Here is a 57,671-nt window from a genome sequence, read left to right on the forward strand (position 1 = left end):
GCCCCTCCATCCACCTTGCCCACCCCACCGCCGAGACCTCAATTTCGCACCTTGCGCGGCAGAGAAAGGTGCAAAATTGGCGTCTCGCGCGGGCTTGGTGCCCCCTGAGCCAGCCGTCCCCCTCAGCGGACCCTCATGCTCCCGCGAGTACGCTCATTGATGCTGCAGGAGGGGCCGCCTCCGTGCCGAGCAGGACGGACCACCCGATGCATTCCCTTTCCCTCCCCCGCGTGAGCGTGATTGTTCCCGTGTACAACGCCATGCCGTACCTCACGGGCGCACTGGAGTCGGTACTCGCGCAGGATCTCCCCGAACTCGAAATCATCGTGGTCAACGACGGTTCAACCGACGGGTCAGGAGCGGAACTCGACCGCTTCGCCGCACTAGATCCGCGCGTCCAGGTGCTACACCAGGAGAACAGCGGCTGGCCCGGGCATCCGCGCAACCGCGGCATCGAACGCGCCACCGGCGAGTACCTGTTTTTCATGGATGCCGACGACACTATGGCCCCGCAGGCACTCCGCAGCATGGTGGAGCTCGCGGAGCGGGATTCGGCGAAGGGCCCGGCCGAGATCGTGATCCCGCGTTTCGCGGGGACCGGGGGCCGACAGGTGCAGTCGCTTTACAGCCGCCATCCGCAGGGCAGGATCTCGATCTCTCGAGCAATGGAGACGCTGTCTCCGCAGAAGCTGTTCCGGCGGGATTTTGTCGAGCGACACGGGCTCACCTTCCCCGAGGAGAAGGTGCGGCTTGAGGACGGAATTTTCGTGGCTCGGGCGTACACCCTTGCGAACCGAATTCTGTTCTGCGGCGCGGACCCGCTCTACTTCATCGCGCTGCGCGACGACGGGCAGAACATCTCCTCCCGCACAATCGACCCCGATGACTATGTCACGTCATGCCGCCGGATCGCGCAGACTTTGCGCGACGGGAGCCCGGACGCGGAGACCGGCGAACGCCTCGTGCTCCAGTTCTTCCAGCGCAAGGGGCTCCGGTTCTATGCTCCGAAGCGGTGGATTCGGATGTCTTCAGAGACGCGTGCGCGCTGGGTTTCCCTCCACGGGGAGTTCCTTAGGGACTTCCTGCCTGAAGCGCGCGATGCAACGCTCTCCAATCCAACCGACCGGCGCAAGTTCGCGCTCATCCGGACGGGCGATCTCGCGGCGCTCGACGCGTTGATCGCGGCCGAGCCGCGTCTCGCACACGCCGCGCGCGCTATCCGGGTCGAGGAGTCTGCGCACGGCCTTGAGTTTCGCGTCTCGCTCCTCCCGGAGGACGCCACCACGCTTTTCCCCGCCGCCCCACCGTCCTCGGCCAGGCTCAGTGCGCTTCGCGCGGTGGACCGACTGAGCACAACCTTTGCGGGGAACCGAGGCGTACGCGGGGCGGGCCGCCGTCTTGCCGAGGCGCTCGCGAGTGGGCTCCCAAGCGCCACGCTGATCCTCAACGGCCGGCGCCGAAATCGTTCGGCGACGCTGAGCGGACGCCCGCTCGGCGTCGACGCGCAGTCCGGGGCCGCGGAGTACTCCTTTTTCTTGTCGGATCAGCTCCTCCAGAGCTTCGGGCGGGATCGCGTAGACATGTGGACCGTCGCGGGGATCGGGCACGGGCTCTCGGGCGGGCGGGTTCGCCTCACCGCGCTCTCGGGCGCGGTGACCGCGGGCGCCTCGGATCGCTGCTACGTGACGCGCCAGGGCAACGCCTCGCTGCGGCTACCGTCAGCCTGAGTCGGCACGCTCAGCACCAGTGTGGTGCGAAGCCGATGAGGCTGCGGATCAGCATCCCGGAGCGCGCGTCACGGAACTGTGTCGTTGTGTGCGTCATGCCGGGTCGACCCGGCCGCCCGTCAAGCTCACCTTCCGCCGAGGTCACCTCTACGGCAACGACGCGACCGCCGGGTGCCGCGCACACGGCACCCACGCGGCTGCCGGTTCCGGGCGGTGAGAACCACACGCGCTCGCCGTCCGCGGTGCGGCGGATCACCTGGCTCCGGTCGGCGCTGGGCAACACCTCGGCCCCGCCTGACACGGTGACGGCACCGTCAGGCGCGGGCAGCAGCAGCTGAAGGGGATCGTCACTCGGAATCCGTGTTGCCGGTTCTCCCAGGAGCGGGTGCGCGCGCCAGCCCTGGCCTGCGGCGTCGCGGATCACGAGCGCGCCCTGTCCGGGCGCAAAACGCCAGTCAGACACGGAAATGGCGGTACCACCCTCGTCTCGGACAACCTCGGAAGCACCCGTCGTGCCACGACCGTCAAAAACAAGAAGGGCGTGATCAAGGAGTTTGCCCTCGACCACAAGCCCAGTTGCGACGACCCCAAACGTCAGCGCCGCCGGATCCGCCCGGAGTTGTGCAAGTGTTCCGTCAGTGTCACGAATGACAGGCTGGAAGGTGCCGTCTGCAATCGCGTAGGTGCCGAGCGCCTGGTGCTCGGATTCCGGCGTGGCCCCATCTTGCACAACCACGAAGCGATCGGGCAGCATCGCATAGTCGTGAATGCTCACCCCCGGGCGAAACTCCGTCGGGCGGCCGCCGCGGACCAGGTCATCACTGACAAAGCGATCCTGCTCGGGGGCGCCCCGCACCAGGGTGGTGACGCGCGCATCGGGTGCCGAAAGCCAGGTGTCGAGCTCGCCGCGCACGCCGGTCGCCGCGCTCGTGACTCCGAGCGTGAGCCGCAGCGTGCTGGCGTAGTCGAGGCGGGTCCCGAGATTCAGGGCAACCGCGGTGCCATCCGTGGAGACGGTAACGGGCACCTCGGGTTCGGTGCGGATGTCCGCGGGCGTGACCTCGGTGACCGGCTGGCTGAGCCTGACGGTGACCCGCGCTTCATCAGTCTCGGTGAGCGCCGCGGGGCGCGATTCGACAGCGATGATGCGCGGGGGTTGCAGCACATTCGCGGCGGCCAGTCCGCCTGCACACAGCAGCACTACGCTGAGGAGGCCGGCGGTGCGGGCGCGGAATCGGCTAGCTGACATACGGATCCTCCGGTTCGGGCACGAGCTCAACGCTCGCGGGTAGGAGCACCGCGGCCCAGCGGCTGGTGACGCTCGGGTTCGGCGCGAATGCCCCGTTCGTCCGAACCCAGTCTCCAGCGGCGAACTCGGCCTGCCAGCCGGGCCTGTACACGGGCACTCCCACGGGTTGCGCATCGACCGCGCAGCAGGTGATGGCATACCGGGTCACGACAAAGAGCGATTCCGGATCGTCGGGATCCGGCGTGATGAATCCGAGGAGCTCGGCCCCACGCCCCGTGACAGCCCCGGAGTCTGGCCCGCGCACCAAGAGCGCCCACTGTCGGATCGTGAGATCACCGTCGTCAAGCTGGGCGAGATCGCTGCTGCCGCCGGATCCCAGCTCGCTTCCGATTCCCGCTCCCTCCGGTGTGGCGCGCTGGGCCACGGCCTCCGGGCTCAGCGTCGCGGGTGGGAGCAGCACGGCCGCCCCGGCAAAGCACAGCGCGAGCACCATGCCTGCCCGCCCACGCCAGCCGCTGGTGTCCTGTGCGCCGGCTTGCGGGGTCCGCTCGCGGGCCCGCATGGCGCAGGCAGCACACCAGACAACGCCCGCGACGGACACCATCACGATGGTGAACCAGACGGAGCGGGGGTGGATGTACCACTCCAGCCGACCGGACAGGGCGAGCGAACTCGTGATCGCTATGCCAGCGACAAGCAGCACGAGCCCGGGGCGGCGGTTCGGCTTAGGCGACAAGATTCATCCCCCACCCGATTGCTGCAGCGCATGCAGCGATTACCCCGGCGAGGAGGGCGATTGTGCGCCCGGTGAATGTAGTGCGCATCAGCGCCACCATTTTCACGTCCATCATCGCGCCGAAGAGCAGGAAGGCCACGATGCTTCCCGGCAGAAACGCGGCGCTCAGTGAGAGTATGAAAAACGCGTCAACGTTGGAACACAGCGAGATCACGAACGCGAGCGCAATGAGCGCCAGCACCGACCACAGCGGGTGCGCGCCGAGCGCAATGAGCGCGCTGCGCGGCACTCCCACCTGAATCGCGCCCGCAAGCAGTGAGCCCAACGCGAGGGCCGGCATCAGCTGCGAGAGCTCCGTGAGGAAGCTGTCCGCGCTGCGGGAGATGCGACTCCCACTCGGTGCGTGCGCGTGCTCACAGGCCGCCCGGAACCCGGGTGCCAGCAGATCGCTCGGCTGCGGATGCGCACTCAACCACCATCCGAGCAGATTCGCGATCACAAATCCGCCACCGATGCGCGCGATCAGAATCCAGGAGTCCCAACCGAACGCGTGGGCGGTGGTGAGAATCGTTACCGGGTTCAGGATCGGCGCAGCGAGCAGGAACGTCATCGCCTCGGCCGGTGCGAAGCCGCGCTGAATCAGGCCGCGCGCCAACGGCACGTTGCCGCACTCGCAGACGGGCAGCACAACGCCGCACAGCGAGAGCACCATGCGGCGGGGCCCAGGGCGGCGAGGCAGGAGGCGTTCGAGTGCCCCGGCGGGGAGCCACACCTGCACAGCGATGGAGAGCAGCGTGCCCAGGATCACGAAGGGCAACGACTCGACAAACACGGCGAGGGCGAGCGTGACGAGGTCGCTCGCCGCCGCGGACAGCCACGGCGCATCGCCCGGCAGGATCGCACGCAGCGCGATCAGCCCGAGAATGGTCGCCCCGCTCCCGACCGCGAGCGCGGCGATGCGGGTGCGGCCTACCGACGCTGGCGGCCGCTGCCGCGCGAGGAGCCTCACGCCGTCGCCATGGAGTCGAGGCGTATGAGCCGATCCGCAGCGGCGATGTCTTCGGGGTCGTGGCTCACGCAACACACAGAAACCCCGCGCTGGGCGGACGCGGCAAGGATCTCCCGGGTTCTCGCACGGCTTGCCGCATCAAGGCCGGCGGCGGGCTCGTCCAGCAGCAGGATCTGCGCACCGGTGGCCAGCCCCTGAGCAATGAGTACCCGTTGCCGTTGTCCACCCGAAAGGCTCGCGAAATCGTGTGCGGAGAACCCTGCGAGGTCCACGGCGGCGAGCGCGTCGGAGACGGCTGCGGCGATTTCGCGCCGGCTTCGTCGCGGCACCCGAGCCAGACTCGTTGCGGCGCTGCGCGCGGCGCGTCGCCCTGGGCGTGCGGCCCCGATCGTGACCGCGTCTGCCACGGTGAGCGGGAGGCCGGGTGGCGCGAGTGGGCGCTGCACCACGAGCGCCACGGGGCTCGCCCGGTGCACGGTGCCCGCGTAGGGCGCGCGTACTCCGGCGAGGATCTCAAGCAGTGTTGATTTGCCGGCACCGTTGGGGCCGGAAATCACGGTGACCGTTCCCCAGGGCACGCTGAGGTCGATCCCTGTCAGCACAGGGGTGTGGCCGTATCTGGCGTGGATTCCGGCGGCGCGAATCGCGGTGTCGTGTTCCATGTCACGAAATCTACCATGTTGAGAATGGTTCTCGTTATCTGTATGGTCGTGTGTCATGCACTGGATTCTCGACGCCCTCGGCACCGCGTTCTTCACTCGCGCCCTCATGGGCGGTGCCCTGGTGGCGATCATCTGCGGCGTGGTCGGGACCTGGGTAGTGATCCGTGGCATGGCGTTTCTCGGGGAGGCACTCGGGCACGGCATGTTGCCCGGCGTTGCCATCGCAACGCTCACAGGAGTGTCGCCCATGCTCGGCGGCGCCGTCACCGCGGCCCTCATGAGCGCACTGATCGGCGCCCTCCAGCGGCGCGGCAAACTCTCCTACGACACAAGCATCGGCCTGCTTTTTGTGGCCATGTTGGCTCTCGGGGTGGTCATCGTCTCGCACTCGGGCAGCTTTGCCACCGACGCGACGGCGCTACTCTTTGGCGACGTGCTGGCGATCTCCGCCACCGATCTCCTGTTCCTCGGAAGCGCGACGGCCCTCACCGTCGGGGTCGCGGCCGCCGGGCACCGGGCCTTCGTCGCGCTCGCCTTCGACCCGCGGATCGCACAGGCTCTGGGGCACCGCATCAGGCTCGCCGGAGCGGCGCTCACCGGACTCGTCACCCTCGCAGTCGTCGCTTCCGCCCAAGCCGTCGGCACACTCCTCGTCGTCGCACTTCTCCTCGGCCCCGCCGTCGCCGCAAGCCCGTGGAGTCGCCAGATCCCGCACCGCATGGCGTTTGCCGGGGCCGCGGGCATCGCCGCGGTGGCACTCGGACTGACGGTGTCCTGGCACGCCGCCACTGCCGCCGGGGCCACGATCGCGATCAGCGCGATCGCCCTCGCCGGGGCGTCGCATCTGGCACATTTCGTCGCCACTCGTCGACGCACACCTCGCCCACACCTGACCGTCACTCCCCTGGAAAGCCACGCATGAACGCCACCCCCCACACCGCTGCCATCGGCACGCTCCTCGCGCTCACCCTGATCGGGTGCACTCCGACCGCCACTCCGCACGCCCCAACCCCTCAGCCCGACGCGCCTCCAACGACCGAACCCGGTTCCCACCACGGCGATATTGCGGGGGCCGAGGAAGTCAGCGAACCACCGTTACACCTCGTCACCATCGACGCACATGGGGCGGTGGGACTGTTCGATCTCTTGAGCGGATCTGAGTCGTCACTCGGCACCATCGCTCCCCCGGTCACCGCCACGAGCGACGGCAGGTACGTCTTCGCTGCCCGCGAAGACGGGTTCGACATCATCGATAGCGCCGCGTGGACGTGGGATCACGGGGACCACTTCCACTACTACCGCGGAACGCCCGCTCTGCTCGGCACCATACCGGGGAGCGGCCTGGGCACCACCGTGGGTGGCCCGCTTGCCACAGCCGGACACTCCGGCGTCTTTTTCCCCAGCTCTGGTGAAGCCGTACTCCTCGACAACGCAGCGCTCGCCGAGGGCCGGATCACGGAATCATTCCGTATTCAGGTGACGCCCCACGCGGGTCTCCTTGCGCCGCTGGGAGATGGTGCCGTTGTCACCGAGGTCGACACCCCCGCAGACGCCGAGAACGGACCCAACCGCGTACGCTTCCTCACCGCCGACGGAACCCCGGCCACCACCTCGGCACCCTGCCCGTCGGCATCCGGTGCCCAGGTGACCCGGGTCGGCGTGGTGATCGGCTGCAGCGACGGGGCTGTTCTGGGCACGATCGACGCGGCGGGAGAGCCACACTTCACGCACATCCCACTCCCCGATCTCAGCGCTGCCCCCGCGACGGAGTTTGCGGGCCGCAAGGGTCGTCCCGCTGTCGCCGGGCTCGGCACAGATTCGGGATTCTGGCTCCTTGACACCCGCGCCCAGGGCTGGAAGTGGACAGCAAGCGATGTCCCCCTCATTCGCGCGGTCGCAGTGGACGACGCGGCAGGCCACGTCGTGACGCTCGATCAGGACGGTCGCGTACGCGTGTTCAGCGCGGGGGTCGAGCGTGCTGTGACGGCACCGCTCCTCACCGCGGCGGACCTCACGCAGGCAGCCGAACCGGCGATCTCCCTCACTGTCGATGCGAACCGGGCCTATCTCGGCTCACAGGAACTTGGGACCGTGTTCGAAATCGACTTCGCGGATTCCGCACGCATCGCCCGCGAGCTTCGTCCCGCAGTCGGACCGACCCTCCTCGCGGAGACCGGACGATGAGCGGGGCACCGCAACGTCAGGCTGCGGCGACCCGATCCGCTCGCCTCGCCACCAGCCTCGCGCTCAGCGCGCTTCTCGCCATGACGGGGTGCGCGCCGGCCACTGTCGAAGGTGACACCGCAGCCTCGAACGCGCCGACAATCGTGGTCACCACCAACATTTTGGGCGACGTCGTCGCGAATATTGTGGGCGACGCGGCAGCGGTCACGACGCTGATGCGGCCGGGCGCAGATCCGCACTCGTTCGAGATCTCAGCTCCGGAGGCCGCGGCGCTTGACGAGGCCGATCTCGTTGTCGCCAACGGACTCGGACTCGAAGAGGGCGTACAACATCATCTGGATCGAGTGACCGAAGCCGGCGGTGCAGTATTCGTCGCCGGAGACCACATTACGCCGCTGGGCGCGGGGTCTAGGAGCCCCGGCAGTACCGCTGACCCGGCGACCCCCGATCCGCACTTCTGGACCGACCCACAGCGCATGCAGGAGGTCACCCTCGCCCTCACCGACACACTCACGAGCGGCGCGCTCACCGGTCTTGGCCCAGCCGCCCGTGCCGAGATCGCCGAGCGAGGTGCCGCGTATCGGGCGGAGCTCAGCGCACTCGACCAAGACATCGCAGACCGATTTGCTGCGATCCCCGCCGAACGACGAACTCTCGTCACCAACCACCACGTGTTCGCATACCTCGCGGAGCGCTACGACTTTCATGTCCTCGGGACCGCGATCCCGGGCGGCACGACACTCGCGGCGCCGAGCGCTGCCGACCTGAAAGACCTCGTGGACACCATTACCGAGGCGGGTGTCCCCACGATCTTCGCGGAATCGTCCGCGCCGGATCGACTCATGCGGGTGCTTGCCGATGAAGCCGGGATCGAGGTTCAGGTCGCGGAGCTGTTCACCGAGTCGCTGTCACCCCCGGGCGGCGGGGCAGAGAGCTACACCGAAATGCTCACCACCAACGCCGCACGCATCGCAGACGGCCTCGACAACTAGACCCCGGCCGCGCAGCGGCCACCCATCACACACCCCTCAGAAAGGGACCGAATGATCCACGCATCACACCCCCGCACACAGGCGCCGCGCCAGCCGCGCCAGGCGCGCCTCATGCTCACGATTGCCGCGAGCGCTGGGCTCGCACTGTTGGCCACAGGCTGCAGCGCCTCCGTCGACACGGGCGCGGAGAACACACAGGGCGCCGCACCAGTCGCGTCGACTCAGCGCCTCGCGGTCACCACGGCCGGCGGCATCACGGTGCTCGACGCGAGTGAACTTGCCGATGGCACGCTCACCGCGGTCGACAGCCTCGACACTGAGGAGTTCACTCGCCTCAACGCGTTTGGTGACGGACGCCATCTCCTTGTCACCACCTCGCAAGGATTCGAGGTACTCGACACCCAAAACGCCGAGCTCACCGGACTCGTGTTCCCCGCGACCGCAGCGGGTCACGTTGTGCGCCACGACGGCCACACTGTGCTGTTCGACGACGGCACCGGGCGCACCACAGTGCTCGAGTCACACGCCCTCACCGCGGACAACACTTCGATGCCGGAGAACCAGGTTCACGAGGCAGCTGCCCCGCACCACGGGGTATCAATCGTGCTCGGTGACGGAACACTGTTAACCACTGTCGGCGACGCCAACGCGCGCAGCGGTGCTGCCGCGCTTGAGGCACACGACGATCACTGGCACGAGCACGTGACCTCACACGACTGCCCCGGAATTCACGGAGAGGGCACCGCGCAGGGCGAGGCTGTCGTGTTCGGCTGCGAGAACGGTGCGCTCCTCTTTACCGACGGGAAGTTCACCAAGCTCCCGGCTCCCGACGCCTATGGCCGGATGGGCAACGCGTTTGTGTCGGAGGAGAGCCCACTTGTGGTCGGCGACTACAAGAATGATCCGGACGCCGAAGGTTACCTCCTCGAGGCGGTCACCCTCATCGATACCGAGGCCAAGACACTGCGGGTCGCCGAGCTGCCGGACGACGTGCGGTACACCTACCGCGACGTTGTGCGCGGGCCGAAGGGCCACGCCTACATCCTCTCGACGGACGGCTCCATCCACGTGCTCGATGCCGCGTCGGGAAAGATCGTGGACACGTTCCCCGTTATTGACCCGTGGACGGGCCCTGCTGACTGGCAGGATGCGCACCCGACGATCGTCGCAGACGGCGATATCGCCTACGTCACGGAACCAGCGAGCCGCGCCGTGCACGCGGTAGACCTCACGACGGGCACGACCCTCGCGAGCGTCACGCTCCCGGACGCCCCGAACGAGATCGCGGTCGCGCTCGGATAATGATCACCCCGGGTGGTGGGTGCAGCACACTCAGGCGTGCCGCACCCACCACCCCGTCGCAGTCAGACGCGTTCCGACGCGCTACGCGCCGACGCGCACCAGCATCTTGCCGGTGTTCGCCCCGCGTAGCATGTCCAAGAACGCGTCGACAGTGTGCTCGATCCCGTCCACGATCGTCTCGTCGTACACGATGTTCCCCTGCCCCATCCACTCGGCCATCCGGCCTTGGAATTCGGGGGCGAGGTCAAGGTGCTGACCGATAGTGAAGCCTTCGAGGCGCAGTGCGCGAGTAATGATGTTCGCGAGGTTCGAGGGGCCCGGAACCGGCTCTGACGCGTTGTAGCTCGAGATCGCCCCGCACAACGCGGCGCGGCCGCCGTCGCGGAACGCATCGAGCGCGGCCCCCAAGTGATCGCCGCCCACATTGTCGAAAAACACGTCGATCCCGTCGGGTGCCGCGGCCGCGAGCAGCGCACTCACATCGCCGTCGCGGTAATTGAACGCGGCGTCGAAGCCATACTTCTCTGTCAGTAGCGCCACCTTCTCCGGCGTTCCCGCGGAGCCCACGACCCGGCCAGCCCCGAGGAGCTTCGCGATCTGCCCCACGGCGGTTCCCACCGAGCCAGCAGCCCCCGACACAAACACCGTGTCCCCCGGCTGCATGGAGGCGATCCGGGTGAGTCCCGCGTAAGCTGTCAGTCCCGTCATCCCCAGGATGTGCAGTCGGAGGGACAGGGGGACCCCTGGGAGATCCGGCACCACTCGGAACCTTGCCGCGTCACCCTGCACCACGTCGGCCCAGCCGTGCTGGTGCAGCACCGCGGCACCCACCGGCACGTCCTCCGCCGCCGAGGCGACTACGCGCCCCACGGCACCGCCGAGGATTGTCTCCCCGAGTACGTAGGGTGCAACATAGCTGCGCGCGTCATTCATGCGACCACGCATGTAGGGATCAACAGAGACGAACTCGTTGCGCACACGGATTTCCCCGGGCTGGAGTGGTCCCAGCTCGATCTGCACGGTGCGGAAGTTTTCCGCGGTTGGCCATCCGGCCGGGCGGGAGACGAGCTGGACCTGGGTGCTGATGTCGTGTGTGTCGTGTGTGTCGTGTGTCATGCGAGACCTCCTCGGTGGTGGGTGAACATGGGCGTGCCAGCCCGCGCTGGCACGCGGTTAGTGGGCGGTGAGCAGAGCGATCGCGAGCAGCACCGTGCTCAGTAGCGGCAAGACTCCCTGCTTGAGCGCGGCCGCAGCCTGGGCGCGGTTCGAGAGCACCAATACGAGGCTCGCGGCAAGCATCGATCCAACACCAGTAAGCACAAGCGTGAGGCCCACGGCCGGTGATCCCGCCGCGGTAACACCGATGCCGAGTCCCACCGCGATCGCGAGAAACAGGTTGTAGAAACCCTGGTTGAAGGCAAGCTCCTTCGTGGCTGCGGCCACGCTCTGCGAGGTTCCGAATGTGGCGCGAGCGCGGGGGCTGAGCCACGCGATCGATTCCAAGTAGAAAATGAACACGTGAAGCACCGCGGCGAGCGCCGCAAGGACAAGACCGGTGATGAGCATTGCGCCCCCTCTGGAACATGGCCGCTATGCGACCCTTTCTGTAATGACTATTCCAATATATACTGAACTGGTCGTTACGGAAAGAGGAATTGTGGCGCGAACCCCAGCATTCGATCGCAATACGGCTGTACACGCCGCCCTCGACGTGTTCTGGCGCGTCGGCTTTGAAGCCGCATCCATTCCGGATCTTGAGCGCGCCACGGGCCTGAGCCGCTCCAGCATGTACAACACATTCGGCTCAAAGCGTGGACTTTTCGACGCCGCGGTGCAGTTCTACCTCGACCGCGTGGTGCGCCCCCGGCTGCAGCCACTCAACGCCGACCCCACAACGCCGGACGCGATTGACACCTACCTCGCCGGCCTCCGTGACGCACTCGCTCGGCCCGACTCGCTCCCGGCACTGGGCGGGTGCCTCCTCATCAACACAGCGGGCTCCCCCATCGCAAACGACCCGGTTGTCGCCGCGACGATCGCGGCATACCGCGCAGAGCTCTTTGCCGCGATCCGGCACGGGATCAGCGCCCGCCTGCCCGAACGCGAGCCCGCGACAATCGATCGCCTGGCACACGCATGCACGGGCCAGGTGGTGGCGGCGTTCGCGCTTGTGCGCGTCTCAGGCGCCGAGGCGGCACGGGCGCTCACGACCGCGCTCGAACTCATCGCCGCGAGCGAATAACGTGTCCGACCAGACTTCAGCGGGCGACGATCCGCACGAGCCCGGTCCCATCCGGGCGTGGACACCGGCCGCAGCGACCAAGGCCGCGAGGTGAGGGATTGTCACGTCGTCGCCCGTTTGATCCGACCCGTTTGGATCGGATCCCGCGTCTCCGAACGTTTCATCGCCCTCGCCGAAATCATCTTCCGGTTCCTCAGGAGCACAGTCCTGACCCTCTTGCAGGTCGACATCTTCGGGATGTTCCGAGCCTTCAGCAACATCGGAATCGATAGAGCCACCGGAGTCGTCGGAACCCTCAGGCTCGAAAACCTTGGCGTCTTCCGCACTGTCGGGAACTGAGCGCCGCAACCCAGAGAACTCGGTGACATGCCACGCCGCAGAAAACACAGTTTCTGCGCTCAGATAGGGGCTTCTCAACCGCTCCGAAAGCGAGAGCGCGCCACGGATCGTGAGTTCAACCTCCGCGAGCACGTCTGGGGCCACTGCTGAGAAGCCTCGGCTTCAGGAAGTTTTCCTGGTCGCACCCGCGCGCAAAGGAAATTCCGCCGTGACCGCGTCACTGGCGCGCGGGTCGATCGTGGTTCCGGTCTCGGGCACGAAGGCAAACGTCACGGTTTCCCGGTCCGGACCGTGGCGCGTTCAGTCGTTGCCGCTCCGGCCCCCGGCGCAGGTGTCCGCAGGCTACATGGCGGGCACAATCAACCTACGCGCAGCGCCGGGCGGCTTTCTACGCGTCAACGCCCACTCGCGTAGTCGCCGATCTCCGTGCGTTCCAGCGCCCCCGACTTCCGTCGGATGTTGCGAAGGTGCGTTTCAACAGTGCGCACGGACAGGCTCAGTTCGGTCGCGATCGCCGGGTTGTTGAGGCCGTCCGCAACAAGGTCGATGATCTCGCGCTCGCGCTGCGTAAAGCCGAGACTCGATTCCAACTGCACGATCGCGGTGTCCGTCGCCGGATCCTCCGACGCCATCAGCGCGGCAATCTCCTCGCGGACCTCAGATGCCTGGGTTTCGCGTCCCTCGTCGCGATACATCCGTGCGGCCGCGGTGAAGTGTTTCAGCGCGGAATCGTTGGCGTGCTCGCGGCGCAGCCACCGCGCGGCGTCAACGAGCGCGCCCGGATCGCGTCGGTGCTGTGCCAGCCGCGCGTCAAGGTAGGCAAGAAAGATCGATTCCCCCATTGGAGCGAGAAGTTCGCGTTTCGCTTCCGCCTCAGACACTCTGAAATCCGCAAGCATGGCCAGCATTTCCGAGCCCGCTGCCGAAAACGAATAGCCCCGGGCATGCAGCCCCCGCGCAAGAAGGCGATAGGCGGCACCCGTGGCTTCAGCGTTTTCGTCAAGTTCAGTCAGGAGCGCGTCAGGGAATCCTTCGGCTCCCATGGGCAACGCGTCGCTGCGCCCACGGTAGAAGGTGCCGCGCTCAAGCAACGTGCTCACCGATCCCACTCGGCCGCTTCGAGCCGCGGCGATTGCGAGAGCGTTCATCAGTGCCCGATCGGGTCCGAACAGGAGATTGCCCGCTTGGAACTGGCCACTCGCAACAATGCTTCCCGCAGACGTCGCGTCAGCGTATCGGCTCATGGTGAGGAGTGCCATCACCGCAACATACGCCTGAGCGACCATCGCCGAGCGGTCCAGCCGTTCACGTGCGACCGTGAGTTGCTTGGACGCCCATTCCAACGCCGCATGCGGCTGTCCCGCCGTGACAAGCGCGAGGCCACGCAGCGGTGCCGCGAAGCGTGCCACCCACGTAATCGATTCGTCCAACTGCGCGACCTGCGCGAGCGCGCGCTCGGGCCGCCCACCGAGTGAGTGCATCGCAATCAATATGAGACTGGCAACTTGGCCGTCAAGGCCAGGCTGCTTCGCAAGCTCCTCGATACTGCTGAGCGCTGCGGGAGTGATTCCGGTGTGCTCAGCCGCAAAGCCCAGCTCGAACGCCGCAATTGCGTGAGGGTGCCCCAGATCGCCGTCACCCCGCAGCGCCTCAACGATCTCAGCCACTGGTGCCTCATGGGTGACGAGCCACCGCGCATGAAGATAGCGGAAGTACAAGAGGTGTGTGCGGGACGCTCCCGTCCGCGGCGTCTCTGCAAGGATCCTTGCGACTTCTCCCTCCGGAGAATCCCCGGTGAGGCGCAGTTCCAAGGCCGCAATCGCCCGCGCTATGTCAGGCTCCGCTAGCCACGCGTTCCAGCTTCGGGTCAAACTCGTTTCGTAGGCATCACGGAAGGCCCGGGCGAGGAGCGGGATCTCGAGTTGCGGGATCACGTCCGCGAATGGCCTGGGCGCTTCGGACGGCTCCGCAAGCCGATGCCCCGCCTGGTCCCCCAGCGTCTCGGTGATCTGCTGTCGCAGCCGCACAGCACGCACGGATGGTGGGCGATGCCGAAAGTAGTCGCTAATTCCGGGCGGGTTGACGGTAATTCGAGGGCTCGATCCGGCGGTAAACATTCGCACGAGTCCACGACCTTCGAGCCGTTCAAGCTGGGCCTGGCCGATCAGTCGAGCCGCATCGTCAAGAGGCAGCGGCCCGGTCATCACGAGCATCTCCAGGGATTCGCGGATGTCCTCTGGGTACCGGAATAGGAGCGACTCAAACGGCCCCTCCAGCTCTTCTGACCACAGTTCCGGACCGTCACGCCACACCCCGCCTTGCTTCCGCACTCGACCATTGCGCTGTGCAGTGTCGGCAAATGCAACCGCGAATCCTGGCAAGCCCCCCGACTTCATGTGTATCCGCCCGCTCAGTGAGGGTGCGACTCGGTCGGCGAGACGGGTTTCCAGGAGATCATGTGTGGCGTCGAGCCGCATCTCTTCAAGCGTCAATTTGACCACGGGGTGCGCTTTCCGAATCAGGAGGCGTTCGTCCGGATCAATGTCCCCGCGCGACTCCGCGGTCGCGACGATGGGGACCCCGGTCACCTTGTGGACCTGCTCCAGGAGCACCCAGGAGGCCTCGTCGAGCAAATCAATGTCGTCGACGAGGACTGCCGCGGGCCCCTCACTGAGCAAACGGGTGACGTGGCGGGGCAGTTCGCTCATCAGATCCGAATCGCCGCGTCGCTGCGGCTGGGCCACCGGCATCGCCGCGCGAAACGCTTCGAGCGGTGCGGCGTGCTCAATGCCACGCAGTTGTACAAGCGCAAGCCCGATTCCCTTGAGCGCAGCAGCGACCTGTGTCAGGAGCTCGGTACGCCCCGACCAGTGCTGACCCACAACGGATACAGATGTACCGTCGATAACGTACCGGACGATGCGTTGGACGTGCACGCTCCGAGCAACCATCAGCTGTTCCCCCTTTGCAAACAGGGGCTGTCGCGAATGCTCGCGATCGAACATCGACGCAGCTTCCCCGCGGTAGTCATAGCGTAGTGCGCCTCGTCGCTGCGGGCCGAGCGCCGAGTCAACCACGTCGGCCGAAGTGGCGGCGACCGCGATGCAGCGCACAGCTCCCGCCCACGAGAAGCACCGCCGCGCCGACACCAGCGATCACCGACAAGTGGGCGGTCTGCCCCGTAGACACGAGGCCGCCACGCGGTTCCGGGAGTTCGCGCTCCACTGCGGAAAACGCGAGATCGACGACGGCGACCGCTGCGTCGCTGAGCGCGTGTTCGACGGGGTAGGAAACCTTGATACACACCGACGTGGACTCGCCAGCCTCGAGCGTGCCCTGAGCGAGATTCGGCGCACCGCGCAGCGGCACCCCAGCAACCGACGCCATCGTCGTGGGCGTGCATGCTGAGTTCCGGAGTGTCGCAATGGTGAGCGCAGCGGCGGCTCGATCATGTCCCTCCCCGGAGACGAGAACCGGTGTGAGACCCACCGCAAGCTCCCGAGACGAGCGGTTGTGAAGCGTGGCGGGGGCAATCACTTCTTCTCCGGGGTGCAGGGTCGCAGAAAACAACGAGGAGGCCGGAGAGACGATCAGCGTCGGGGCTGGATCCCGCACCGCGTTGCTCGGTTCCCACACGCCCTCAGCGTAGTGCGAAAGCGCGTGCGCGGCTGGCCCTGTGCACAGCAGTGCCGTCGTGATCGTCGCAGCGAGGGCGGCAGCGCGAGCCCAGCGCGTGCGCCGGCCCGGAATTCGGTGCCGAATCACGCTCCCTGACTTCATGGTGCGTCCGAGACGCCGATGAGCTCGGCTGCGGGAGCGTGCACAGTCTCCGGTTCGTTCGCCTGTTCCCGAGTCGAACCCCGGCGGCTTGGCAGAAAAAGTGCACCGAGGAACACGACGCCGACACCCGCACGCACAATCCATGACTCGGTGAGGTGGAACAGCAACGCCCAGTTTCCCTGAAGCGCTACTCGCGGCGTGCCGAGCACCTGGTCCTGCGCCACCGGAAGCGGATCGGAAATCTCGTTGCCGTCGCCCTTCAGCACGGCCCCACCCTCGACGAGGTGGTGCACCCGGTGGACGTACTGGTCCTCCCGATCTCCAGGCGTGAACGACACGATCACCGGCCGGCCCGTCTGCGTGAGCTCGTTTCCGCGCGGAGACTGCACAACAAGCACGTCGCCGATTTCGTATGTGGGCTTCATCGAGACGCCCGTCACGGTCATGTAGTAGTCGCCGCTGACGAGTCCCCAGGCGAAGGGGATGGCCAGCACCGCGAGCGCCAGGCTTGCGACAAGTCGAAGAACCAGAATGATGATGCGCATGGCGGGACTCCCAGTGGGGACGGAGGGACGAGGGACGACGGACCGTGATCCGGGCCAGAAGCGGTGCGCCGCCGCTCGTGGGGAGTGAGCGGCGGCGCGCCAGGCCGATGGGGGCCGGCCTGGGGTGCCGGCGGGGAACCGGCTGGGGGCACCGGCGGGGAACCGGTGGCGGGGCTTACTTGGCGATACTGTTGAACAGGTAGTCTGCGGTGACCGTGGCACCGTCCAGCCCCTGCGCACGGAAGTCCTCTGCGTCAGCGACGAAGACATCCACACGGACCTTGGCGCTCGCTCCGGGAGCAAGTTCGAAGCTTTCGCCGCCCGCAAGCTGCATGCTGCTGAGCTTGCCAGAGGAGATGAGCGACCCGTCGTTGATCGCAACCCGGGTATCGAGCTGCTGTGCGAGCTCTGCGGCCTGCGTCCCGCCGGGCTGCAGCTTGGACCCAACCGCGACGGTCAACGTGGACGTGTCGGAGGTGTTTGTCGCGGTGTAGTACCCCGTCACAACTTCGCCGTCCATCGCACCCGTGAAGGTGTTGGTCATGGGAGCACCGGTCACGACGAGCTCGCCATCAGCCGGGGTTTCGGTGATCTCTGCAGCGAACACGTTATTGAAGATCGTGCTGTTCGCAGTCACCAGCGCACCGCCGACCGTGACGCCAGCGATCAGGAGCAGCGAACCGCCCGCAATTGCAAGCTTCTTCTTCGTTGACTTCGGAGCCATGAGGTCCATACCTTTCATCGGAGTGAGGTGAGATCGGGCCTGCCGTGTTGGCGAGCCGCTGTGGTGTTCTCGAGACCGAGTCAACCGGCCCGCAGGCCCGCCCCCAGGGTTCCCGCCCTGATCTGCGTGGGCATCCTCGGGGATCTACGCGTGCGGGGCGGGGGCCTACGTCTCCCGAGCTCAGCCCTCTCCGTGCGCTGGCGCCCTGCTTCGCTCGCGCGCCGCGCCTGCCACCGGTTTCAGATCGGGCATGATGGGGACCAATCACTCTGCGGCTCTGTGCGGCGGGGCCTATTCCCCTGATCACATCCCGAAGGAGCCTCGAATGAGCGCGGCGTCACCCCTCCCCGCAGTCCACGAACAGCGCTTGCGGGAACTCGAACGCGAGAACCGAAAGCTGCGCGCTCAAGCACAGCCACGGCGTGTGGGGAGAAGCGTCCTCTCCGCACTCGCGCTCACGCTCGCGGTCGTACTCGCACCAGTGGCCGTCCTCGGGTCCTGGGTGCGCGTCGAACTCGTCGATACGGAGCGCTTCGTCGCGACTCTGGCACCGCTCGCTACGGATCCTGCGGTGCAGGGGTTTCTCAGCGATGAGGTCATGACTGCCGTCGATGCCCAGGTCGATTTCGACGGGATTGTCGATTCGGTCGTTAGCGGGCTGACGAACCTGGGGCTCCCGCAGGAGGCGAACGCAGCGCTCACGCTCCTCACCGTCCCCGCCGCACAGGGCATGCGGTCGGTCGTCGCGACCGCCATCGACGACACCGTCGCGTCGGATGCGTTTGCGGGGACATGGCAACTCGCACTCACACAGACCCACCGGGCCACAGTGGCGCTCATGCAGGGGAACACCCACGGGCTTCTTACTCTTGACCGCGACACCGGGACCCTCGCGCTCGAAGCTGGAGTGATCGTTGACGAGGTGAAGGCCCAGCTCGAGGCGAGGGGGATGGATTTCGCCTCGATGATCCCCAGTACTCACGCGTCGATCCCGCTCACGACCTCAGACGCGCTTGTCGGCGCCCAGCTCGGTTATACATCGGCGGTGGCCGTCGGTGCCTGGCTCCCGTGGGTAGCGCTCGGGCTCCTTGTCGGAGGAATTGCGCTCGCGCGTCGACGCACGCGCGCGCTCGCCCGCACGAGTATCGGCCTCGTCGCTGCGTTCCTCCTGCTCGCCGGGGCATTGAGCTTTGGGGCTGCATATTTTGAGGCCGCAGTGAGCCCCGGCATCATGCCGCTCTCCACCGCTTCTGCGCTGAGCACTCAACTGACCGCTTCTCTTCGTGCAACCTTGGCGGCGCTCGCATTTGCCGCCGCACTTATCGGCGTCACAGCGTTGCTGCTCGGTCCGTCACGCGGCGCGATTGCGTTGCGCAGTGCGCTCAGCTCGGGCTTTGCGCGGGTGCGCGCCGCGTACGCGGCGCACGGGGTGAGCACGGGGGCGGTCGGCAGCGTGCTGGATCGATTCCGCAGCAGCATTTTCCTTCTCCTGGCCGCCGCCGGCGTGCTCATAATTTTCTTGGCGCGTCCGGTCAACGCTCCGACAGTTGCGTGGGTCACGGTCGGGGTGATTGCCGGACTCGTACTCGTCGAGCTGCTGCGGCGTCCCGCGTCGGAGGTGCCAGCTGCAGAGCCTTCCGACGCCGTTCCGAGTGCGGGCTCCACCCAAGATTAGGTCTACCGATGCGCCTTCACGCCTGCGCTCGCCCCTCCGCGAGCGCGCGTAAGCGCTCAAGTGCGGCAGGGAGGGCTCCGGCTGCCGCCAGGAGGTCAGCACTCGCGCCTGCGGCGAAGGCGTACGGTACCGGGTCTGCGAAGAGCAGCGATCTCGAATTCGCTTGCTCCTCAAGCGCGATCAGGTGGAACGCCAGGCGCGCCTGCTGCGGCTCCGGTACGGCAAGCTCTTCGGCTGCGACAGCGTGCCGAATCTGCGCTTCGACATAGCCATACCATTCCTGCAGCACCGCGCGGACGGCGTCATTGACGGCACCGGGCTTCGAGTCTACGTCCGCGGCCGTCGCCGCGAAGAAGCAGCCGCCCGCGAACACTCGATCACGTGAGTATTCCAGGACGTTGGCGAGGAGTTCCGCGAGCCGTTTCGTGCCTCGCGGATGTGCGCGCGCCGGCTCGATCACCGCACTCACGAAGACCGTGCGGGCCGCGGTAACTGTCGCGAGTTGGAGTCCTTCTTTCCCACCAAACAGGGTCGCGATGCTGCTCTTCCGGTGTCCGGATCGCTCTGCGAGTGCCCCGATGGTGAGCCCGTCGAGCCCCTGCACGGATACAAGCTGCGTCGCTTCCGCGAGCACGACTCGACGGGTGGCATCGCCGCGTGCGCGGCGCCCGTCGATTGCACGCGATCCAGTCATGCACACAGTATACGCACGATCGTGCGTATACTGTGTGGGTGGCGTCATCGCGCCCGGATCCAAAGGAGCACTGTGGCCACCAGCATTCTTGAGACCGCGATCCGTGGCGGCATCCGCACCGCGGCAAGCCTCTCCCCCGCACTCGGTGCCCGCGCGGCGTTACCGGTACTGTTCCTTGCCGCACCACCAATGCCACTGGGCGTTTCGAGCCCGCTCGCCGCGGCAACTGAGCGCAACGCTGACACGGGCTCGCTTATCGTGCGAGGCCGGCCCATCACCACCTATGCGTGGGGCTCCGGGGATCGGAGCGTGCTCCTCCTCCACGGCTGGCGCGGCCGCGCAACGCAGTTCGCGCCGCTTATTGCGCAGCTCACCGCCGCGGGAATGCGTGTGGTCTCATTCGATGCACCCGCCCACGGCACCTCGCCGGGGCGCACCACAGATCTCCGAGACTGGGTGGCAGCGGCCGGGCAGCTCCACGAGCGCGATGGCGGCTTCGATGCCATCGTGGGGCACTCACTGGGAGGCCTCGCCGCGCTGACTGCAGCCAGGGAGCTTGCCCCCACGCCGGCGGTCGCGGTGGTTTCGGCTCCCACAAACCCAGGCCGGATTCTCACTGAGTTCGCGGACGAGCTAGCGCTCCCCGAGACCGCCCGCCCGCACCTCACACGGCGATTCGCCGCCCGAGTCGACGAGACCCAGGCGACGCTGCTCGATCGCTACGACGCCGCCGCGCACCCACTGTCGGAATCCACCCGACTACTGATCGTCCATGACAAGCAGGATCGCCGAATCCCCGACAGCGAGGCCCTGCGTCTCCGAGAGGCGCACGGCGAGCGGGCGCAGCTTCTCCGCACCTCGGGGCTCGGGCACAGCCGGATCCTCGCGGCGGAACCTGTGGTGACCGCGCTCGCCGAGTTTGTGACAGCTGCAGCGCAGGATCACGCGACCCCGGACGATCCGTCGGGATCCTGATCCGTCCGGTCGGGCGGCCGGACCCACCCGGTGGGAGTGTGGGAGCATGACCCATACTGGCCAGATCCCCACTGCCCCGCCCTCGGCGATCCCGCACCAGCTCGCTACGCCCCGACGCCTGCCGATTGCCCCGTTGATCGCGATGATGCTCCTGAGCTTCCTCCTGGTCACCTCCGAGTTCCTCCCCAATGGCGTGCTCACCGAAATGGCCCACGGTCTCGGCGTCACGACCGGCCAGGCCGGCCAAACCGTCACGATCACCGGGCTCGCCGGACTCCTCGTCGCCCCCACGATCGGCCTGATGGTTCCGCGCATGGACCGGCGACACCTGCTCGCGTGGACAGCAATCCTCGGTGCGGTCTCCAACATCATCGTCGCGGTGGCTCCCTCGTTTGTGTTGGTCCTGGTGGCCCGCTTCCTGCTTGGTGCCGCGATCAGCGCGTTCTGGTCGATGTCAATCACTGTCGCCGCGCATATCGCCGGCCCCGCACGCCTGGGGCGGGCGGTGATGTTCACCACGGCAGGGATGTCGCTGGCAACAGTCGCCGGCGTTCCTCTCGGGGTACTGATCGCCACCGCGCTCGACTGGCGCATGGTGTTCGGAATCAGCGGCGTCGCGCTTGCACTGCTCGCAGGAGCGATACTCCTGCTCCTCCCGTCCGTGCCCGCCTCGGGAGCAAGCAGCCTCGGGGCGCTCTGGCAGGTGTTGCGCCGTCCGGGAATCGCCCTCGGTCTCACGGGTCACATCCTCGTTGTCCTCGGCCACTTTGTGACGTACACCTATGTCCGGCTCGCCCTCGAGCGCGTCACTGAGGTTTCGGGCGAACCACTCGCGGCGTCGACGATCGTCTTCCTCCTCGCGCTCTTTGGTGCCGGCGGACTCATTGGCAACTTGGTGATCGGCATCGTGATCGACCGCGCCCTCCGCGTCATCTCACTACTCATCCCGCTCCTGATCGCCGCCTCAGTGCTCACAGTGATCACCGCACCGGGTGCGTTCTGGGCCGTGGCCGTCGCGATCGCCGTGTGGGGATTCTGCTTTGCGTCCTGGCTCATCGTCGTCAACACCTGGATCGGGCAGCGCGTTCCGGACGGACTGGAGCAGGGCGGCAGCCTCGTTGTCGTCGGGTTCCAGGCTGGGATCGTAGTGGCCGCTGGACTCGGCGGAGTGCTCAGCGATGCCCTCGGCATCACCACCGTCTACGCGGGCGGTGCCGTTGCCCTCATCCTCGGCGCGATCTTGTTCGGCGTGTCACACAGGGTAGCCCGCTAGCGGGCCCCGACGGGCTCTTCGCGCGAGCGCCAGCGCGACGGCGGCACCCCAGTGTGCCGCCGGAACGCCCGGCTGAAGCCCTCGTCCGAGGCGTAGCCGAGTTCGCGGGAGGTCTGCGTCACCGAGGCACCGGTGGCCAGGCGGCGCTTCGCGTCCTCCATCCGGAGACTTGCGAGGTATTGCCAGGGAGAGGCACCCAGCACCTCCCGGAATCGCCGAGCAAACACCGAACGAGACATCGTTCCCAGCGTGGCGAGGCCGTCGAGCGACCAGTCGTGGCCCGGGTTCTCGTGGATGGCCTGCAGCACCCGATCCAGGTGAGGGTCCGCGACCCGGGCGGACCAGTCCGCCGGCGCACACCCCGCGGAATACCAGGCGCGCAGCACGGAGAGCAGCAGCGTCCGCGCCATCAACTGGCAAATGACCGCGTCACCCGGGCGAAGCGGAGTTCCCAAATTCGCGTCATCAGCGGAGTCCGGTTCGGGGTGCCCCATGTTGCTCGCGAGCGCCGCGACTGCCGGATCGTGCGCGCTAAAGCCCACCATTGTGAGCGGGTCGGGCAGCAGCGCGTGCAGCCGCTGCGCCGTTTCCGTGAGTTCGAGGGTCACGACGATAAGCGTTGTCGGTTCTGCGGCCGTGAACGTGTGTGGGGTCCGCCCGAGCGCGAGCAACGCGGAACCGGCGCTGAGTCCCGCCTGCGCCGGATCCGCCACCTCCGATGTCGTGATCTCACACCGTCGGGGCCCGGTCGCACACGCCGCAACCGGGACACCTCTCAGCTCGCCCGCGTCGAGGTACAGCAAGCTCGTGACCCCGACCGGGGCGCTCCAGCGCTCGCGCGGGGCGAGTGAGACGCGGCGGGTGTGCGTGACGGTGAGGTCAACGCTCTCAAGCAGCTGCGCCACCGAGGCGCTCTCCGGAGCAGGCATGCGGGGTATAACGCGGCGCGGAGGGTCACTATTCCACGCCGCGCTGCCGCGGGGCCGAATACACACGCATGCCATCGTCGACTTCACCGGGGTGCCACCCGACCGCACGGAAGAACGCGTCAGCAGCGGGGTTGTCCGTCGCGACGTACGAGACCCAGTCGCCGCCAGGCGGATGTGCGTCCCAGCTGAGCACCGCGGCGAGGGCACGACGCCCGATCCCGCTCCCCCGGAGCGCCGGGGACACTGCAAGATCCGTGATCGTGTGCGGATGTTCTGCGGTCGCCCACACCACCCCGACAAGCGCGAGCGGCACCTGGGGTGCTGCCGGATCGGTGACCACGAGCTCCACGCCTCCCGGGTCAGCGAGCACATACTCGAGCCATTCCACATCAAGCGGCCCGAGCTCGGCGTTGAGGCGTTCATCGGTGAACCAGTCCTGGATCCAGGGCCAGTCGGCGGGCACAATCCGTCGCGGTATCAGCATCGACTATCGGTCGTCGAGGGCTGCACCGCGTCGATCCACGAGCCCCCAGGTCGCCGCAGCCGCGATAATGAAGAACGCGGCAAACACTGCGAAGGTGAAAGTGGTGCCGGCGCCCGCAAGCATCACGGGTACCAGCAACGGGGCAACAATCGAGGCAATCCGGCCCACCCCGGCGGCCCACCCGGCGCCGGTCCCGCGGAGCGAGGTCGGGTAGATCTCGGGGGTCACCGCGTACAGCGCACCCCATGCCCCAAGGTTGAAGAATGACAACGCCATGCCAGAGGCAATGATCGCGCCCTCTGTGTGAACTGTGCCAAACATCACCGCGGAGGCCGCGGATCCCACGAGGAACAGCGACAGGGTCGGGCGGCGGCCCCACTTTTCGATAAGCCAGGCCGCGACCGCGTAACCGGGAAGCTGCGCCAGAGTAATGATCAGGGTGAATCCAAACGAGCGAACCAGGCTGAAGCCGGCATCGACGAGGATACTCGGAATCCAGATGAAGGCCCCATAGTAGGCAAAGTTCACGCAGAACCACACCGCCCAGAGGGCGAGTGTGCGTCCCCGGAACTCACGCGCCCAGAGGCCCGCGACGCGACTGCCCGTTGCTGGGGCGGCAGCCTCGGAGGGAGCGGGCTCGGAGGAGGCAGCGCTCGGGGGTTCTGCGTCTCCGCCCACCGCGACCCCTGCGGAGGCCTCGAAGTCAGCCACGATCCGCTCAGCCTCGGCGACGCGGCCACGCCCCGCGAGCCAGCGCGGGGACTCCGGAAGTCCCCAGCGCACGGCGAAGGCGTAGATCGCGGGGATCGCGCCGAGCGCGAAGGCCCAACGCCACCCGTTTTCCGAGGCCGGGACAACGAAGTACCCAATGATCGCCGCAGCGGTCCAGCCCACAGCCCAGAACGCCTCGAGGATCACGATGAGGCGGCCCCGCATGCGGGCCGGGGCAAACTCGCTGACGTAGGTTGATGCGACCGGTAGCTCGGCCCCGAGGCCGAGTCCCACGATGAATCGGAGCACCAGCAGGGCAGCAATGCCACCGACGAGCGCACTCGCCCCTGTTGCCGCACCGTAGACGAGCAGCGTGATTGCGAAGATCTGGCGACGGCCGAACTTATCGGCGAGGAGCCCGCCCAGGCTCGCGCCGATCGCCATGCCCGCGAACCCGATGGAGGCGATCAGCCCGGCTTCCCCTGTGGTGATCCCCCAGTGCTGCGTCAGTGCCGCGATGATGAAGGAGATGAGACCCACGTCCATCGCGTCGAGCGCCCAGCCGAGGCCAGACCCGCCCAGCAGTTTCGCGTGCTTCCGGGTGAACGGGAGCGCGTCAAGCCGCCGGGACAGCGAGCGCGCCTGGCTCGCGGAAGAATCACTCATAGCATCATCGTAGGGGGAAGGAGGCTGCCCCGTCAGCACTCAACGATGCCGACGGAAACGCTCACGGCGAGCCCGCCCATTGCCGTCTCCTTGTATTTCTCGCTCATGTCTCGCCCGGTCTCGCGCATGGTGACGATGACATCGTCGAGGCTCACGTGGTGGGAACCATCGCCCATCAGCGCCATTTTCGCCGCGTTGACAGCCTTCGACGCGGCGATTGCGTTGCGCTCGATGCACGGGATCTGCACGAGCCCGCCAATGGGGTCGCAGGTGAGACCCAGGTTGTGTTCCATCGCGATCTCGGCGGCGTTTTCAACCTGTTCGGGGGTCCCTCCGAGCACCTGGGCCAGGCCGGCCGCGGCCATCGAGGAGGCGGATCCGACCTCGCCCTGGCACCCCACCTCCGCACCGGAAATCGATGCCTGCTCCTTGTACAGCACCCCGACGGCACCGGCGGTGAGCAGGAAATCACTGATCGCCGTGCGCCGTTCCGCCTCGCTCCAGGCGACGGCCCCAGGCGCATAGTGCGTCGCGTAGAACAGCACGGCGGGGATGATCCCGGCCGCACCGTTGGTGGGGGCGGTCACCACTCTGCCGCCGCTCGCGTTTTCCTCGTTCACCGCGAGCGCGACGAGGTTGATCCACTCCTGCCAGTACTGGGGGTCGCGGTACGGATCCTGCGCGGTGAGCCGGCGATGCCACTCGGGCGCACGGCGGCGCACGTTCAGCCCGCCCGGAAGCACCCCGGTCCGAGTCAGCGCGGAGTTCTTGCAGGCTTCCATCACGTCCCAGATGTGGCACAGCCCATCGCGCACCTCAACCTCCGGGCGCAGCGCCTTCTCGTTCTCAAGCATCAACTCGGCAAAGGACAGCCCGGTCTCGCTTGAGTAGCGCAGCAGCTCGGCCCCCGTCGTGAACGGAAACGGGAGCACAGCGAGCGTCGACTCGAGCCGATCCTGCACCTGCGCTTCGGCGCCCTCGCGCACGATGAAGCCGCCGCCCACCGAGAAGTACGTCTCCTCCACGAGCAGTTCACCCTCCGCATCGGTCACGCCGAATCGCATCCCGTTGGTGTGCGTCGGGAGCACCGTGAGCGGGCGCAGCACGATGTCGGCTTCGCGGAACGGGACCGTGATCGGTGACTGCGCCTCCGAACCCACGGCACCAGCTCCGTCCGCAAGCTGCAACTGGCCCTCCCCGTCAATCCGTGAGAGGGCCCGTTCAATCTCCTCGGGGAGCACGGTCTCGGGATCGACGCCTTCGAGTCCGAGCAACACCGCAGTGAGAGTGCCGTGGCCGCGCCCGGTAGCCGCGAGTGACCCGAACAGGTCGACCCGCAGCCCCCGGACGCGCGGCAACACCCCGGAGGCGCGCAGCTGCGCCGCGAAGCGGTTCGCGGCGCGCATCGGCCCCACCGTATGCGAGCTCGAGGGCCCGATCCCCACGGAAAAGAGGTCGAATACGCTGAGAGCCACGATGATCTCCGTTTCTTGTGTGCCGGCGATCCGGCGGTGACAGGGGCTACCCGAGCGCTGCCACGTCCGGATTCAGCGGATACGCTGCCGCGAGCGCATCACGCGACGCCGTTTTGGGCGGCGTACTCCTCAGCGCTGAGCAGCGGGCCAAACTCAGTGACGGCGACCTTGAACAGCCACGCGGCCCCGTAGGGATCGGAGTTGACGAGCGCCGGATCGTCGATGACGGCCTGGTTGATCTCGACAACCTCGCCCGTCACCGGCGAGAACAGTTCCGAGACCGACTTCGTCGACTCGATCTCACCGCACTCGACACCGGCGGTGACGGCGCTCCCCACGGCGGGCAGGTCGACGTAGACGACCTCGCCCAGCGCGTCGGCGGCGACCTGGCTGACGCCGACAGTCGCGGGCGACTCGTCCGTGATCCACTCGTGCTCGGCGGAGTACTGCAGTCCGGTCTGAACCTTGCTCATGTGTGTGTCCTTCTGGTGGGGCGCGAGCCTGGCTCGCGGGTGGTGGGTGTGGTGGGTGTGGTGGGTGTGGTCGAGAGGTGCGCGGTGCGGTGTGCGCGATGCGCAACTGCGGTGTGCGCTACTGGGCGCGGCGGTAGAACGGGAGCGCCACAACTGTGAACGCCTCCGGCTTGCCGCGGAGGTCGACGGTCAGTTCCGTGCCGAGCTCGGCGAAGGCGGGGTCGATCGAGGCGAGCGCGATCGGGAAGCCGAGGGTCGGTGACGGCTGACCGCTCGTGACCTCGCCGATCTGCACGCCGTCGGCAAGCACGGCGTATCCGGCGCGGCCCGCGCGGCGGCCGGCCCCCTGCAGCCCGACGAGCACGCGGGTGGGCGTCGCCTCACGACGCGCTTCCAGGGCGTCGCGCCCCACGAAGCGCTCGGTCTTCGTGAACGAGACAACCGGGCCGAGCCCGGCCTCGAACGGGGTGATCTCACGGCTCAGCTCGTTGCCGTAGAGCGGCATGCCCGCTTCCAGGCGCAGCGAGTCGCGGGACGCGAGCCCTGCCGGGATCAGTCCGTGGGTTTCGCCCGCGGCGAGCACGGCGCGCCACAGTTCGGACGCTTGTGCGTTCGGGACGTAGAGCTCGAAGCCGTCTTCACCGGTGTAGCCAGTGCGGGCGAGCAGCACGTCGATGCCCGCCACCGTCGCGGGGGCCGCGGCGTAGTACTTCATGTCGCTCACCAGGGCGCGCTGCTCCTCCGGCACGAGCTCGTGCAGGATGGCGACCGAGGCGGGGCCCTGCACGGCGACGAGACTCGTCGCAGCAGACTCGTCGCGCACAGTCACGTCGAAACCGGCGGCGCGCTCCGCGAACGCGGCGGCAACCACAGGGGCGTTGCCCGCGTTCGGCACGACAAGGAACTCGGTGTCGCCGAGCCTGTACGTGATGAGGTCGTCGATGATCCCGCCGTCGGCGTCGCAGATCAGCGAGTACTTGGCGCGGCCCACGGCCACCACGGCGAAGTTGCCGACGAGCGCGGTGTTGAGGAACGCGACAGCGTCGGGGCCGGTCACCCGGATCTCGCCCATGTGGGACAGGTCGAAGAGGCCCGCGACCTCGCGCACGGCGCGGTGCTCGGCCAGTTCGGATCCGTATTTCAGCGGCATATCCCAGCCCCCGAAATCGGTGAAGGCGGCACCGAGCGCGGCGTGCTCGGCGTGGAGGGCGGTGTGGGCTGGGGCCGCCTGGGCGGGGGCCGGTGCCTGCGTTGCGTCAGTCATGATCGTCCGTCCTTGGTTCTGTGATCGTCAGTTCTCGAAGGCCTCGGGTGCCGGGCAGGAGCACACAAGGTTGCGGTCGCCGAAGGCACCGTCGATCCGGCCCACCGGCGGAAAGTACTTGTCGCTGCGCAGCGCGGGCACTGCGTAGGCGGCCTGCTCGCGGGTGTACTCCCGGTCCCAGCTGTCGCTCACGACCGCGCGGGCGGTGTGCGGTGCGTTGCGCAGCGGCGAAGCGTCGAGCGCGATCCGGCCCGCGATGATCGCGTCGATCTCGCCGCGGATCGTGATCATTGCCTCGATGAAGCGCTCGATCTCGCCGAGATCCTCGGACTCCGTCGGTTCGACCATCAGCGTGCCAGCGACGGGGAACGCGAGGGTCGGCGCGTGGAACCCGAAGTCGATGAGACGCTTCGCGACGTCCTCCGCGGTCACGCCGGACTGTGCCGTCAGCTCGCGCAGATCAAGGATGCACTCGTGGGCGACGAGACCCGCGGCCCCCGTGAACAGCACCGGGAAATGCTCGGTGAGGCGCGCCGCGATGAAGTTTGCACTGAGCAGGGCAGTGCGGGTCGCCCGGGTGAGACCGTCGGCCCCCATCATGGCAATGTACGCGTAGGAGATGGGGAGTACGCCGGCCGAGCCGAATAGCGTCGCGACGACCGGAACACCCTCGCTCACCGAGTAGGTGCCGGTCGGGTCGTTCGGGAGGAACGGCAGGAGGTGCTCGGCGACACCGATCGGGCCGACGCCGGGACCGCCACCACCGTGCGGGATCGCGAAGGTCTTGTGCAGGTTCAGGTGGGAGACGTCGCCGCCGAACTTGCCCGGCTGGGCGAGGCCGACGAGGGCGTTCATGTTCGCCCCGTCGATATAGACCTGGCCGCCCGCGGCGTGCACGAGCTCGCACACCTCGCGCACATCGGCGTCGTACACCCCGTAGGTGGAGGGGTAGGTGATCATGATCGCGGCAAGCTCGTCGCGGTTCGCGTCGATCTTGGCGCGGAGGTCGTCGAGGTCGATCGTGCCGGTCTCGGTGTTCTTGACCACGATGACGCGCATGCCCGCGAGTACGGCTGAGGCCGCGTTTGTGCCGTGCGCCGAGGCGGGAATCAGGCAAACTGTGCGCTGCTCGTCACCGTTCGCGCGGTGGTAGCCGCGGATCGCAAGCAGACCCGCGTACTCCCCCTGTGCGCCGGAGTTCGGCTGCAGCGAGAGACCGGCATAGCCCGTGATCTCAACGAGTCGACGCTCCAGATCGGCGATCAGTTCGCGCCAGCCCTGGCTCTGGTTTTCCGGGACGTAGGGGTGGATCCCCGCGAACTCGGGCCAGGAGATCGACTCCATTTCGGCCGTGGAGTTCAGCTTCATCGTGCACGAGCCGAGCGGGATCATTGTGCGATCCAGCGCGAGGTCGCGATCTGCGAGGCGGCGCAGGTAGCGCAACATCTGCGTCTCGGAGCGCATCGAGTTGAAGATCGGGTGGGTGAGGTACTCGCTCGTGCGGACCAGGCCGCCTTCGAAGGCGTACTCCCCCGGAGTGACCGGCGCGGATCCGGCACCGGCACCGAACGCCGTGAGCACGGTGTCGACGTGTGCCTGGGTCGTGGTCTCATCGGTGGAGACGCCCACCGTGTCTGCGTCGATGAGGCGCAGGTTCACGCCCGCCGCGCACGCCGCGTCGACGATCTCGGCCGCGCGGCCCGGCACTGTGGCGACGACGGTGTCGAAGAACGCGGAGCCTGCAAGCGCGATCCCGGCCGCCGACAGGCCGTTGGCGATGCTGCGGGCGTGAGCGTGGGCGCGCTCGGCGATCGCCCGGAGGCCTGTGGGGCCGTGGTAGACGGCGTACATCGAGGCCGTGATCGCGAGCAGCGCCTGCGCGGTGCAGATGTTGCTCGTCGCCTTTTCGCGGCGAATGTGCTGTTCACGGGTCTGCAGCGTGAGGCGGTAGGCCTGGTCGCCCGCGGAATCCTTGGAGACACCCACGAGGCGGCCGGGCAGCGAGCGCTCCAGGCCTGCGCGGATCGCGAGGTACGCGGCGTGCGGACCGCCGAAGAACAGGGGGACACCAAAGCGCTGCGTGTTGCCCACGGCAACGTCCGCGCCCTGATCTCCGGGGGGCGTGATGAGCGTCAGCGAGAGCAGATCCGCGATCACCGTGACCATCGCGCCGCGCTCGTGCGCCGCGGCGATCAGCTCGGACTGCTCACGCACAGTGCCGTCGTTGCCGGGTTGCTGCAGCACCACACCAAAGATCTCGCCTTCGGGGAGCCCCGCACTGAGATCCGCCACCTCAACCGCGAAGTCGAGCGCCTCAGCGCGGCCCTGGATCACGGCGATTGTCTGCGGGAAGACGTTCGCGTCCACCACTACACGTGCCGTTGCGGGGGCCTTCCCGGCGCGGCGCATCAGCAGCACGGCTTCCGCGGCGGACGAGGATTCGTCGAGCATTGACGCGTTTGCGACGTGCAGACCGGTGAGATCGGCCACCATTGTCTGGAAGTTCAAAAGCGCTTCGAGTCGGCCCTGCGAGATTTCCGGCTGGTACGGGGTGTATGCCGTGTACCAGGCCGGGCTCTCGAGCACGTTGCGCCGGATCACGGGGGGCGTGTGGGTGTCGGAGAAACCCTGGCCGATCATCTGGGTCTTGAGCACGTTTTTGCTCGCGAGCGCACGCAAATCCGCAAGGATCTCTTCTTCGCTGCGGGCGGCGGGCAGGTCGAGGGCACCGGACATGCGGATTCCCGCGGGCACAGCGGTATCCACGAGCGCGTCGAGGTCCGTGTAGCCGAGCGTGTCGAGCATCGTGGCGATGTCGTCCGGGGTCGTAACCCCGATGTGGCGATCGGCGAAGGAAGAGGGCTGCGTAAAGCTCAAGAGGATCTCCGTAAGTGGGTGTACGCCGAAGCGCACCGGATGGGATCCTCCCCGATCTGTTACGGAACCTGAGAGATTCAGGCGAACCGATCGCGAGATCGGGGCGCCCTTGCACCGTCGGTGAGCCGGATAGACCAGCTACTTTCCAGAGTTGCCACGCTGCAGCGGTACGGATGCCTGAGAGATTCCCGGGGAGGGTTTGCTCCTACGGCGCCGAGACCCCGTGTACACGGTTCTCGAGCTCTCCCGCCACGGCGTATTGGCCGATATTCATGAGTGCCCCTAGCTTAGCAGCACCGAGGTCGCCGTGGCGCACTCCCCCGTGGTCCCGGGCTCGGCCCCTGTCCGACATCCGAGCTCTCCGCTGAGATGCCAATTTCGTACCTTCCCCCGCGAAGGAAGGTGCGAAACTGGCATCTCAGCGCAAGAAGCCGGCCGAACTACACCCGGCGGTACGTCAGGTCGCGGATCGCACGGCCCTTTTCGGTGCCCTTGCGCTCGAAGGCGGTGCGCACGCGGCCGTCAAAGCGCTCGGCCCACTCCCCCGTGAAGTCTCGCTCGAACTCTCCGGCCGCATCGAGGACTTCGCGCATCTGCTCGGCGTAGTGCTCCCAGTCGGTGGCGAGCCGGATCACGCCGCCCGGGCGGAGCACCCGCGCCGCAATGGCCATGAAGTCGGGCGCGATCAGGCGTCGCTTGTGGTGGCGGGCCTTCTTCCAGGGGTCCGGGAAGAAGACCCACAGCTCGTCCGCCGAGCCAGCCGGCAGGTAGCGCTCCAGCATCTCGGGTGCGTTGACTTCAGCCAGGCGGAGGTTGTCGAGATCCGCCTCTTCTGCCGCGGTCATGGTGCGGGCCAGCCCGGCACGGAACACCTCAAGCGCGAGGAAGTTCGTGTCCGGGTGATTCGACGCCGCGTGCACGATAGCGTGACCCTGACCAGAGCCCACCTCGATCACGAGCGGCGCGCGTCGACCGAACAGCTCCTCGGGATTCCCAGTCGCGCCCTCGGCGATGCTGGAGACCGCAGGCCCGGGCGGCACATTGATGAGGTAGCGCGGTGAGAGCTCATCCCAGCCGCGCAACTGGCCGCTTGTCATCCGGCCGCTGCGGCGTACAAACGAGACCGGCTTATCCCGGAATGTGGTGGGGTCAAAGTTTTTGAACGAAGGACTATCTGGCTCGGTCACCCCACCACGGTAGTCGCGCAAGCCCGCGACGCCAAGCTGGGCGCGGTACCATGTGCGTACGGCGCGGACCAGGAGGCACACAATGACCCGGCGAATCTTGCTCGTGAACGGACCGAACCTCAACTTGCTGGGCACGCGCGAGCCCGACGTGTACGGCGAGGAGACGCTCGAGGACGTGGAGGCCCTGGTCACCCGCGTCGCCGCTGACTTCGGCCTTGAGGTGCGCGCGGTGCAGAGCAACCACGAGGGTGTACTGCTCGACGCAATCCACGAAGCGCGCACGGACTGCGCGGGGATCGTCATCAACCCGGGGGCGTTCACCCACACCTCGGTCGCACTGCGCGATGCGATCAGCGCGGTGGCGCTTCCCACAGCCGAGGTTCATATTTCCAATGTGCACACGCGCGAGGAGTTCCGGCACCACTCCTTCATCTCGGCGGTTGCCGCCTGCGTGATCGTGGGCTGCGGTGTGCAGGGCTATGAGCTCGCGGTGCGCCGGATCGCGACCCTGATCGCCCAGTAGCGCACGCTCGCCGGCACCCCGCGGTGCAATCCCGCCGCCGTGCAGGAACACAAAAACGCCCCCTGACTACAAAAGTGACCCGAACGTCACGCGCTGGAGCGCGAGTAGCGGGTCGGTTTTGTAGTACAGGGTCGTTTCTGCGGGGCGCGGGCGCGGGCGCGCTCCCGGCAACGCCCTACGGCACCGTCAGGAACACCCGGAACAGCTCGGGGTTATGCGCGTGCACGAGCACCGCGAACACAACCGCGTCAAAGAGCAGGTGCACAGTCACCACGTACCCGAGCGAGCGTGTGCGCAGAAAGATGAGTCCCTGCATGAGCGCAAACGGGATCGTGAGGATCGGCCCCCAGGCCCGGTAGCCGAGCTCCCAGAGGAACGACACGAACACGATCGTTTGCAGGGCGTTGGCCACCCAAAACGGGAAGTGCCGCAGCAGCAGCGCGAACACTGTGCATATGAAGAACAACTCGTCCCAGATCCCCACCGCCCCGACTCCCAGGAACAATCGGGCAATGAGGTCAGGCGTGTCCACGCGCGGCCAGTTCAGGTAGACCCCAGAGCTCAGAAAATACCAGGGCAGGATCAACCAGCCGAGCACGAGCACCGCCCCGAGCCAGCCCCAGTGGAAGCGGCCCCAACGCCGCCCGGCCCGCCACGGGAACCCGGTCGCCCGGTCCCGGTACACGAACCGCGAGACCAGGTACGGCACCAGGACGGCTCCGCCGAGGGCCAGCGTAAAGCGCACCATCGCCGCGGTGTCGAGCTGCGCCGCGAGCGGGATCATACGAACAATCGCGAGACCGATCACGATTAGCGAGAGGTCGCGCAGGAGCGACGGGGGCCGCCGAATCGAGGTGCCCATGCGCAGCCCCGGGTCAGCCGATGTCTGTGAATCGGGACCCGCGTCCCGATCACAACCCACCGCCGGATCAGCACCCCGCGCCAAAGCAGTCCGCGGAATGCGCCCGCTGCCCCGCCCGGCCCATACGGCGAGTGCGAGCCCCAGGAGTGCGAGGACCGCGCCGAGCCAGAGCTGTTCCGCGACGAACCAGGCGGGCGCGATCGCGCACACGGCGAGCGCCGCTGCACACGCGATCGGCCGCGGCCGGCCCGCCGCGCGGGCGTGGTCCCAGCTCGAAGGCGTGGCACTCGGGGGCATGCCGCGAGCCTAGACGATCACCGTGACAATCGGGGAGAAACCCCCGTTCAGAAATCTCACACCCAAGGTTCGTGCGGCACGCTACGCAACGTCCGAGGTGCGCGCTACGCTACCTCCATGAGCGCAGCCGACTCCGTCATCCACCCCGCCGATTCGCACGACCGCATCCGCGTCCAGGGTGCCCGCGAGCACAATCTGAAAAACGTCAGCGTGGACCTTCCCAAGCGGCGACTCACGGCTGTCACCGGAGTGTCGGGCTCGGGCAAAAGCTCGCTCGTGTTCGCCACGATCGCCGCGGAGTCGCAGCGGCTCATCAACGAGACCTACAGCGCGTTTGTGCAGGGCTTCATGCCGTCGCAGAGCCGCCCTGACGTCGACGTACTCGAGGGGCTCACGACCGCGATCATCGTGGATCAGGAACGCATGGGGGCCAACCCACGTTCCACGGTCGGCACGGCGACCGACGTGAACGCGATGCTCCGGATCGTGTTCTCCCGACTCGGCGAACCGCGCATCGGCTCCCCCAACGCCTTTTCCTTCAACGTGGCCTCGGTCAGTGGCGCGGGCGCGGTGACGTTTGAGAAAGGTGGCAAGCAGGTGAAGGAGCGGCGGTCATTTGAGGTGTTGGGCGGCATGTGCCCCACCTGCGAGGGCCGCGGAAGTGTCAGCGACTTCGCGCTTGATCAGCTCTACGATGCGGAGAAGTCACTGTCAGAGGGTGCGCTCACCGTTCCCGGCTACAGCATGGATGGCTGGTACGGCCGGCTGTTCGGGGCCCTGCTGCCGATGAACACCCCGATCAAAGATTTCACGCCGGAGCAGCTGAACGATCTGCTCTACAAGGAGCCCGTGAAGATCAAGGTGGACGGCACCAACCTGACGTATGAGGGCCTGATCCCGCGCATCCAGAAGTCGATGCTGTCGAAGGATCGGGAGGCGATGCAGTCCCACATCCGGGCATTCGTGGATCGCGCGATCGTGTTCACCGCCTGCCCAGCGTGCGGCGGGACCCGGTTGAACGAGTCGGCACGCTCGTCGAAGATCGATGGAAACTCGATCGCGGACGCGTGCTCGATGCAGATCAGCGACCTCGCCGAGTGGGTGCGCGGAATCCAGGACCCCGGTCTGGCTCCGCTGATTGCAAAACTCAGCGACACCCTCGATTCCTTCGTGCAGATCGGACTCGGCTACCTGAGCCTCGACCGCCCCACCGGCACGCTTTCCGGCGGCGAATCGCAGCGCACCAAGATGATCCGCCACCTCGGCTCCCCCATCACGGACGCGACGTATGTGTTCGACGAACCGTCGATCGGCCTGCATCCGCACGACATGGAGCGCATGAACGAGCTGCTCTTGAAGCTGCGTGACAAGGGAAACACCGTGCTCGTCGTGGAGCACAAGCCCGAGATGATCAGGGTCGCGGATCATGTGGTGGACCTGGGCCCGCGCGCCGGCGTGCACGGCGGCGAGATCTGCTTCGAGGGGACTGTGGAGGGGCTGCGCGCCTCGGGAACGCTCACGGGCCGCCACCTCGATGACCGGTCTCGGCTGAAGGACTCCGTGCGGAGCGCGAACGGCGCGATCGAGGTGCGCGGTGCCCACACTCACAACCTGCAGGACGTTGATGTCGACGTGCCGCTCGGAGTGCTGTGCGTGGTGACGGGCGTCGCCGGATCGGGAAAGAGCTCGCTGATCCACGGCTCGGTGTCGAACCGTGACGGGGTTGTTGCCGTCGATCAGGGAGCGATCAAAGGCTCCCGCCGTTCGAACCCTGCGACCTACACGGGCCTGCTTGATCCGGTGCGCACGGCCTTCGCGAAGGCGAACGGGGTAAAACCGGCGCTGTTTAGCGCCAATTCCGAGGGAGCCTGCCCCGAGTGCAAGGGTGCCGGGATCATTTTCACGGACCTCGGCATGATGGCAACGATGGAGAGCCCCTGCGAGGTGTGTGAGGGCCGTCGTTTCAACGCGGACGTGCTCGAGTACACACTCGGCGGCAAGAACATCGCCGAGGTGCTGGAGCTCAGCATGGCCGAGGCGCACCAATTCTTTGCCGCGGGCGATGCCCGCATCCCGAAGGCCGCGAAAATCCTCGGCCACCTCGTGGACGTGGGGCTCGGGTACCTCACGCTCGGGCAGCCACTCTCGACGCTCTCCGGCGGCGAGCGGCAGCGACTCAAGCTCGCGATCCACATGCTCGATGATGCGGACATCTACGTGCTCGATGAACCCACAACGGGACTCCACCTCGCGGATGTTGAGCAGTTGCTCGGACTGCTGGATCGGCTTGTGGACGCCGGCAAGAGTGTGATCGTGATCGAGCACCACCAGGCTGTCATGGCACACGCGGACTGGATCATTGATCTCGGGCCCGGGGCAGGGCTCCAAGGCGGCACCGTTGTGTTCGAGGGCACGCCGCGGGACCTCGTGGAATCGGCTTCTCCCACGCTGACCGGACGGCACCTGGCCGCCTACATCGCGAGCTAACGTCGCTGCGGCGTCGGCTCCAGCGTGCAGTAGGGGCCGTCGCACGGGAGCAGTGGGGCGCGAGGGGTCTCACCCTCAGGCACAATGAGCAACTCGGCTGCGCGCTGCGGTCCCATGATCTGCACCCCGATCGTGGTCATCACGCGCCGCGATGCATCGCACTGCGGGTCAAACGGCGGCTGGGCGTAGTCGAACGCGCGGAGCGTCTCCGGCGCGAACTGTTGCTCGTACGCTTCCAGACCGGCGAGATTTTCAGCACTCTGCGCCTCGATCTTGGCGCGGTCGTCCGGATCAAGCGCTTCCAGGAGCGCATCGGCCATTGCATCAAGTTCCGCAAACCGAGATTGTCCGGGCGGCCCCTGATCTGCTGAGATCACCGCCGACACCACGTGAGGTGCGGTCAGGATCGGGATGTCGGGGCCCCGCACCACGAGGTCGTAGCGGGTGCCCTGAACGAGCTGTACATCACGGGTCGGGTCGCTCGCACACACTGCCTGCCGCTGCTTCGTGACCCGGAAGACCCCGCAGTCGGTGGGCACGAACTTCGCCCGGGAGAATCGCGCCCGTCCGATCGTGCGCACCTCCCGAGGGTCTCCGACCCGGCACTCGACCGCGGTGCGCTCAGGAAACGCCTCGTTCACGACGGGCACAGCGAGGAGCATGGGCACCGCCAGGACGAGAAGCGCCACGGCCCCGAGCGCCCACCCGATCCACCGAAGGGTGCGGGATCTGGGCCGCCGCTGGGGTGCCGGGGATTCAGCTGCGTTTGCTGCCGCATCACGGCGCGGCCGCCCACTCCAGGCCCGGCGCTCCGCCCGCGTGAGCGGACGGCGATCTTGCGGTTCAGGCATGGGCTGGCGCGGAGTCCAGCTCGTTCAGCGCCCGAATCAATCGGTGCAGCTCGCCGACTGCCCGCCGCCGCGGGGTGAAGACAATCCGAGGGAGATCCGGCACGTCGCGATCCGAGGATTCCTCGGGTCGCGTGGTGGCGCGCTCGATCCGGCCGGTTTCGCAGAGGCCCGAGAAGCGTACGTTCAGGTCCGCGAGCTCCGCGTCGCTCGGCTCGGCGCGCAGCCGCAGCACAAGTTCGGCACCGAACCAGCGCAACGAATCGTAATTGCGCCAGAAGCCAGTGATCTCCGTGACCGCGGCGGCCTCCGAAGTCGTGATGAGCACCCGGTCCAGATCGTCCACCGAAACGAGGCCACTCGCCGCGAGCTGCTCCGTGACAAACGCCGCGAAGCCGCGCCAGAACGTGCCGCCAGGGCGATCCAGCAACACGATCGGAACTGGATCCATCTTGCCAGTCTGCTGCAGAGTGAGCAGCTCAAACGTCTCGTCCATCGTTCCGAAGCCGCCGGGAAGGCACACGAATCCGAGCGACTCTTTCACAAGCATGAGCTTGCGCGTGAAGAAGTACTTCATGGCGACCTGTCGCCCATCGACGGCGACAAGCGCGTTCGGTTCTTCTTCGAACGGGAGCCGGATCGAGACCCCGAGTGAGCGTTCTGCCCCGGCCCCGGTTGCCGCGGCTTCCATAATGCCCGGCCCCGCGCCCGTGACCACGAGCCAGCCCTGTTCCGCGAGCGCCCGCGCGGTTCCCGCGGCGAGCTCCCAGAGGGGGTCGTGAGATTGCGTGCGCGCTGATCCAAAGATCGAAACCTTCGGGATCCCCTCGTAAGGGGCGAAGAGACGGAACGCGGCCCGCATCTCCTCGACGGCAGCCGCCGTGATCTTCAGATCCCGCCGGGCCGTGCCGTCCTGCCCCAGGCCCACACCCGTTTCAAGAATGCGACGCACGAGAGTGCGGTGCGCGGTGATCCCGTGCTCGGCAAGGAGCTCGGTGAGCGTTGCGCGGAGCGCGGCCTGGGCCGCGTCGGAACCGGAAAGCTGCGGAGAATTCACGCCTTCAGTCTAGGCGTGCTTCCCGCTCCACCCGATAGGGTGATGCCATGCCGGCACGGCGCACCCAGTTCGCACCGCAGTCCACCCACGGGGAGCTCGCGGTGGCGCTTGCTGCGCTCCGCACCGAATTCTCCGTCCCGAACGGGTTCCCCGAGGCCGCGGTCGAAGAAGCTACGGCAACAACTCCGCTGGTGCCTGAGCTCGACCTTCGGGACGTGCCATTCGTGACGCTCGATCCGCCGGGATCCCGCGACCTTGACCAGGCGTTCCACCTCGCACGCGCGGGCTCTGGCTGGCTTGTCCGCTACGCGATCGCTGACGTTCCCGGGTACGTCGCCCCCGACGGCCCACTTGACACGGCGGCGCGTGATCGCGGACAGACGCTGTACCTCCCGGACGGCACGGTCCCCCTGCATCCTCGCGTCCTCAGCGAGGGGCGCGCGTCGCTGTTGCCGGGCGAAGACCGGTCGGCCTGCGTGTGGACGATCCGGCTCGACTCGGCCGGGGCGGCAGTGGATACCCGGGTGGAGCGAGCGCTCATCCGGTCCCGCGCCCAGCTCGACTATCCCAGCGCGCAGCGTGCGCTTGATGACGGATCTGCGACGGAACCCCTGTCGCTCCTCCCAGACGTGGGCCGGCTGCGCGGCGAGCAGGAGCGCCTGCGCGGCGGCGCGAGCCTGAACATGCCGGAGGAACGCATTCTTGAGACTCCGGCCGGGTACCGCATCGAGCGGCGCTTTCCGCTGCCCGTCGAAGAGTGGAACGCGCAGCTGTCGCTCCTGACTGGGATCGTGGCGGGCGAGATGATGCTCGCGGGCGGGATCGGGATCTTGCGCACAATGCCAGCTCCGGCCCCGGGCGCGCTCAACGAATTCCGGGGCCGCGTGGCGGCTCTGGGCGAACCCTGGGCCCCCGAGCTTGGGTACGGCGAGTATCTGCATCGGCTCTCTCCCCAGGCACCACACACGCCCGCGGTATTCCAGGCTGCGGCCGCACTGTTCCGGGGTGCCGACTACGCGGCCTTCGAGGGCGCCCCGCCCGCGGAGACCCAGCAGGCCGCCATCGCGGCCCCATACGCCCACGTGACCGCGCCGCTGCGACGCCTCGTGGACCGGTGGGGGCTTGTCGTCTGCACGGCTCTCAGCTCCGGAGCCGCGGTGCCAGAGTGGACACGAGCCAGTCTGCCTGAACTTCCGAAGCTCATGCAGGCCTCGAATCAGCGCGCCTCACAACTCGGCTCGGCAGCAATCGACAGGGTGGAGGCCGCGCTCCTCCGCGACCGGGTCGGCGAGCGCCTGGAGGCCGTGGTGATCGAGGTCCGCGGTGCGCGCGCTCGGGTCCAGGTTGTGGAGCCACCGGTGACCACGCAATGCCCCGCTGACGGCCTGACAGTGGGAACGATGACAACCGTGCGCGTCGTGGGTGCGACGATCGCGACGGGCACTGTCGAACTCGTCGCGGATTAAGACCTGATCGCAGGTGCCGGGACGAGAAACGGGCCGCAGTCCACAGACTCCGACCCGTCGCTCACACGTCCAGTGTGGAGACACTTCCTCGCTATGCGGTGATGACCTCGGGGGTGCCCGTCTCGGAGTTCGGCATCTCGGCGGCGATACGGTTCGCTTCCTCGATCAGCGTCGCGACGATCTCGCTCTCGGGGACTGTCTTGATGACCTCGCCCTTCACGAAGATCTGCCCCTTGCCGTTGCCGGAGGCGACGCCGAGGTCGGCCTCGCGGGCCTCGCCCGGGCCGTTCACGACGCAGCCCATCACGGCGACGCGCAGCGGCACGCTCATGCCTTCGAGGCCCTTGGTGACCTGCTCGGCGAGCGTGTAGACGTCGACCTGTGCACGGCCGCAGGACGGGCAGGACACGATCTCGAGCTTGCGCTCGCGCAGGTTCAGGGACTGCAGGATCTGCAGGCCAACCTTGACCTCTTCGACGGGGGGCGCGGAGAGCGAGACGCGGATCGTGTCGCCGATGCCCTCGGACAGCAGGATCCCGAACGCGGTCGCGCTCTTGATTGTGCCCTGGAACGCGGGGCCCGCCTCGGTCACACCGAGGTGCAGCGGCCAGTCGCCACGCTCGGCGAGCTGACGGTAGGCCTGCACCATCACGATCGGATCGTTGTGCTTCACCGAAATCTTGAAGTCGTGGAAGTCGTGCTCTTCGAACAGCGAGGCCTCCCACACCGCGCTCTCCACGAGCGCCTCAGGGGTCGCCTTGCCGTACTTCTGCAGGAGGCGCGGATCCAGCGATCCCGCGTTGACGCCGATGCGGAGCGAAACGCCCGCCGCTTTCGCACGCTTGGCGATTTCGCCCACCTGGTCGTCGAACTTCCGGATGTTGCCCGGGTTCACGCGGACCGCTGCGCAGCCCGCGTCGATCGCGGCGTACACGTAGTTGGGCTGGAAGTGGATGTCCGCGATCACGGGGATCTGGCTCTTCTTCGCGATGATCGGGAGCGCCTCGGCATCGTCGCGACTCGGGCACGCGACACGCACGATGTCGCAACCGGAGGCCGTGAGTTCTGCGATCTGCTGCAGAGTCGCGTTGATGTTTGTCGTCGGCGTCGTGGTCATCGACTGGACGGAGATCTGCGACTTCCCGCCTACAGTAACGGAACCGACCTTGATTTCACGGGTCTTGCGCCGGGGTGCGAGGGTTACGGGGACCTTGGGAATACCCAGATTGACTGCTGCCACAGCGATCAGTCTACTCGCGGATCCTGCGAACGCGCCCGGGCAGGGATCCGCAGTATCTCGCGCACCGGGCCCTTACCCAAAGAAGTTCACCGGCTTGACCAGATCGGCGTAGACGAGCAGCGCCGTCATTGCCCCGAACACGATCACCACGACAAAGGTGATCGGCACCATCTTCGCGGAGTCAACCGGCCCCGGGTCAGGCTTGCCGCGCAGCTTCGCGATGCCGCGTTTGATCGCTTCGTAGAACGCGCCGAGCACGTGGCCGCCGTCGAGCGGCATCAGCGGCAACAGGTTGAATACAAACAGCGCAACGTTGAGCGATCCCAGGAGCCCAATCACCGTCTGCGCGCGCGCCGCTACCGGAGCCTCGTCAAGGCTCACGATCTCGCCGGCGAGCCGGCCTACCCCAACGACGCTCATGGGGCCGTTCGGATCGCGCTCTTCCGCCCCGAACGCCGCGTTCCAGGTCGCGACCATGCGCTGCGGAAGTTGGCTGATCACCCGAGCCACCTGGGCGACGTTATCGCCGACAAACGCGGGCACAGCGGTGATCGGCTGCGGCACAGTCTCACTCGCTGGGGTTGCCCCCACCATGCCAACAACCTCGGTGACTGTCTTGCCCGCGGCGTCCGTGACCACGCGGCCCTGCTCGTCAAGCACAGCGCGCGCGTTCGGCTCGGGGGTCAGCGATACAAACTGCTCACTACCGTCGCGCAGAATTCCGAGCTGCATGGTGATGCCCGGGCTCGTGGCGACAAGCGCGCGAAAATCGTCCCAGCCCTCAATCGCATTGCCGTTCACGGAGACAATCTCATCCCCCGGGAGCAGGCCAGCAGCGGCCGCCGGTGCCGCCGGATCGTCGGCTGCGCACTGCGTGGCCGTGCTGCCGGCGGGCTGCAGGCACTCACTGACCTGACCGAGGGTGGTGCTCGACTGCGGCATGCCGAAACCCACGAGCATGATCGCAAAGAACACAAACGCGAGCACGAGATTCATCACAGGACCACCGAGCATTACGATGACCCGCTTCCACCAGGCAAGCTGGTAGAACGCGCGGTGATCTTCTCCGGGCTCGATCGTCTCGGCGCTCGCGAGGCGGGCCTCATCGACGAGCCCAGCAACTCCGCGGCGGGGCTCGTCACCGGTCGCAGGATCGGCATCCAACACGAGTTCCGCGGTGCCGCCGTCTTTCGCGCGTGAGTGGATCGGCCCCTCCTCCACCACCGAGTTGAGGAACCCTGTCGTTGACGCGCGGGGAGCCTCCCCCGGCTGCTTCGGTGGGTACATGCCCGTCATCGCGACGTAGCCGCCGAGCGGCAGCATCTTGACCCCGTACTCGGTCTCACCCTTTTTCCGGGACCAGATCGTCTTCCCGAAGCCGATCATGTACTGCGTGACCTTGACGCCGAAGAGCTTCGCAGGAAGCAGGTGCCCGATCTCGTGCAGCCCGATAGACACGGCGAGGCCGACAAGGATAATGAGGATCCCGAACACGTAGAGCAGCACGTCAATCACGGGTTCAGGCTAGTCGCTTTGCCCGCGGGGCCGCTGTGGGATTGCCGAGGAATCCCTCCGGGCGCTAGCGGGATCGCCCCGCGATTACCTTCTCGGCGCGCTCGCGCGCCCAGCGTTCCGCCTCGGCGAGCGCGGGGAGGGTGAGCTGCGCAGGCGCAGTGTGCGCTTCGAGCACGTCACGCACGGTGTCGACAATGTCAAGGAAGCCGATGCGCCCCGCGTGGAACGCGAGAACCGCTTCCTCATTCGCTGCGTTGTAGACGGCCGGATAGGTGAGGCGCGCGCGGCCTACCTCCTTCGCGAGCTCGACCGCGGGGAACGCTGCGTGATCCAACGGCGCAAAGTCCCAACTGCTCGCCGTGCGCCAGTCGAGAGGTGCGCCAATGTTGGGCAGCCGCTCCGGCCAGGTCAGTCCGAGCGCAATCGGCAGGCGCATGTCGGGCGGCGATGCCTGCGCGATCGTCGAGCCGTCGCAGAACTCGACCATCGAGTGCACGATCGACTGGGGATGCACCACGACCTCGATGTCGCTGTATGCCACCCCGAACAACAGGTGCGCTTCGATCACTTCGAGGCCCTTGTTCATGAGGGTCGCCGAGTTCGTCGTGACCATCGGCCCCATGTTCCAGGTCGGGTGAGCCAACGCCTCCCCCGGAGTCACGTCCCGGAGCTCGTCCCGGCTGCGACCACGGAACGGCCCCCCCGAAGCGGTGAGCACGAGTCGGCGCACCTCTGCGGAGCGACCAGAGCGCAGCGCCTGTGCGATCGCGGAGTGCTCGGAGTCGACAGGTACGATCTGGCCGGGCGAGGCGAGGCCGGTCACCAGGTCGCCGCCCACAATCAAGGATTCCTTGTTGGCGAGCGCGAGCGTGCGGCCCGCCTCCAGCGCGGCGATTGTGGGGCCGAGGCCCACGGAGCCCGTGATCCCGTTCAGCACAACGTCGGCGGGGACCTCACGGATCAGTCGCACCGCGTCGTCGGCCCCGAGCGCCGTGTGCTCGACGTTGAATTCCTCGGCGTGGTGCGCAAGCTGCGCGGCGTTCGAGCCCGCGACCAGACCCACAACCTGGAACTTATCCGGGTGCTTGCGCACCACATCGAGCGCCTGCTCGCCGATCGAACCGGTGGACCCGAGGATGACGATGCGCTTCATGATCACCATTGTGCCGCACTCCACTCCTCCGGAACGCAGACACCCCGCCGCCCGGGAGGGGCGACGGGGTGTCTGCAGCGCGACATTGTTACTCCGCGTGGGCCGTACCGACAATGTCGAGCACGAACACAAGCGTGTCGTCGTTCTTCACGTCGAAATCAGGGTTCGACATCTTGAGCTGGCTCTCCAGGTTGTCGCCGTAGCCATCCTTCGGCGGCACCACCGAGATGACCTGCGAGCCGACCTTCTGGCCCTCGAGCGCCTTCGTGAAGCCGGGGATCACCTCGTTCGTTTTGAACGCCGCGGCCTCGCCACGGCTCCAGCTCGAGTCGAACTCCTCGCCGGTGCGCCAGATCACGCCACGGTAGTTCACGTAGACACGGTCGCCGGGCTCAACGGTCTCGCCGTCGCCCTCGATCAGCGTTGCGACCTCAAGCTCTGCGGGTGCTTTCTCCCCCTCGGGCATCGTGATCGTCGGGGCACCGTCCTTATCGAGCTTGACGGTCGGGAAGCCCGCGGGCGCTTCCTGGGCTTTGCCCTCTGCCTTCTTCAGAAGCTTGTCGGGCTCGATCGTGCCGGGTTCCTTCGGTACCTCGCTGATGTCGCCGAACTCCATCACGATAACGATGGGGCTGTCCTTCGTCATCCCCTCGTAGCCTGTCTGCTCCGGATCGGTCGTCTGGAACATCTCTGCGTACGGTGCGATCAGCGCGATCTGCTGTCCGGGAACGGCGCAGCGGATGCCCTCGTATGCCCAGGACACGAGCTTGTCCTTTTCGAACGGCACGGGGCTCTCGGGGAGCTGATCCATCTCGTCACCGGTCGTGCCGTTGAACGTGGTCATGCTCACCGAGATCGCGTCGCCTTCCTTGACGACGTCACCCTCCCCCTCCGTGAGGACCGAGCGCTCGAACTCGGTGGCCTTCAGCGGGGTCTTTGCATCGAGCTTCAGGTCCACACCGGTTGAGCCGGTGACCTTCACGGCCTCACTCGCGGCGCCGGGGGCGACACAGTCCGCACCCGCCTCGTCCTTGGTTGGTGAGCCGCCGGCGGAGCAGCCGGTCAGGAGCAGGGCACCCGCGAGGGCGGCCGGAAGCAGGGTGCGGGAGAGTTTCACGAAGTCTGGGTCCTTACACGCGACGGGGCCGATGCGGCCGTGGATCGGATTCGAGTATTCCGTATCCCGCTGCCCGCAGGCTGAGAGTGCGGGGCGAAACGGGTGTGCGTGTTATCGGCGACGTGCCCCACCCTTCGCGGACGGCTCCCGTCGAGGCAGGAGCGCGCCGGCGGCGCCAGCCGCGGCAAACGCGAGCAGGATCATTGTCGCCACGTCGCAGCCGATGTAAACGTAGTGCCAGATCGATTGCCCCGGATCCGCACCCTCGAGTACCTGATCAGTGCGTGCGTTGAGCGGCGGCCGCACAAGCGTGATCTTGCCCACGTACACGGCGGCGAGCGCCAGCCAAATCCACATCCGCGCCCCACTGATGCGCGCAGCGAGCGGCCAGAACGAGATCAGTGTGAGTGCGAGGAGGACCAGCCCCTCCGCTACGTTCAGCGCGGCGAACACAAGCCGTCCGATCCCGAGGCCGAGCGGGATTGTGATGCCCGGTGCCTGGAATTTGAGCGGTGCCTCGATGAAGGAGATTGCGGCGATCATGCCGAACCAGAGTACGGGCAGGGCGATCCGCCAGAGCTCGATTCCGACGTGCGGGCGCTGCGAAATTCGGGGGGCGGTCATTTCGTGTCCTTCGGTGCTGTGGCGCGGACGGCGAGCGCCGCAGCGTAGAGTTCGCGGGAGGAGAGCCCGGTCGCTTCGGCGACGGCACGGCTCGCGTCCTTCAAGCGTTCACCCTCGGCAACGCGCTGGAGCACTTCGGTGAGGGCGGACTCGGGAGACACCTCGGTGTCCGGCGCGCCCCCGACGACCACAACGATCTCGCCACGCACGCCGTCCTCGGCCCAGGCCGCGAGCTCACCGAGCGGCCCGCGTCGCACCTCCTCATGGAGCTTGGTGAGTTCCCTGCACACGGCTGCGGGCCGTGATTCACCGAACGCTGTCGCGAGATCCGCGAGGGACACGGCGAGGCGACTCGGGGCCTCGAAGAACACAAGCGTGCGGCGCTCGGTGGCGAGCGCCGCAAGTGCGCGGCTCCGCTCCCCCGCCTTGCGGGGCAGGAACCCCTCGAACGCAAAACGGTCAGTGGGAAGCCCCGCGACGGCGAGCGCCGTGATCACCGCGCTCGGGCCGGGAATCGCGCTGACAGTGACTCCCTGCTCGGCGGCGAGCTGCACCACGCGGAACCCGGGGTCCGAGACCGTTGGCATCCCGGCATCGCTCACAAGTACAACGTCCTCGTCGCGGGCGCGCTCCACCAGGGCCGCGGCGCGATCGTGCTCGTTGTGATCGTGCAGCGCGATGAGCTCGGGTCGATTCTCGATCTCGAGCAGCCGCAGTAACTGCGCGGTGTGACGCGTATCCTCGGCAGCGATCACTGTCGCCTGCTCGAAGGTCTCACGGAGTCGCACGGACGCGTCTCCCAGGTTGCCGATGGGCGTGGCCGCGAGCAGGATCATGCTCCCATGCTACGCCGCGCGGCACCTGCCCCGGTGCCCCCAGGAGGTCCCTGCCAGAATGGCTGGCATGAGTGATCCGCAGTTCTCGCCTGTCCCGCCAGCACCGGAGGGGCCGCCCACGCCGGGAACCGCCGAGGTGCGACGGCCGGGGCGAGCACTCGCGATCACAGGGATGGCGGTGGGGCTTGCTGCGCTCATGACCGTGGCCGTCGCGCCGCTGACCTCGCTGGGATTCGCGGTGGGCGGTGCGATGCTCGGGATCGCGGCGGTCATCGTCGGGGTACTCGCACTTGTGCTGCGCCAACCTCGTGTCCCCGCAATCGCGGGGCTGGCGGGCGGCGCGCTCGCCGTGGTGCTGGCGCTTGTGCTCGGTGCGGTGAGCGTGGGCTCGTATCTCACGTCGCTCGGCCACACCGGCGCGAACGGCCCCGGCGCGAACGCCTCGCCGGATCCGTCCCTCCCGGGACCGTCTGCGCCGAATCCGCCCGAGGCTGGCAGTCTGACCTGGCCTCAGAATCACGCGACGGGCGGGGTCGTGTTCACCGGGCCGGAGCGCACAGTGCGGCCCTCCGACGCTCCGCGAGAAGGCGCGGCCCCATCGCCGCTGCCCGCGCGCGAGCTCGGCGCTCCCGCACTCATCCAGGTCTACCAGGACTATCGCTGCCCGTACTGCGCACACTTCGCGCAGGCCAGCGGCGACACCCTCGAGGCGGTGCTGGATCAGGAGGCCGCGGCAGTCGAGATCCACGCACTCACTTTCCTAGATCGAGTCTCCGCCGGCTCCTACTACTCATCCCGAGCCGCGGGCGCTCTCGCTTGCATTGCCGACACACACCCCGCCGCAGCGTGGGACGCAAACACCGCACTTCTGGATCCGGCCTTCCAGCCGGCCGAGGGAGGCCCGGGGCCCGATACTCCCGCCCTCGTCGCGACGATCGAGGACGCCACTGGCCCACTCCCCGAGACCACGCGATCCTGCATTGCGCAGGAATCGTATGTTCCGTTTGCGGCGGCACTCACGGAGTGGGTATTTGCTCACCCGGTCCCGCACGCGAAAGATCCGGGACTCGGTGTCAGCGGGACCCCGCTCGTGGTTGTCAATGGCGTCCCGTATCCAGGAGACCCAGCGGACGCCCGCGCGTTCCGAGCCTTCCTCGCGCAGCAGGGCGTCATGCTCACATAACTGAAGCAGAACCGCCGTACCCCCTTCCGCCCGGCTGATAGCCTGGATCGGTTATGCAGGAGCCGACACCCACACCCCAGGAGCCCACGGTGCTCTCCCGCACCGGCGCCCTCTACTTCCCGATCGCGCTCGTGGCCCGACTGCCGTATGCAATGGTCGTGATTGGCGTCTTGACACTCGTCGTGTCGGCGCGAGGCTCAGTCGAACTGGGTGGGCTGAACTCCGCGATGGTGGGGCTCGGCGTTGCCTGCTTTGGGCCACTCATCGGGGCCGCGGCCGACCGCTTCGGGCAACGCTCCACGCTCCTGATCATGGGCGTCGTGAACAGTGTGGTGCTGGGCGGGCTCGCCTGGGTGGCGTTCAGCGATCTCCCGATCTGGGTGCTGTTCCTCGGGTCCTTCCTCACCGGCGCCTCGGTGCCGCAGACCTCTCCGATGTCGCGGTCGCGGCTTGTCACGATCATCAAGCACGACCTGCCACCCGCCCGCCGCCCCCGGGCGCTCTCCTCGTTCCTCGCCTACGAATCCGCCGCCGACGAGGTCATCTTCGTGTTCGGCCCGGTCGCCGTCGGGGCCCTGGCGACGACACTCGGGGCGTGGGCGCCCATTGCCGGAGCCGCGGTTCTCACTCTCGTGTTCGTGACCGCGTTTGCACTGCATCACACAAGCGCACCCGCGCAGAGCGCCGCAGAGCGTGCCGCCACCCTCGCCCCCGCCTCGGAGCTGCTGCGGCCGCGCCTCCTCGTCACGGTGCTCGGCATCGCCTCCGTCGGCATGTTCTTCGGGTCCATGCTGACCTCGTTGACCGCGTTTATGCAGGACCGCGGAGCTCCCGAGCAGGCGGGCCTCATCTACGGGATTATGGGCGTCGGATCCGCCGTCTTCGCGATCGGCGTTGCGTTCCTGTCCCCGAAGTTCACCCTGCGGTATCGCTGGCCGATCTTCGCCGTCCTCATCCTCGTGGGCACCGTGCAACTGCAGTGGGCACACGATCTGCCGTCGATGCTGGTGAGCCTCGCGGTGATGGGCATTGGCGTGGGGCCGCTCCTCGTCACGCTGTACAGCTTCGGTGCCGAACGCAGCCCGGAGGGCCGATCCGCCACGGTCATGACAATGCTCGGGTCCAGCCTGATGGTGGGTCAGGCCGGTGCCGCCGCAGTCACCGGGATCCTTGCCGAAAACCTCAGTACCGAAGCCGCGCTCGTCGTGCCGCTCGGTGCCGCGGCACTCGCTGTGCTCTCCGGCGGTATGAATTGGGCGCTCACCGGGAAAAGCTCCCCTGGGCGGGCACAGCCGGCGGGATCCGACACGGAATAAGCGCCCGCCTGAGACTGTTGCAGCAATCGAGCCCCGGAACCGCGAACCGGTGGAAGAATGGAGACCATGTCTGCCCGTGCGTTTACCCCGGCCGAGGTCGCTGACCTGCGCGCCGCATTCCCCTACTTCGCCGCACACGACCGAAGCGAGGGTGCTCCGGCGTACCTCGATTCCGCGGCCACCTCGCAACGCCCGTCTGCGGTGCTCGATGCGGAGCGTCAGTTCCTCGAGACCGCCAACGCTGCGGTGCACCGCGGCACCAGCGGTGCCGTCGGTGCCGCGACCGAGGCCTTCGAGGGTGCGCGTGCCGCCGTCGCTGCGTTTGTGGGAGCCAGCGCACCCGAACAGATCGTGTGGGCCGAGAACGCCACCGACGCGCTGAACATCGTGGCGCTTGGCATCGGTGAGGCCAACGCCGGGCTCGGCGTCGCGGGGAGCGAGCGCTACACCCTCTCCGCGGGCGACGAGATTCTCATCACCGAGGCGGAACACCACGCGAACCTCCTCCCCTGGCAGCGCCTTGCCGCCAAGACCGGGGCCACGCTCCGCTTCATCCCGGTTCGCGAGGACGGGACATGGACGCTCGATGATGCGCGGTCCGCGCTCAACCCGCGCACCCGCATCTTCGCCTTCGCACACGTCTCGAACGCCACCGGCTATGTCGCGCCCGTCGCTGAGCTCGTTGAACTCGCACGCGCGGTCGGCGCGATCACGGTGCTCGACGCCTGCCAGTCGGTGCCGCACATGCCCGTTGACTTCACGGCGCTCGGCGTCGACTTCGCGGCGTTCTCCGGGCACAAGATGCTCGGCCCCAACGGCATCGGTGTGCTCTACGGTCGGCCGGAAGCGCTCGACGCTCTGCCGCCGGCCCGCACGGGTGGCTCCGCGATCACCCGGGTCACAATGGAAGCTGCCGAGTACATGCCGCCGCCACTGCGCTTCGAGCCGGGCACACAACCTGTGTCGCAGGTTGTCGGCCTCGGCGCCGCCGTCGCGTTCCTCACGCAGGCCGACATGGCGCGGACCGCGGCGCGCGAGCACGAGCTCGTGGAACGCCTCGTCGCCGGGATCGCAGAAAACCCCGGACTCCGGCTTCTCGGTCCCGCGGATCCCGCGCAGCGCGTTGCGTTGACGGCAGTCTCGGTTGCGGGGATCCACGCGCATGACGTGGGCCAGTTCCTCGACGAGCAGGGTGTGCTCGTACGCGTGGGGCACCACTGCGCACAGCCCCTGCACCGGGCACTCGGGATCACCTCAAGCACCCGCGCGAGCGTGCACCTGACCACCACAGAAGACGAGGTCGATCGATTCCTCGACGCGCTCCGCGGCGCACAGCGGTACTTTGGAGCGGAGGTGTCGGCGTGAGCGCGCTTGACGGGCTGTATCAGGAAGTTATTCTCGACCACTCCAAGCGCCCCATCGGCAAGGGCGAGTTGGAGGCCGCGGCGGGAACACTGACGGCCACCCACCACGAGTTTAACCCGAGCTGCGGCGACGAGATCGACCTCGCGATCGCGGTGGATCCGGCGACCGGGCGCATCACGAACCTCGCCTGGGAGGGCCAGGGCTGCTCAATCTCGATGGCGTCCGCGTCGATCCTGTCGCAGCTTGTGCGCGACGACAAGCTGACAGTCGACGGTGCCGAAGAGCGCATCGCCGCGTTTCGGCAGATGATCCAGGCCCGCGGGGCAGAAGAGCCCGACGAGGAACTGCTGGGCGACGCGGTCGCACTGCAGGGCGTCGCAAAGTTTGTGATGCGCGTGAAGTGCGCGATGCTGGGTTGGGTGGCGCTCGAGGCGGACCTCAAGAAGGTCGCCGCGCAGCAGGCCGGGGCGTAACCGTGGCCGCGCCGACGCTGCACCCGGAGAGCACGGCTGCGGAAGTCTCCGCGGCCCTCGCCGCACTTGAGGACCCGAAAGCTCGTGCGATCAATGAGCGGCACGGCGACGATCACGGCGTGAACCTCACAAAGCTGCGCGCGGTCGCAAAGCTGCTGAAGCGCAACCCGGAACTCGCGCGCGAACTGTGGGCAACGGGTGGCTCGCCGGAGCGCCTCGTGGCCCTGCTCATCAGCGGACCGAAGGACTATTCCGCGGCGGACCTCGACGCGATGCTCCGCGACGCGCGGATCCCGAAGGTGCGCGACTGGCTCGTGAATTACATCGTGAAGAAAAGCCCGCACGCGGAAGAACTGCGCGTGGCCTGGTTCGCGGATCCGGAGCTTGCTGGCTCTGGCTGGGCGCTGACCTCCGAGCGGGTTATCAAACGCCCCGAGGGGCTTGAGCTTTCCGCCCTGCTCGATCAGATCGAGGCCGAAATGCAGGACGCGCCGGAGTCCCTGCAGTGGGCAATGAACGAGTGCCTCGCCCAGATCGGGATCCATCACCCCGAACTGCGGGCGCGTGCGCTCGACATCGGCGAGCGCTTGCAGGTGCTCGCGGATTACCCAACGCCTCCGGGCTGCACCTCACCGTTCGCGCCAATCTGGATCACCGAGATAGTCGCGCGACAGCAGTAGTAGCCCAGCGCGCGGTGCGCGGCACTTCTGCGGATCCCGCGCGCATCCCCTTCACCCTCGCTCCGGAGATTCGCGAAAGCGCAGGAGATTCTCGAAAGCGCAGGAGATTCGGGCACGGATCTGGCACGTGGGACGAGAATCTCCTCCCGGACGGGCGGGGTTGCCGGATCCAGCGGCTTAGCTCACACGGCTGAGGAGCGCGCCCGTCGCACTGTCTGCTGAGGTGAGTCGATCCGCGATCTCACGTACGAGGGCCTGCAACGCCGCACTCGCGTGTGTGGGGGCCATATCGGACCGACGTGCCAAGCTCACGGTGCGGGTGAGCGCGTTCCCGGCGAGCGGCGTCGCGCGCAGCGCCGGGCGATCCACCGCCACCATCGCGGGCACCACGGCAACACCGATCCCGCGCTCCGCGAAGCGCAGCGCAGCGTCCATCTCCACCCCTTCCACAGCCACAACCGGTGTGAGTCCCGCCGCACCGTACGCGGCATCCATCGCGACGCGCAGGTCGTAGTTCACCGGGAACGCGATCTGCGGCACAGCGGCAAGTTCGGAGAGTTCGAGCCCCCGACCGTGGTCCGGGCTCGCAGTGCCAAACGGGTCTGGACGTGATGCAGCGGAGACGACAACCAAGCGTTCGCTCAAGATCGGCTCCCGATCCAGTACGGCACGCGCTTCACCAGACGAGACGCTCGTAACGATCAATGCGAGGTCCAAGGCCCCCTCCATGAGCGCACTCAGCAGTGTCCGCGATCCGCGTTCGAGGATCTCGATGTCGACCCCGGGGTAGCGCTCGTGAAACTCCGCGATCACCTCGGCAACGAGGCTTGTGCACAGGGTCGGCGTGGCCCCGAGCCGGATCCGGCCCCGCCGCAGCCCCGCGAGTTCAGCCATTTCGTTTCGGGCTGTGTCGGCGTCCGCGAGCATCCGCCGCGCCAGCGGGAGCAGCCGCTCACCTGCGCTTGTGAGCGCAACATTGCCGCGCACCCTGTGAAATAGCTCGACACCGAGCTCGCGTTCCAGGGTCGAAATCTGCCGGCTCAGCGAGGGTTGTGCCAGGTGCAGGTGCTCAGCCGCCCGCGTGAAATGGCCGGTCTGGGCAACTTCCACGAAGCTGCGGAGCTGATCGAGATTCATGTTGATAGCTTACGTGCATCGTCCTGATCAGTTCTATTCATTGGAGTAATTGAATTGGACTGCCTAGCGTGGTCCGCATGCACAGCACACCCGCGTCAGAGCGCACCGAACGTCTTCTCTCCACTTCCGTCCTCGTCATCGGCACCGGCGGTGCCGGCCTTCGGGCCTCGATCGAACTCGCCGAGCGCGGCGTCCAGGTTCTCGCGGTCGGCAAGCGCCGCGCACATGACGCCCACACCACTCTGGCCGCGGGCGGCATCAACGCCGCGCTCGGCACCATGGACCCCGAAGACAGCTGGGAACAGCACGCTGCCGACACGCTGCGCGAGTCCTACTTCCTCGCGGATCCCGCGATCGTCGAGGTCGTGACGAAGGGCGCGAAGCAGGGCATCGAAGATCTCGAGCGCTGGGGTATGCCGTTCGCACGCGAGGAAGACGGCCGGATCAGCCAGCGTTTCTTCGGCGCACACAAGTACCGCCGCACCGCTTACGCGGGCGACTACACCGGCCTCGAGATCCAGCGCACGCTGATGCGCCGCGCCGCCGAGCTCCAGGTCCCGATCATCGACACGATCTACATCACCCGTCTCCTCACGAGCGAGGGTCGCGTCTTCGGGGCCTACGGCTTCGACATCGTCGACGGCTCCCCCGTCCAGATCAACGCCGACGCCGTGATCCTCGCCGCCGGCGGCCACACCCGGATCTGGCGCAACACCTCCTCCCGGCGCGACGAAAACACCGGCGACTCGTTCCGGCTCGCCGCGCTCGCGGGCGGCAAGATCCGCGATGCCGAGCTTGTGCAGTTCCACCCGTCGGGCATCCTGGAGCCTGCGGAGGCCGCCGGGCTCCTCGTATCCGAGGCCGCACGCGGCGAGGGCGGGATCCTGCGCAACGCGCTCGGCGAGCGGTACATGGAGAAGTACGATCCCGAGCGGATGGAGCTCTCTACCCGCGACCGCGTCGCGCTCGCCAGCTACACCGAGATTGTCGAGGGCCGCGGCACCACCAACGGTGGAGTCTTCCTCGACGTGTCGCATCTCCCGCGCGAGCAGATCCTCGCGAAGCTGCCCCGTGTCTACCGCAACCTCATTGACCTGCAGATGCTCGACATCACTGAGCAGCCCATCGAGATCGCGCCGACCGCACACTACTCAATGGGCGGCGTGTGGGTCCGTCCGGAGGACCACGGCACCGGCGTGGACGGCCTCTACGCCATCGGCGAGGCGTCCAGCGGCCTGCACGGCGCAAACCGCCTCGGCGGAAACTCGCTGATCGAGCTGCTTGTGTACGGCCGGATCACGGGTGCGGACGCCGCGAGCTACGTCGCCGGCATCACCGAGGTCCGCCGTGATCCCGCGGCTGTTGCCGAGGCGCGTGACGAGATGACGGGGCTCCTCACCGAGCGGGGCTCCGTGAGTGAGAGCCCACGCCGCCTGCAGCGGGCCCTGCGTGACCTGATGACCGAGCACGCCGGCGTGGTCCGCTCCGAAGAGAGCCTCACGGCCGGCCTCGAAAAGCTGGCAGTGCTCGAAGAGCGGGTGAAAAACGTGACCGCGCACCCCGATATTGCAGGCTTCGACGATCTCGCGCACGCCTTCGATCTCTATGGTTCGCTGCTCGCAGCACGGGCAACCCTTGAGTGCGCTCTCGAGCGCCGCGAGACGCGCGGCTGCCACAACCGCTCGGACTTCCCCGAGCAGAGCGCGGAGCTGCAGGGAAACTTCGTGTGGACTCCGCAGGGCGGGGCACAGTTCGAGCCGCTTGCCGAAGCCCCCGAGTCGTTCCGCGCGCTCGCGATGGCCGGCCTGGATGACTCGGTCGTGGGCAAACTGGTCGAGTAGCCGAGCTGCGCTGCGATCGCCGCGCGTCGTCCCCAGGTGCACCCTTGGCACCTGGGGACGACGTTTTTGCGCGATGCCTGTGGATAGCCGGTTTCGTCTCCTTCCCGAGCAACGCAGAATCGCTGCATGACTCCCGACACTCCCAGTCCCCCCACGCCTTACTCGACCGCGCTGGCCGCGATGAACACCGCCCCCAGGGAACCCGCGCAGGTTCTGAGCTGTCGCACCCCGGCCGACTTTCTCGCCGCGCTCCCCCGGCTCTTCGGCTTCGACCCAGAGGACAGTCTCGTCGTCTTGCGATTCTCGGGTACTCGTTCCGTGGAGGCTGCCCGAATTGACCTCCCTGCAGAGCCCAGCCCGGAGGGGATCGTGCACGCACTGACGATGCTCCGCACCGTGCTCACTTCCCTCTCGGACATGACCCCGGGCAGGCTCGCGCAGGCGTCTCAGCCCATCACAGGCCTTGGCCTGGCAATCCTGACAAGTGCACAATTCGGGAACTCCTTAGAGCCGCCTTGGGCGGAGCTTGCGCGGCACATCACGCGGGACTGTCGCGATGCGGAGATCGAGATCACCGCGCTGTGTTGTCGCGCGGCCGACGGCTGGGGCGACTATTTGGAACCGAACCCGGGACCGGTCGGCGGCCGCCCGCGCCGCGAGCTCTCCGCCACCCCGATCGCACTCGATGCCGCGGTGCGTGGCGAGGTGTCCCCTTCCCAGAGTGAATATGGAATGATTCCTGAGCCAGACGCACGGCGCGCGGCACGCGTAGCCGCAGTGTTCGCCCCGGAACTCGCGGCGGGCAGCGCTCCAAACGCCCTCACGGCCCGCGCAGAGCGCGATCCCGGTGCGGCAAGCAGAGGCGCTGTACCGAGAGACGTGATCCCGCAGGTCCTCACCACCGCAACGGCCCTGCGCACATCACGCGCCCTCAGCCTCGACGAGGCAGCATGCGTCATTCGAACACTTTCCGACCCTGGCCGGTGGCTTGGCGTGGTGTTCGGAATCATGCTCCGCCCAGTGCGCGCCGGAGTCATGCTGCGCGAGGCGGACACCGGCGCGCAATTCCGGACCATTCTGCAGCCCGAGCCCGCTGCCGTGGACATCCCCCTCCCGCGATTGCTCGCGCTCTTGGCCGACGTCGGAATTGCATTCACCGAACGTGCATGCCTGGTCACAGTGAGAGAGCGGCTGCGCGAAATGCTCGCGGAATGCCCACCCCCGATCCGCGCACCGTTGTACGCGCTGAGCGCCTGGGCGTGGTGGCTGTCCGGCATACAAAGCGTTGCGCAACAACACGTCGACGCCGGCCTCGAACTCGCTCCGGACAACGCCCTGCTGCGAACCATCGCGGAGCTCATCGTTGTGCCGAGCCACGTCTCACGGTTTGCCCCGGCGGCAGCCGCGCGCACCTGGAGCGAGCTCGGCGAGGCCGCGGAGGTTCGCGATGCCGAATAGCCCAGGCGCAGGGCGCGCCGCGGCGATCCTGCGCTACACCCGCGTGCCGGTGGCCCTGCTCACCTCAGCGCGGAGCACGTCGACGAACCGTTCCCGCGTCCGTTCAGAAATCGGAGCCGGGAGCGTGCACCGCAGCGCGGTTTGTGCCAGTTCAGGGGCCACCCCCATCGCGAGTAACACCGGCGAAGGGTCCGACTGTCCGGCCGCGCACGCAGACCCAGAAGACACCGCGAGCCCTGCCGCGTCGAGCGCGACGAGCAGGGACTCCCCACTCACCCCCGCCACGGTGAACGAGGCGTGCCCGGGCAAGCGTTCCTCCGGATCCCCAGTCAGCGCGGTCCCGGGGACCGCGGCGAGGACTCCCCGGACGAGCGCCTCTCGGCTCGCCATGAGTTCCCAGGCCGTCGCACCAACTGTTGACGTCGCGGCGGACACCGCCGCCGCGAACCCCGCGATTCCCGCGACGTTCTCGGTGCCGGAGCGCACGCCGCCCTCCTGGCCACCGCCGTGGAGCACAGCTTCGACGGGCGTCCCAGCCCGAAGCAGCAGCGCACCGACGCCCTGGGGACCACCGAACTTGTGTGAGGCCACGGTCATCGCAGTGATGCCGCGACCAGGCCAGGCGGCGATGCCGGCTGATTCCGGGCGCGAGCCAAACGACACGGGGAGGCTCGCCGCCGCCTGCACGGCGTCGGTGTGCACCGGGATGCCGAATACGGCGGCGAGCTCCGCGAGGGCGTTGATCGACTGCACGGTCCCCACCTCTGCGTTGGCCAGGCCGACAGAGAGGAGGGTCGTGTCCGGTCGTAGCGCAGCCGCGACGGCCTCCGGGGCGACCCGCCCCCACGCATCGACCGGCACAACCGTGAGCTCAAAGCCGAACACACGCTCGAGATATCGGCAAGATTCCAGTACCGAGGAATGCTCAATCGCGGAGGTGACGAGGTGCCGTCCGCGCGGCCTCGCAAGTGCGAGCCCAACGATCGCAAGGGTGTTTGCCTCGGTCCCACCCGACGTGAACACAACCTCACCAGGACGAGCCCCCAGCGCCTGTGCGATGCGATCCCGTGCCGCATCCACTTCGGCGCGAGCGCGAAAACCTGCCGAGTGCACGCTCGACGCATTGGCCTGGCCCGCGTCCCATACGGCGAGCATCGCCGCACGCGCTTCGGGGCGCAGCGGTGCGGTCGCAGCTGCGTCAAGATATGCCGCGGTCACCAGGCACCCCCGCGCCCCGTCATGCGGCGTCAAGACCCAGGTCGAGCGCGCGCGCCGTGTGTCAGGAGCCCCACGGAAATGACGTCCACGCCGGTCTCCGCGATCCCGGCAACGGTGTCGAGAGTCACACCGCCGCTCGCCTCCACAATCGCCTGCCCCGCGATCAGTTCAACCCCGGTACGGAGATCCGCCAGAGAAAAATTGTCGAGCAGGATCCCGGTTGGCCGCGCCGCAAGCACCGGGGCAATTTGATCCACCCGGTCCACCTCCACAATGATCGAGGTCGTATGGCCGGCACGATCTCGCAGCCCCGCGAGCGCCGCCGTCGTCGTAGCCGCGTCCACCGCTCCCAGCGCGGCGAGGTGGTTGTCCTTGATCATGACCGCATCCGACAGGCTGAAGCGGTGGTTCGATCCACCACCGGCACGAACCGCATGCTTCTCCAGCGCACGCAAGCCAGGGGTGGTCTTCCGAGTGTCAGCGATCCGGGCGCGAGTGTGCGCGACCACGGCAACGAACTGCGCGGTCAGCGTCGCAACGCCGCTCATGCGCTGCGCAAAGTTCAGGGCGACACGTTCTCCCGTGAGCACGCCCCGTGCGGGGCCCGCGATGCGCGCGAGCACATCCCCGGCGCGGAACGGAGTGCCCTCGGTGACCAAATCGGTCACCGAAATCTCGGGGTCGACCTGTCGAAAGGCCGCCACAATCAGCGGACCACCCGCGAAAATCCCATCCTCGCGCGCGGTCAGTACAGTGCGCACCGTGGCCGCGGCGGGGATTACGAGTTCGCCGGTGAGATCC

At 67.5% G+C, this 57,671-nt stretch carries 50 protein-coding genes, 1 pseudogene and 1 riboswitch (1 of these 52 running past the window's edge); of the genes and pseudogenes, 20 read left to right on the forward strand and 31 right to left on the reverse strand.

Annotated elements, in window-relative coordinates; all coding sequences use genetic code 11:
- Window positions 1–230: 230 nt before the first annotated feature.
- On the forward strand, window positions 231–1,727 hold the full coding sequence (locus tag FM113_RS00085; protein ID WP_254908785.1) for a glycosyltransferase family 2 protein: 1,497 nt from the start codon (window positions 231–233) through the stop codon (window positions 1,725–1,727).
- Between the two features lie 10 nt (window positions 1,728–1,737).
- On the opposite strand, the gene FM113_RS00090 is transcribed toward FM113_RS00085, so the two are convergent.
- Genes FM113_RS00090 through FM113_RS00105 form a run of 4 tightly spaced genes read right to left on the reverse strand, consistent with a single transcriptional unit; the run spans window position 1,738 to window position 5,383 of the window.
- Entirely contained in the window at window positions 1,738–2,976 is a 1,239-nt protein-coding gene (locus FM113_RS00090) for a hypothetical protein (protein ID WP_087010295.1), read from the reverse strand.
- Window positions 2,966–3,712, reverse strand: coding sequence for a TIGR03943 family protein (locus FM113_RS00095; protein WP_176387015.1), 747 nt, complete (start codon window positions 3,710–3,712; stop codon window positions 2,966–2,968). Before FM113_RS00095 ends, FM113_RS00090 begins: the two co-directional genes overlap by 11 nt.
- Window positions 3,702–4,721 carry a permease gene (locus tag FM113_RS00100; protein WP_254908786.1) on the reverse strand — a complete coding sequence of 340 codons (1,020 nt, stop codon included), beginning with the start codon at window positions 4,719–4,721 and terminating at the stop codon, window positions 3,702–3,704. Before FM113_RS00100 ends, FM113_RS00095 begins: the two co-directional genes overlap by 11 nt.
- Window positions 4,718–5,383, reverse strand: a complete 666-nt coding sequence (locus FM113_RS00105; protein WP_254908787.1) for an ATP-binding cassette domain-containing protein — start codon at window positions 5,381–5,383, stop codon at window positions 4,718–4,720. The genes FM113_RS00100 and FM113_RS00105 overlap by 4 nt, the downstream gene beginning before the upstream one ends.
- 55 nt (window positions 5,384–5,438) lie before the next feature.
- On the opposite strand from FM113_RS00105, the gene aztB reads away from it, so the two are divergent.
- From aztB to aztD, 4 genes are read left to right on the forward strand one after another with little or no spacing between them, the layout of a single operon-like run.
- A complete protein-coding gene (gene aztB, locus FM113_RS00110) occupies window positions 5,439–6,305 on the forward strand; it encodes a zinc ABC transporter permease AztB (RefSeq protein WP_087010298.1) in 867 nt (288 codons plus the stop codon).
- The gene (locus tag FM113_RS00115) at window positions 6,302–7,567 is read left to right on the forward strand and encodes a hypothetical protein (protein ID WP_087010299.1); all 1,266 of its coding nucleotides are present in this window, start codon (window positions 6,302–6,304) and stop codon (window positions 7,565–7,567) included. The genes aztB and FM113_RS00115 overlap by 4 nt, the downstream gene beginning before the upstream one ends.
- Window positions 7,564–8,559, forward strand: coding sequence for a metal ABC transporter substrate-binding protein (locus tag FM113_RS00120; RefSeq protein WP_087010300.1), 996 nt, complete (start codon window positions 7,564–7,566; stop codon window positions 8,557–8,559). Before FM113_RS00115 ends, FM113_RS00120 begins: the two co-directional genes overlap by 4 nt.
- Before the next feature lie 51 nt (window positions 8,560–8,610).
- The gene (gene aztD, locus FM113_RS00125) at window positions 8,611–9,861 is read left to right on the forward strand and encodes a zinc metallochaperone AztD (RefSeq protein ID WP_254908788.1); all 1,251 of its coding nucleotides are present in this window, start codon (window positions 8,611–8,613) and stop codon (window positions 9,859–9,861) included.
- Window positions 9,862–9,942: 81 nt separating this feature from the next.
- On the opposite strand, the gene FM113_RS00130 is transcribed toward aztD, so the two are convergent.
- The gene (locus tag FM113_RS00130; protein ID WP_087010301.1) at window positions 9,943–10,977 is read right to left on the reverse strand and encodes an NADP-dependent oxidoreductase; all 1,035 of its coding nucleotides are present in this window, start codon (window positions 10,975–10,977) and stop codon (window positions 9,943–9,945) included.
- A 57-nt stretch (window positions 10,978–11,034) separates the two neighbouring features.
- Window positions 11,035–11,427 (reverse strand): DUF1304 domain-containing protein, encoded by a 393-nt coding sequence (locus FM113_RS00135; RefSeq protein WP_087010302.1) that lies wholly within the window; start codon window positions 11,425–11,427, stop codon window positions 11,035–11,037.
- Between the two features lie 91 nt (window positions 11,428–11,518).
- Between FM113_RS00135 and FM113_RS00140 the strand changes: the two genes are divergently transcribed.
- Window positions 11,519–12,103: a TetR/AcrR family transcriptional regulator gene (locus tag FM113_RS00140; protein WP_217895927.1), complete on the forward strand. Its 585-nt coding sequence runs from the start codon at window positions 11,519–11,521 to the stop codon at window positions 12,101–12,103.
- Between the two features lie 57 nt (window positions 12,104–12,160).
- Window positions 12,161–12,442 (forward strand): hypothetical protein, encoded by a 282-nt coding sequence (locus FM113_RS00145; RefSeq protein WP_087010304.1) that lies wholly within the window; start codon window positions 12,161–12,163, stop codon window positions 12,440–12,442.
- A 395-nt stretch (window positions 12,443–12,837) separates the two neighbouring features.
- On the opposite strand, the gene FM113_RS00150 is transcribed toward FM113_RS00145, so the two are convergent.
- From FM113_RS00150 to FM113_RS00165, 4 genes are all read right to left on the reverse strand, one after another.
- Window positions 12,838–15,555: a LuxR C-terminal-related transcriptional regulator gene (locus tag FM113_RS00150; protein WP_087010305.1), complete on the reverse strand. Its 2,718-nt coding sequence runs from the start codon at window positions 15,553–15,555 to the stop codon at window positions 12,838–12,840.
- The gene (locus FM113_RS00155) at window positions 15,512–16,207 is read right to left on the reverse strand and encodes a hypothetical protein (RefSeq protein WP_087010306.1); all 696 of its coding nucleotides are present in this window, start codon (window positions 16,205–16,207) and stop codon (window positions 15,512–15,514) included. The genes FM113_RS00150 and FM113_RS00155 overlap by 44 nt, the downstream gene beginning before the upstream one ends.
- 11 nt (window positions 16,208–16,218) lie before the next feature.
- Window positions 16,219–16,767 (reverse strand): S24/S26 family peptidase, encoded by a 549-nt coding sequence (locus FM113_RS00160; RefSeq protein ID WP_176387016.1) that lies wholly within the window; start codon window positions 16,765–16,767, stop codon window positions 16,219–16,221.
- Between the two features lie 175 nt (window positions 16,768–16,942).
- Window positions 16,943–17,491: a hypothetical protein gene (locus FM113_RS00165; RefSeq protein ID WP_140393250.1), complete on the reverse strand. Its 549-nt coding sequence runs from the start codon at window positions 17,489–17,491 to the stop codon at window positions 16,943–16,945.
- Between the two features lie 325 nt (window positions 17,492–17,816).
- Here FM113_RS00165 and FM113_RS00170 point away from each other — a divergent pair, with 325 nt between their 5' ends.
- Complete coding sequence (locus FM113_RS00170; RefSeq protein WP_087010309.1) at window positions 17,817–19,166, forward strand: hypothetical protein; 1,350 nt, start codon at window positions 17,817–17,819, stop codon at window positions 19,164–19,166.
- A gap of 16 nt (window positions 19,167–19,182) precedes the next feature.
- Here FM113_RS00170 and FM113_RS00175 read toward each other — a convergent pair whose 3' ends face one another.
- Window positions 19,183–19,860 carry a TetR/AcrR family transcriptional regulator gene (locus FM113_RS00175; protein ID WP_087010506.1) on the reverse strand — a complete coding sequence of 226 codons (678 nt, stop codon included), beginning with the start codon at window positions 19,858–19,860 and terminating at the stop codon, window positions 19,183–19,185.
- 72 nt (window positions 19,861–19,932) lie between these two features.
- On the opposite strand from FM113_RS00175, the gene FM113_RS00180 reads away from it, so the two are divergent.
- Both FM113_RS00180 and FM113_RS00185 read left to right on the forward strand, forming a co-directional pair.
- A complete protein-coding gene (locus FM113_RS00180; RefSeq protein WP_087010310.1) occupies window positions 19,933–20,835 on the forward strand; it encodes a S9 family peptidase in 903 nt (300 codons plus the stop codon).
- A 46-nt stretch (window positions 20,836–20,881) separates the two neighbouring features.
- Entirely contained in the window at window positions 20,882–22,108 is a 1,227-nt protein-coding gene (locus FM113_RS00185) for an MFS transporter (RefSeq protein WP_087010311.1), read from the forward strand.
- Here the strand turns inward: FM113_RS00185 and FM113_RS00190 are convergent.
- The 8 genes from FM113_RS00190 to trmB all read right to left on the reverse strand — a co-directional run bounded on the left by FM113_RS00190 (window position 22,105) and on the right by trmB (window position 32,174).
- A complete protein-coding gene (locus FM113_RS00190) occupies window positions 22,105–23,037 on the reverse strand; it encodes a helix-turn-helix domain-containing protein (protein WP_176387017.1) in 933 nt (310 codons plus the stop codon). The two genes, FM113_RS00185 and FM113_RS00190, sit on opposite strands and share 4 nt — an antisense overlap.
- Window positions 23,038–23,065: 28 nt before the next feature.
- Window positions 23,066–23,521 (reverse strand): N-acetyltransferase, encoded by a 456-nt coding sequence (locus tag FM113_RS00195; protein ID WP_217895928.1) that lies wholly within the window; start codon window positions 23,519–23,521, stop codon window positions 23,066–23,068.
- A 3-nt stretch (window positions 23,522–23,524) separates the two neighbouring features.
- Window positions 23,525–24,898, reverse strand: coding sequence for an MFS transporter (locus tag FM113_RS00200; protein ID WP_087010313.1), 1,374 nt, complete (start codon window positions 24,896–24,898; stop codon window positions 23,525–23,527).
- Window positions 24,899–24,930: 32 nt separating this feature from the next.
- Window positions 24,931–26,373, reverse strand: coding sequence for an L-serine ammonia-lyase (locus FM113_RS00205; RefSeq protein ID WP_087010314.1), 1,443 nt, complete (start codon window positions 26,371–26,373; stop codon window positions 24,931–24,933).
- A gap of 98 nt (window positions 26,374–26,471) precedes the next feature.
- Window positions 26,472–26,846: a glycine cleavage system protein GcvH gene (gcvH, locus tag FM113_RS00210; RefSeq protein ID WP_087010315.1), complete on the reverse strand. Its 375-nt coding sequence runs from the start codon at window positions 26,844–26,846 to the stop codon at window positions 26,472–26,474.
- 118 nt (window positions 26,847–26,964) lie between these two features.
- On the reverse strand, window positions 26,965–28,110 hold the full coding sequence (gene gcvT, locus FM113_RS00215) for a glycine cleavage system aminomethyltransferase GcvT (protein WP_087010316.1): 1,146 nt from the start codon (window positions 28,108–28,110) through the stop codon (window positions 26,965–26,967).
- Between the two features lie 27 nt (window positions 28,111–28,137).
- The gene (gene gcvP / locus FM113_RS00220; RefSeq protein WP_087010317.1) at window positions 28,138–31,023 is read right to left on the reverse strand and encodes an aminomethyl-transferring glycine dehydrogenase; all 2,886 of its coding nucleotides are present in this window, start codon (window positions 31,021–31,023) and stop codon (window positions 28,138–28,140) included.
- Between the two features lie 119 nt (window positions 31,024–31,142).
- Window positions 31,143–31,246: riboswitch (glycine riboswitch) on the reverse strand.
- A gap of 181 nt (window positions 31,247–31,427) precedes the next feature.
- The gene (gene trmB, locus FM113_RS00225; protein ID WP_140393251.1) at window positions 31,428–32,174 is read right to left on the reverse strand and encodes a tRNA (guanosine(46)-N7)-methyltransferase TrmB; all 747 of its coding nucleotides are present in this window, start codon (window positions 32,172–32,174) and stop codon (window positions 31,428–31,430) included.
- 82 nt (window positions 32,175–32,256) lie between these two features.
- Between trmB and aroQ the strand changes: the two genes are divergently transcribed.
- Window positions 32,257–32,697 carry a type II 3-dehydroquinate dehydratase gene (gene aroQ / locus FM113_RS00230; protein ID WP_087010318.1) on the forward strand — a complete coding sequence of 147 codons (441 nt, stop codon included), beginning with the start codon at window positions 32,257–32,259 and terminating at the stop codon, window positions 32,695–32,697.
- A 175-nt stretch (window positions 32,698–32,872) separates the two neighbouring features.
- Here the strand turns inward: aroQ and FM113_RS00235 are convergent, their stop codons facing one another.
- Window positions 32,873–33,856 carry a CPBP family intramembrane glutamic endopeptidase gene (locus FM113_RS00235; RefSeq protein ID WP_140393252.1) on the reverse strand — a complete coding sequence of 328 codons (984 nt, stop codon included), beginning with the start codon at window positions 33,854–33,856 and terminating at the stop codon, window positions 32,873–32,875.
- A gap of 117 nt (window positions 33,857–33,973) precedes the next feature.
- Here FM113_RS00235 and FM113_RS00240 point away from each other — a divergent pair, with 117 nt between their 5' ends.
- Window positions 33,974–36,343, forward strand: a complete 2,370-nt coding sequence (locus FM113_RS00240; RefSeq protein ID WP_087010319.1) for an excinuclease ABC subunit UvrA — start codon at window positions 33,974–33,976, stop codon at window positions 36,341–36,343.
- Here the strand turns inward: FM113_RS00240 and FM113_RS00245 are convergent.
- Window positions 36,340–37,194: a hypothetical protein gene (locus tag FM113_RS00245; RefSeq protein ID WP_140393253.1), complete on the reverse strand. Its 855-nt coding sequence runs from the start codon at window positions 37,192–37,194 to the stop codon at window positions 36,340–36,342. The two genes, FM113_RS00240 and FM113_RS00245, sit on opposite strands and share 4 nt — an antisense overlap.
- Window positions 37,187–38,164, reverse strand: a complete 978-nt coding sequence (locus FM113_RS00250) for a TIGR00730 family Rossman fold protein (protein ID WP_254908803.1) — start codon at window positions 38,162–38,164, stop codon at window positions 37,187–37,189. Before FM113_RS00250 ends, FM113_RS00245 begins: the two co-directional genes overlap by 8 nt.
- 131 nt (window positions 38,165–38,295) lie before the next feature.
- On the opposite strand from FM113_RS00250, the gene FM113_RS00255 reads away from it, so the two are divergent.
- A complete protein-coding gene (locus FM113_RS00255; protein WP_087010322.1) occupies window positions 38,296–39,714 on the forward strand; it encodes an RNB domain-containing ribonuclease in 1,419 nt (472 codons plus the stop codon).
- Window positions 39,715–39,805: 91 nt separating this feature from the next.
- Here FM113_RS00255 and ispG read toward each other — a convergent pair whose 3' ends face one another.
- From ispG to rsmI, 6 genes are all read right to left on the reverse strand, one after another.
- On the reverse strand, window positions 39,806–40,954 hold the full coding sequence (gene ispG, locus FM113_RS00260; RefSeq protein WP_087010323.1) for a flavodoxin-dependent (E)-4-hydroxy-3-methylbut-2-enyl-diphosphate synthase: 1,149 nt from the start codon (window positions 40,952–40,954) through the stop codon (window positions 39,806–39,808).
- Window positions 40,955–41,026: 72 nt separating this feature from the next.
- On the reverse strand, window positions 41,027–42,469 hold the full coding sequence (locus FM113_RS00265; RefSeq protein ID WP_087010324.1) for an RIP metalloprotease: 1,443 nt from the start codon (window positions 42,467–42,469) through the stop codon (window positions 41,027–41,029).
- Between the two features lie 64 nt (window positions 42,470–42,533).
- Window positions 42,534–43,622 carry a 1-deoxy-D-xylulose-5-phosphate reductoisomerase gene (gene dxr, locus FM113_RS00270; RefSeq protein ID WP_087010514.1) on the reverse strand — a complete coding sequence of 363 codons (1,089 nt, stop codon included), beginning with the start codon at window positions 43,620–43,622 and terminating at the stop codon, window positions 42,534–42,536.
- Between the two features lie 88 nt (window positions 43,623–43,710).
- On the reverse strand, window positions 43,711–44,739 hold the full coding sequence (locus tag FM113_RS00275; protein WP_087010325.1) for an FKBP-type peptidyl-prolyl cis-trans isomerase: 1,029 nt from the start codon (window positions 44,737–44,739) through the stop codon (window positions 43,711–43,713).
- 111 nt (window positions 44,740–44,850) lie between these two features.
- Window positions 44,851–45,363, reverse strand: coding sequence for a hypothetical protein (locus tag FM113_RS00280; protein ID WP_087010326.1), 513 nt, complete (start codon window positions 45,361–45,363; stop codon window positions 44,851–44,853).
- Window positions 45,360–46,199: a 16S rRNA (cytidine(1402)-2'-O)-methyltransferase gene (gene rsmI, locus FM113_RS00285; protein ID WP_087010327.1), complete on the reverse strand. Its 840-nt coding sequence runs from the start codon at window positions 46,197–46,199 to the stop codon at window positions 45,360–45,362. Before rsmI ends, FM113_RS00280 begins: the two co-directional genes overlap by 4 nt.
- A 67-nt stretch (window positions 46,200–46,266) precedes the next feature.
- Here rsmI and FM113_RS00290 point away from each other — a divergent pair, with 67 nt between their 5' ends.
- Genes FM113_RS00290 through FM113_RS00310 form a run of 5 tightly spaced genes read left to right on the forward strand, consistent with a single transcriptional unit; the run spans window position 46,267 to window position 51,216 of the window.
- The gene (locus tag FM113_RS00290) at window positions 46,267–47,382 is read left to right on the forward strand and encodes a thioredoxin domain-containing protein (RefSeq protein ID WP_176387018.1); all 1,116 of its coding nucleotides are present in this window, start codon (window positions 46,267–46,269) and stop codon (window positions 47,380–47,382) included.
- A gap of 53 nt (window positions 47,383–47,435) precedes the next feature.
- A complete protein-coding gene (locus FM113_RS00295; RefSeq protein WP_087010329.1) occupies window positions 47,436–48,698 on the forward strand; it encodes an MFS transporter in 1,263 nt (420 codons plus the stop codon).
- A gap of 57 nt (window positions 48,699–48,755) precedes the next feature.
- Window positions 48,756–50,063, forward strand: coding sequence for an aminotransferase class V-fold PLP-dependent enzyme (locus FM113_RS00300; RefSeq protein ID WP_087010330.1), 1,308 nt, complete (start codon window positions 48,756–48,758; stop codon window positions 50,061–50,063).
- Window positions 50,060–50,536: a Fe-S cluster assembly sulfur transfer protein SufU gene (gene sufU / locus FM113_RS00305; RefSeq protein WP_087010331.1), complete on the forward strand. Its 477-nt coding sequence runs from the start codon at window positions 50,060–50,062 to the stop codon at window positions 50,534–50,536. Before FM113_RS00300 ends, sufU begins: the two co-directional genes overlap by 4 nt.
- Before the next feature lie 2 nt (window positions 50,537–50,538).
- Window positions 50,539–51,216 (forward strand): DNA alkylation repair protein, encoded by a 678-nt coding sequence (locus tag FM113_RS00310; protein ID WP_254908789.1) that lies wholly within the window; start codon window positions 50,539–50,541, stop codon window positions 51,214–51,216.
- A gap of 177 nt (window positions 51,217–51,393) precedes the next feature.
- Here the strand turns inward: FM113_RS00310 and FM113_RS00315 are convergent, their stop codons facing one another.
- Window positions 51,394–52,353: a LysR family transcriptional regulator gene (locus tag FM113_RS00315; protein ID WP_087010332.1), complete on the reverse strand. Its 960-nt coding sequence runs from the start codon at window positions 52,351–52,353 to the stop codon at window positions 51,394–51,396.
- A 77-nt stretch (window positions 52,354–52,430) separates the two neighbouring features.
- On the opposite strand from FM113_RS00315, the gene FM113_RS00320 reads away from it, so the two are divergent.
- Window positions 52,431–54,194: an L-aspartate oxidase gene (locus FM113_RS00320; RefSeq protein WP_087010333.1), complete on the forward strand. Its 1,764-nt coding sequence runs from the start codon at window positions 52,431–52,433 to the stop codon at window positions 54,192–54,194.
- A gap of 126 nt (window positions 54,195–54,320) precedes the next feature.
- Window positions 54,321–55,652, forward strand: a complete 1,332-nt coding sequence (locus FM113_RS00325; protein ID WP_087010334.1) for a DUF4192 family protein — start codon at window positions 54,321–54,323, stop codon at window positions 55,650–55,652.
- 33 nt (window positions 55,653–55,685) lie between these two features.
- On the opposite strand, the gene FM113_RS00330 is transcribed toward FM113_RS00325, so the two are convergent.
- The gene (locus FM113_RS00330; protein ID WP_087010335.1) at window positions 55,686–56,870 is read right to left on the reverse strand and encodes a cysteine desulfurase family protein; all 1,185 of its coding nucleotides are present in this window, start codon (window positions 56,868–56,870) and stop codon (window positions 55,686–55,688) included.
- A gap of 19 nt (window positions 56,871–56,889) precedes the next feature.
- A pseudogene (gene nadC, locus FM113_RS00335) lies at window positions 56,890–57,671 on the reverse strand (carboxylating nicotinate-nucleotide diphosphorylase); it runs 65 nt beyond the window's last position.

This window comes from Leucobacter sp. 7(1), assembly GCF_900163635.1.
Classification (GTDB): Bacteria; Actinomycetota; Actinomycetes; order Actinomycetales; family Microbacteriaceae; genus Leucobacter.

Coding starts and splice junctions, on each gene's coding strand:
- FM113_RS00090 (WP_087010295.1), bottom strand. CDS start 2,976: ATGTCAGCTAGCCGATTCCGCGCCCGCACCGCCGGCCTCCTCAGCGTA.
- FM113_RS00105 (WP_254908787.1), bottom strand. CDS start 5,383: ATGGAACACGACACCGCGATTCGCGCCGCCGGAATCCACGCCAGATAC.
- aztB (WP_087010298.1), top strand. CDS start 5,439: ATGCACTGGATTCTCGACGCCCTCGGCACCGCGTTCTTCACTCGCGCC.
- FM113_RS00115 (WP_087010299.1), top strand. CDS start 6,302: ATGAACGCCACCCCCCACACCGCTGCCATCGGCACGCTCCTCGCGCTC.
- FM113_RS00120 (WP_087010300.1), top strand. CDS start 7,564: ATGAGCGGGGCACCGCAACGTCAGGCTGCGGCGACCCGATCCGCTCGC.
- aztD (WP_254908788.1), top strand. CDS start 8,611: ATGATCCACGCATCACACCCCCGCACACAGGCGCCGCGCCAGCCGCGC.
- FM113_RS00130 (WP_087010301.1), bottom strand. CDS start 10,977: ATGACACACGACACACACGACACACACGACATCAGCACCCAGGTCCAG.
- FM113_RS00135 (WP_087010302.1), bottom strand. CDS start 11,427: ATGCTCATCACCGGTCTTGTCCTTGCGGCGCTCGCCGCGGTGCTTCAC.
- FM113_RS00160 (WP_176387016.1), bottom strand. CDS start 16,767: ATGCGCATCATCATTCTGGTTCTTCGACTTGTCGCAAGCCTGGCGCTC.
- FM113_RS00165 (WP_140393250.1), bottom strand. CDS start 17,491: ATGGCTCCGAAGTCAACGAAGAAGAAGCTTGCAATTGCGGGCGGTTCG.
- FM113_RS00170 (WP_087010309.1), top strand. CDS start 17,817: ATGAGCGCGGCGTCACCCCTCCCCGCAGTCCACGAACAGCGCTTGCGG.
- FM113_RS00175 (WP_087010506.1), bottom strand. CDS start 19,860: ATGACTGGATCGCGTGCAATCGACGGGCGCCGCGCACGCGGCGATGCC.
- FM113_RS00185 (WP_087010311.1), top strand. CDS start 20,882: ATGACCCATACTGGCCAGATCCCCACTGCCCCGCCCTCGGCGATCCCG.
- FM113_RS00190 (WP_176387017.1), bottom strand. CDS start 23,037: ATGCCTGCTCCGGAGAGCGCCTCGGTGGCGCAGCTGCTTGAGAGCGTT.
- FM113_RS00195 (WP_217895928.1), bottom strand. CDS start 23,521: ATGCTGATACCGCGACGGATTGTGCCCGCCGACTGGCCCTGGATCCAG.
- FM113_RS00200 (WP_087010313.1), bottom strand. CDS start 24,898: ATGAGTGATTCTTCCGCGAGCCAGGCGCGCTCGCTGTCCCGGCGGCTT.
- gcvH (WP_087010315.1), bottom strand. CDS start 26,846: ATGAGCAAGGTTCAGACCGGACTGCAGTACTCCGCCGAGCACGAGTGG.
- gcvT (WP_087010316.1), bottom strand. CDS start 28,110: ATGACTGACGCAACGCAGGCACCGGCCCCCGCCCAGGCGGCCCCAGCC.
- aroQ (WP_087010318.1), top strand. CDS start 32,257: ATGACCCGGCGAATCTTGCTCGTGAACGGACCGAACCTCAACTTGCTG.
- FM113_RS00235 (WP_140393252.1), bottom strand. CDS start 33,856: ATGCCCCCGAGTGCCACGCCTTCGAGCTGGGACCACGCCCGCGCGGCG.
- FM113_RS00240 (WP_087010319.1), top strand. CDS start 33,974: ATGAGCGCAGCCGACTCCGTCATCCACCCCGCCGATTCGCACGACCGC.
- FM113_RS00245 (WP_140393253.1), bottom strand. CDS start 37,194: ATGCCTGAACCGCAAGATCGCCGTCCGCTCACGCGGGCGGAGCGCCGG.
- FM113_RS00255 (WP_087010322.1), top strand. CDS start 38,296: ATGCCGGCACGGCGCACCCAGTTCGCACCGCAGTCCACCCACGGGGAG.
- dxr (WP_087010514.1), bottom strand. CDS start 43,622: ATGAAGCGCATCGTCATCCTCGGGTCCACCGGTTCGATCGGCGAGCAG.
- FM113_RS00280 (WP_087010326.1), bottom strand. CDS start 45,363: ATGACCGCCCCCCGAATTTCGCAGCGCCCGCACGTCGGAATCGAGCTC.
- rsmI (WP_087010327.1), bottom strand. CDS start 46,199: ATGATCCTGCTCGCGGCCACGCCCATCGGCAACCTGGGAGACGCGTCC.
- FM113_RS00290 (WP_176387018.1), top strand. CDS start 46,267: ATGAGTGATCCGCAGTTCTCGCCTGTCCCGCCAGCACCGGAGGGGCCG.
- FM113_RS00295 (WP_087010329.1), top strand. CDS start 47,436: ATGCAGGAGCCGACACCCACACCCCAGGAGCCCACGGTGCTCTCCCGC.
- FM113_RS00300 (WP_087010330.1), top strand. CDS start 48,756: ATGGAGACCATGTCTGCCCGTGCGTTTACCCCGGCCGAGGTCGCTGAC.
- FM113_RS00315 (WP_087010332.1), bottom strand. CDS start 52,353: ATGAATCTCGATCAGCTCCGCAGCTTCGTGGAAGTTGCCCAGACCGGC.
- FM113_RS00320 (WP_087010333.1), top strand. CDS start 52,431: ATGCACAGCACACCCGCGTCAGAGCGCACCGAACGTCTTCTCTCCACT.
- FM113_RS00325 (WP_087010334.1), top strand. CDS start 54,321: ATGACTCCCGACACTCCCAGTCCCCCCACGCCTTACTCGACCGCGCTG.